Genomic DNA, 55,091 nt, shown 5'->3' on the forward strand with positions numbered 1-55,091 from the left:
AATCACACGCCCCGCCAGATCGATCTGCTGCGCACCGCGGTCACGCAGCCGCTGATCGCGAACCAGCTGCAGCTGTCGATCACGCACTCGCCGATCATCGCGCAGGGCGTGGCCTCGAACATGGACGGCGCCGTCCAGAGCGTCGTGCTCGACGGCGGCGGCATCGTGGACTACTGCCGCATCAACGGCATCACGATCCAGGCCTGGTCGCCGTTCCAGGCCGGATTCTTCAACGGCGTGTTCCTGGACAACCCGGACTACCCCGAGCTGAACGCCGTGCTCAGGCGCCTGGCCGCGAAGTACGACGTGACTCCGCTCGGCATCGCCACCGCGTGGATCACGCGGCACCCGGCGAACATGCAGGTCGTGCTCGGCACGACCACCCCGCAGCGGGTGGCGGATGCGGCGGCCGGAGCCGACGTCGAGCTCACCCGTCCCGAGTGGTACGAGCTGTTCCGCACCGCCGGACACATCGTCCCGTGAGTCCGATCATCTCCGCGGCCGAGTTCCGCGCTCTCGTCGAGGACGGCGAGGTGCGCGTTCTCGACGCCCGCTGGAAGCTCGGCCGCGACGACGGCCGCGACCAGTACCTCGCCGGGCACGTCCCCGGCGCCGTGTTCGTCGACGTCGAGGGCGAGCTGTCCCGGCATGCGGACCCACGTGAGGGACGCCATCCGCTGCCCTCCGACGACGCTTTCGCGGCTGCGGTGCGCCGTTGGGGCGTGCGCGCAGGCGTGCCGGTGGTCGTCTACGACGACGCCGGGATGCTGGCCTCGTCGCGTCTGTGGTGGGCGCTGCGGCGCGCCGGCTTCGCCGACGTCCGCGTGCTGGACGGCGGCTGGAAGGCGTGGCTCGCCGGCGGCGGGGAGGTGCAGACCGAGGAGGACCAGGTCGAGGCCAGCGACATCCAGGTGGATGCTCCGGGCGATGCGGGTGCGATCGACACGGCCGGAGCCGCTGCATGGCCGGAGACGGGTGTGCTCGTCGACGTGCGCGCCGCCGAACGATACCGCGGTGAGACCGAGCCCATCGACCCCGTCGCAGGGCACGTGCCAGGCGCGGTCAACCTGCCGATCGTGCAGCTGCTGACCGAGGACGGCCGGTTCCGGCCCGCCACGGACATCGCCGCGGCGTTCGACGAGGTCGGTGCGACGGCGGACATTCCGGTGGCGGCATATTGCGGATCGGGCATCACCGCGGCGCAGTTCGCCCTCGCCGGCGCCCTGATCGACCGCGAGGTGACCGTGTATCCGGGCTCGTGGAGCGCGTGGTCGAACCGTCCTGAGCTCCCGGTCGCGACCGGTTCTGCGTCCGAGCCCACGCCTTAGACTGAGGGCATGCCCGTGCTCTCGATTCTCGTCCTCGTTCTGACGGTCGTGGCGCTGATCGACATCATCACCCGCGACGACTCGCAGGTGAAGCACATGCCCAAGCTCGTGTGGATCCTGCTGGTGGTGTTCCTGCCGCTGATCGGCGGCATTCTGTGGTTCGCGATCGGACGGGAGTACCCCGAGGGCGGCATCCGGCTCGGGCGTGAGCGGTCTGAGCGGCCTGCCAAGCAGCAGTCGTCGGCGCCCGTCGCTCCGGCGCATCCGGTGGACACGCGCAGCACCGAGGAGCAGATCGCCGACCTCGATCGCGAGATCGAGGAGTGGCGCCTGCGCGACGAGATCGCCAAGCGCAAGAAGGAGCAGCCGGGCGACGAGGCCTGAGCCTGCTCAGGCAGCGGCCGGCTCGAGGCCGAAGGAGGCACGCACCGCCTCTTCAAGATCCGGGTGTCGGAACCTGTATCCGGCTGCAGTGAGCGTCTCAGGCAGCACCCATCTGCTCTTGAGGATCAGCTCGGTCTCAGTGCGGATGCCGACGGCCCCGAGCTCCAGCATCCACCGGGGCATCGGCGGGCCGAACCGCACACCGAGCACGCCCCGGACTGTCGCCATGAACTCCGCGTTGTCGACCGGGTTCGGCGACGCCGCGTTGACCGGCCCCGAGAGCTCGGGGTGTGACTCGAGGAAGTCGACGATGCCGACGATGTCGTCGACATGCACCCAGCTGAACCGCTGCCGACCCGCACGCGCACCAGGGAAGTGCGCGGTGCCGGCCTCGCGGCGGCGGCGACCCACCGGCCAGGGGCCGTCGTGCTGCGCACCACCGAGTCCGACCCCGGCCAACCGGCGCAGTGTGGCGAGCACGCCGCCGTCTCCCAGCACGATCGTGCTGCGCAGAGCCACGCGGCGAGTCGCCGGCAGAGGGTCGGCGAAGAGCGCGCGCTCCCAGGCCTTGGCGACTTCGACGGAGAATCCGGTGCCGAGCTCGCCATCCGTCTCGGTCATCGGCCGGTCTTCGGCGTGCCGGTAGATCGTCGCGGTGGACGAGTTCACCCAGAGTGCCGGCGGTGCGGCGGCGCCGGCGATCGCCCGGCTGAGCGCGGCTGTCGTGTCCAGGCGCGAGGCGAAGATCTCGGCCCTGTTCTCGGGGGTGTAACGGCAGTTCACGCTCTTGCCTGCGAGGCCGATCACCAGCGCGGCGCCGTCGACCGCCGCATCGATGCCGGACTGATCCGCCCAGGTGAGGTCGGCACCGGAGCGGGAGACGGTCACGACCTCGCGGCCCGCTGCGCGATGGTGCGCAGCCAGGTGCCGGCCCATGAAGCCCGACGACCCTCCTATCACGACTCTGCCACCGCTCATCGTGCGTCCTCCTCGATCCGATAGGCGAATGTCCCGCCGTACTCGTAGACACGGCCGATCAGCGGGCCGTCGATCGTGACCTCGACGCGCTGCGTGCCGGTCGCGGAGTCGTGCGCCTCGCGCAGTCGCACGACGGGCGAGAGGATGCGGGGGACGCGAAGCCTGAGCCTGCCGACCCGCAGACCGACGGCCCGGCTGCGCAGCACCACGGCGCCATCGACCACACTTGCCTTGAAGCTCGCGCTCACTGTCACGGGTTCGCCCAGCTCGTCGATGAGGTGGCCGCTCGGTGCCAGGCTGACGCGGTCGTGCATGGTCCAGGAGCCGCCGGGCAGCCGAAGCATGCGTGCCGCCGTCGCCCGGCCCGCCACGACCCGGTTCTCGACGCGGAAGGGGATGCCGGCGTGCCAGCCGGCGATGAGGACGCCGCGCCGCTGCAGCAGGCGCAGGAAGGGCGCCAGCCACGTGCGCCGCGTTCCGATCCGGTCGAAGACGCCCTCGCCTATGCCCACCTGCCCGGCGCCGACTCCCGAGAAGTACGCCTGCAGCGTCGGATGCAGTTCGCCCAGGTGCGGACCCAGCGCAAGCGCGTACGGGGATGTCATGACACCAGAGTATCGCCTTATTTGAACATGTTCAAGAAAATCGAGCGCGCAGACTCGCGCCCCGCGGCATCCGAAGATGCCGCGGGGCGCGAATCCCGCTGTCAGCGAGTGACCTCGGTGAACCCGTCCGCGGTGAACGCGGCACGGTCCGCCTCGCCGTTGAGCACCACGCGACGGCCGTCGCGCAGCATCACACCGTCGACGAACGCGCCGCGCCCCTGGGTGTTCGGATCGGTGGTGTACCGCCAGCGCAGTTCGTTCGTGCCGGCGGGCAGAGCGGCGGTCGCCTTGCCCCAGTCACGATGGCCCTGGTTGTCGAAGGTGCCGTCGGTCTCGACGGTGCGATCGGGGTACCGCACCGTGTAGGGCACGAGCGCCCAGGTCGCACCGCCGTCCGACGACGCCTCCAGGGCGAAGATGTCGGTCTCCTCCAGATCGGCGAACACGTCGAAGGAGAGCGACAGGTTCCTTCCCGCGGGGACGGCGACCGAGAGCGTGTGCTCCGCGGCATCCTGCGTCCCGCCGAACCACTCCGTCCTGCCCTTCTGCGGCGAGACAGCCAGCGCCTCAGCGAGGCCCTGTGCGATCGCGCGGCGTGACGGGTTGTTGGAGCCCCAGTCACGGCTGGGGTGAACCCGGTTCGTCAGCAGCACTGCGAAGGAGCGCGAGCGGAAGTCGATCACGATCGACGTCCCGGTGTACCCGGTGTGGCCCGCCGTGGTGCCCGAGCTGAGTCCACCCATGTACCAGAGCTGGTTCAGCTCGAACCCCAGGCCATGCGAGTCACCGGGGAACGCGGTGTTCTCATCGGTGATCATCGCCTGCACGGACTTCTCCGACAGGATCCGTTCGCCGCCGTAAGTGCCGCCGTTGAGCATCGTCTGCGCCAGGATCGCCATGTCGTGCGTCGTGGAGAACACGCCGGCGTGACCGGCGACCCCGCCCAGGCTCCAGGCGTTCTCATCGTGCACCGACCCCCAGACCATCCCGCGGGCGGGGGGAGACCTGGTACTCGGTGGCGGCGATGCGCGGCTTCAGGCTCGCATCCGGGTTGTACCCGGTGTCGACCATCTTCAGCGGATCGGTGATGCCCTCTGCGACCAGCACGTCGAGCGGTTTTCCGGTGAGTCGCTCGGCGAGCACACCGAGGGAGATGAGATTCAGGTCGGAGTACTCGTACACCGTGCCCGGCTTGTTCTTCACCGGGACGTCCATCACGGCCTTGATGCGCGACGCCTTGTCCGGATAGTTGCTCCACAGCGGCAGCCAGCTCACCAGACCCGAGGTATGCGTGAGCATCTGCCGGATCGTGATCGTCTCCTTGCCGCCGTTCGCGAACTCCGGGATGTAGCTGCCGTAGGTCGCGTCGAGGTCGACGAGGCCCTTCTCGACCAGCTGCATGATGACGATCGAGGTGAACAGCTTGCTCACCGACGCCATGTCGTAGATGGTGTCCTGCGCAGCCGGAATGCGCTGATCCTCGGGCAGCTTGGTGGTGCCGTCCTTGTACAGCAGCGAATAGCCGGTGGCGTGCTCGCTGACGATGCGGCCCTGATGGCCCATCACCCCGACTGCCGACGCGTACATCGGCTTCGCCGCGGGATCGGTCGGGGCGGCGAAGCCGTCGATGGCCTTCCACGCCGCATCGATCGGCGCCGGATCAAGGCCGACGGCCTTCGGGGTGCTGTCGCGCAGGGTCGTGCTGCTCTTCATGAATCCCTCGAACGGCTGATCGAACTGACCGGTGCGGGCGCGCCCCGTGGCATCCGCGAACGCCGGCGTGAGCGCTCCCGTCGCCAGCAGGCCGGCGGTGGCGAGACCTGCCAGTGCGATCCCGACCCTCCTCGTGCGGCGCATCATCGCGGACCTCCGTACAGCAGGAACGGCTCGGTATCGTCGCGGAACTTCTGCAGCTCGGGCTGCCACGCGGCGATGATCTCCTCGGCGGATGCTCCGGCCTCGAGCTGCTCCTGGAACCGGCCGGAGCCGGTGAGCAGTCCTATCCACCGGCCGCCGTCCCCGCGCCAGTCGAACTCGGCGTAGAGCCGCCGGGCCTCGACGAGCATGTGCGTCGCGACCGCGATCGCGTCGACCTTCGCTGCATCCATGATGTGCACCTGCACGCCGGCGCAGATCACGTTGGCGTTCTTCGAGAAGGTGGGCGTGAAGTACGCCTCGCGGAACTCCACCCCCGCGAGCTTCTTGGCGTTCAGTGCCTGCGCCCAGCGGTAGTCGATGTACGGGGCGCCGATCAGCTCGAAGGGGCGGGTGGTGCCGCGGCCCTCCGACCAGTTCGTCGCCTCGACCATGCCAGTGCCCGGGTACAGCGTCGCCGTCTCCGGCGTCGGCATGTTCGGCGACGGCGGGATCCAGCGGTCGGCCTGGTCTGGTCCGACCATCTCGCGCCGCCATCCCTTCGCCTGCACGACCTGCAGGTCGTCCAGCTTCGCCACGCCCGCGCGCTCCATGAAGGTCGCGTTGAAGAACAGCGCCAGTTCGCCGACGGTCATGCCGTGCTGCTGGGAGATCTCCAGCAGCCCGACGCCTGACGTGAAGCCCTGGCGCAGCACCGGCCCGCGGGCCCTGCCGCCGATCGGGTTAGGGCGGTCGAGCACGACGAAGCGCATGCCGCCCACCTGCGACGCGGCCTGCATCGCCGTCCACATCGTCCAGATGTAGGTGTAGAAGCGCGCACCCACATCCCGGATGTCGAAGACGACGGTGTCGATGCCGGAGGTGGTGAAGAACCCGGCCAGCTTCGTGACCGTCGCCCCGTAGGCGTCGTAGACCGTGACGCCGGTGCGCGGGTCGACGGAGGTCTCCTCCGCCTCGCCGGCCTGGGCGGTGCCGCGGAACCCGTGCTCGGGTCCGAACACCGCCTTCAGGTCGACGCCGCGCGCGACCATGTCGTCGACGATGCTGGTGAAGTCCTCCAGCACGCCGGTGGGGTTGGTGATCACGCCGACCTTGCGGCCGGCGAAGATGCGCCATTTGTCGGATGCCGCGATGTCGGCGCCGGTGCGGATGCGCCGGCCGCCTGCAGCGGACGCCGACGCCGTGCCGGCCGTGGCCGAGGTGCCGGTGATCGCGACGCCGGCGGCCGTGGCCGCGGCGACGCCTGCCGCGCCGAACAGGCCGCGTCTCGAGATGCTCATGTCTGCTTCTCTCCTCATCGTTCCGGGGTCACCAGGTGAGTCCGTGGCCGAGCGGGTACAGGATCTGCGTCGGGTCGGTGCCGGAGTAGATGTCGACGGGCAGCTTGCCGCTCGGGCTGATCTCGCCGGTGATGACCTTCGCCAGCGAGGCGAGTGCGGGCATCGCGTACGAATAGGTCGCGATGTAGTCGTCCACCTCGCCGAGCTGGTTGATGTCGTACGGGGTGCCCACGCCGGCCACGACGAGGTGCGTGTCCGTGGCATCCAGAGCGGCGACCAGCGCCCGCTGCGTGCTCGCGGCCTTGACGCCGGTGGTGAGCACGACAGTGACATCCGCGTCCTGCGCGGCGGCAGCGGCCGCGGTGATCTGCGCCTGCGTCGGAGCGGTGCCCGTCGTCAGCACGGTGGTGGTCGCGCCTCGCGCGGTGAGCTGAGCGGCAAGGTTCTGCCCCGTGCTCACGCCGTACCCGGTGACGAGCACCTTCTTGCCGGTGATGCTGACCGGCAGGGCGCCGTTCTCGTTGCGCACCACGGTGGTGGTGCGGTCGGTGATCTTCTCGGCGGCTCGGAGGTTCGACCGCTTGCCCACCTTGTCCATCACCTTCGACACGTCGACGTTCGGGTGCTTCGTCACGCCCTGGTTGTACTTCATGACCAGGATGCGCTGCACCGACTCGTCGATGCGCTGCTCGGTGAGCCTGCCGGATGCCACCGCGTCCTCGACGGCGCGGTACGCCTCCTGCGGCGCAGCGGGCAGCAGCAGCTGGTCGACGCCGGCCTCGAGGGCACGGACCGCGACCTCGCCGTCGCCGTACTTCTGCCGCACGGCTGCCATCTCGAGGCCGTCGGTGACGATCACGCCCTTGAAGCCGAGGGCCTCGCGCAGCTGGCCGGTGACGATCTTCTTCGACAGGGTGGCGGGGTCGCCGCTGTCATCGAGGGCGGGCATCACGATGTGCGCGGTCATGATCGAGTCGACGCCCGCCGCGATAGCGGCCTTGAACGGCGGCGCGTCGATCTGCTGCCACTGCTCGAGCGTGTGCGTGATCAGCGGCAGGCCGCTGTGCGAGTCGGTGGCGGTGTCGCCGTGTCCGGGGAAGTGCTTGGCAGTCGCGACGATGCCGGCGTCGTCCTGGTAGCCGGCGACCGCTGCGGCGGTCAGACGCGAGACGAGGGCGGGATCGGACGAGAAGCTGCGCACGCCGATCACGGGGTTGTCCGGGTTCACGTTCACGTCGGCGTCGGGGGCGTTGTTCTGCTGGATGCCCATCGCCAACAGCTCCTGGCCGGTGATCGCCGCGGCCCTGCGGGTGTCCTTCGAGCTGCCTCCGGCGCCGAGCGCCATGCTGCCGGGGAACAGAGTCGCGGGGGATCCGATGCGGGTGACGATGCCCTGCTCCTGGTCGGTGCTGACCAGCAGGGGGATGCCGGCGCCGGCATCCGCCGCGGCATCCTGCAGGCCGTTCGAGAGCGTGGCGACCTGCACCGGGTCGGTGACGTTGTCACGCGCCGAGAACAGGATGAAGCCGCCGGGCTCGTACTCCGAGATGATGCCGGCCGCGTCGGGCTGTCCGTACAGTGCGGTGTTCCGCGCATCCTGCGTCGTGGCCGTCTGGCCGTACGCGAACAGGATGAAGAGCTGCCCGATCTTCTCCTCCAGCGTCATCGACGCCAGGATGCGGCGGGCGTACTCGGCGGCTCGATCCTTGGCGTGCGAGGCGGACTGGCCGCCCGTCGCCGGTGGGGTCTCCGCTGTCGCCGCTGTGACCGGGGCAAGCCCGACCGCCAGCGCGAGCGCCGCGGCGGTCGCGACCGACCGTCGGAAAGATATGTTTCGCATGACGCCACTCCTCGTTGAGTTTCGTCCCCAGCTTCGCCCACCCCAGGGCGTCGCCAGCCTAGCCCTCTCAGACCCGTTCTGAATAGGGGGCTAACTATTTCGGTCGCTCAGTCGCCCTTCAGTCGCACCTGTCGCTCATGCCCCGTCTCGGAGAGCTCGGCGATGTCGTCACGCGACTTCAGGAAGTCCGAGAACGACCGATAACCCAGCGCCTTTTCGCTGAAAGACGGGTCCATGCGGCGCATCTGGGTCTTGATCGTCGAGCTGTGCAGCCACTCGTCGGCGTCGGCCTTGTCGTGCCCCAGGCGCAGTGCACGGATCAGCAGCGCGGATGCCTCGATCTGCTCCTCGGAGGTCAGATCGACGTCGTCATCGACCGGTGCGGCCGGTGCCTTCTTCGTGTTCCTGCGCTTCGCTGCGGGCTTCTGCGCGGGTTCCGGATCCGAATCTTTTGTATCGGATGTTGCGGGTTCGGTCGCCTGCGGGGCATCCGCCTTGGGGGCGCTGCGCGGCTTCGCCGCGCGCTTCTCGATGATGAGTCTGTCGACGCCGGGCAGCGAGTCGTAGGACTCGAACTGGTCGCACGCGGCGGCCAGCGACTTCGCCGTGGAGCCCGCGACCCCGACGCCGATCACGTAGCGGCCGAGGCGCTTGCAGCGCTGCGCGAGCGGCACGTAGTCGCTGTCGCCGGCGACGATCACCACATGGGTGAGGTCGGGCAGCCGGAACATGTCCTCCACCGCGTCGACGGCGAGGCGGATGTCGGCGCCGTTCTTCGCGTACGCGGCGGCCGGGAACAGCTGCACCAGGTCGACCGCACGGGCGACCAGCTGCGAGCGGTACTCGGCGTTCACAGGCGACGACCAGTCGGCGTAGGCGCGAGTGAGCACCAGGGTGCCGAACGACGACGCGTAGTCGATGATCGCGCCGACATCGATGACGGCGCGGCTCAGCCGCTCGGCCACCTCGGCGTCGTGCGGGTCGTCGGCGATGCGCTGCCGGTCCTTCGAGTAGGCGTTGCGGCCGTGCACCCGGTCGTACCAGGAGATGACGATGTTGTCGAAGTCCAGGTAGACCGCGACGCGGGCATCCGTCTCGTCAGCCATCAGGCCTGCTCCTCTCCGGGGTAGCGCACCCCGATCTGGCGGCGGATCTCGTCCAGCGCGCCCATGATCTCCACCGTCTCGGCGATCGGCAGGATGTCGCCGGCGAGGTTGCCCTCGGCGACCAGGCGTTCGGCGGCGAGGGCCTCGAACTGCATGCCGCGGCCGTCGATCTCAGTGCGGTACTCCTCGAGCACCTCGCCGTCCGTCCCGACGACGCGGAACGAGGTCGCGGAATAGAACACCCTGTCGATGTCGATCCGGGCATCCGTGCCGACGATCGCCGCGGTGTTGGGCCCTGCGGCCCGCGACGAGGACAGGCTCGTCGAGACCGCACCGCCCGCGTGGGTCATGACGGTCGCGACCTCGGCATCCGCCCCGGTGTCGAGAAGACGTCCGGATGCCTGGATGCTGGTGGGCGCGCCCAGCACGTCCCAGATGAACGAGATCGGGTAGATGCCGAGGTCGAGCAGCGCGCCGCCGCCGAGCTCGAGCGCGTTGATGCGGTGCGAGGGGTCGGTGGGAAGGCTCTGGGTGTGGTCGGCCATCACCGCGCGGATCTCACCGAGAGTGCCGGCCGCGATGATCTCGCGGATGCGCACCATGTGCGGCAGGTAGCGGCTCCACATCGCCTCCATGGCGAGCAGGCCCTTCTCGGCGGCGAGGGCCTGCAGGTCCTCGGCCTCGGCGCGATTGACGGTGAACGCCTTCTCGACGAGCACGTGCTTGCCGTGCTCCAGCGCGAGTCGGGCGTTCGCGTGGTGCATCGGATGCGGGGTCGAGACGTAGATGATGTCGACATCGGGGTCGGCCACGAGCGCCTCGTAGGAGGCGTGGGCGTGCGGGATGTCGAAGGCCGCGGCGAAGGCGTCCGCAGACTCCTGCGAGCGGGAGCCGACGGCCCTGACATCGAGGCCCGCGGTGCGGAGATCGGAGGTGAAGGCGGTCGCGATGCCGCCGGTGGCGAGGATTCCCCAACGCAGTCCAGTCATGGTTTCAGCGTAGCGGGGCGCCCTTCGTCTCGTCGCTGCGCTCCTCGCTCAGGAACCGGACCCTGAGCGAGCGAAGCGAGACGAAAGGTCGGAGTCCGAGGGCCCGACACCCCCGGACTCCGAGTCAGAGGAGCGCGAGCGCGCGCTCGAGATCCGCGATGAGGTCGGCGGGATCCTCCAGGCCGACCGAGACGCGGATGGTGCCCAGCGAGATACCGGCGGCGGCGCGCTGTTCGGCGTTCAGATGGTTGTGCGTCATCAGCGCCGGGTGCGCGACGATGCTGCGTGCGTCGCCGATGTTCGCGATCAGACGGAACGTCTGGAGCCCGTCGATGAGTCGGGCGACCCGCTCGAGCTCGTCCTCGTCGCCGTCGGGAGCGAGGTCGAAGGAGAACACCGAGGGCACGCCGCGCGGCAGGTAGCGTCCTGCGAGCCCGTGCCACGGGTTCCCGTCGAGGCCGGGGTGGTGCACGGCGGCGACCTTGGGGTGGTCGGCGAGGTGCTCGGCGATCTTCAGCGCGGAACTGCTCTGGCGAGACACTCGGAGATCGAGCGTCTCGATGCCCTGCAGGATCTGCCATGCGTTGAACGGCGACAGCGCCGGGCCGAGGTCGCTGACGTACTTCGACTTCGCCAGCACGGTGAACGCGCGGGTCGGACCGAACTCCTCCCACGGCACCACATCGCCGAAGCGGTGCTGTGCCCGGGTGAACTGCGGCCACTTCTCGGGCTCCGCGCCGAAGTCGAAGCTGCCGAGGTCGACGACGACGCCGCCGAGAGAAGTGCCGTGTCCTGCGAGGAACTTCGTCGCCGAGTGTACCGAGAAGTCGGCGCCGTGCTCGCCCGGGCGGATCAGGTAGGGGGTGCCGACGGTGTTGTCGATCACGAGCGGGACGCCCGCCTCGTGCGCGATGTCGGCCACCAGGCGGATGTCGAGCACCTGAGCGATCGGGTTGGCGACGGACTCGGCGAAGAACACCCGGGTCTGCGGCGTCACGGCTGCGCGCCAGGCATTCGCGTCATCCTGGTCGACGAACGTCGTCGTGATGCCGAAGTCGTCGAGGGTGTCCTGCAGCAGGTCGACCGAGCCGCCGTAGAGCTGGTTGGCGGCGACGATGTGGCCGCCGCGGCCGGCGAGGGCGAGCAGCGTGATCGCGACGGCTGCCTGGCCGGAGGCCACGGCGACCGCGCTGACGCCGCCCTCGAGCGCCGCGACGCGCTCCTCGAGGATGAGCTGGGTCGGGCTGGAGTTGCGGCTGTAGATGATGCCCGACTTGCGCAGCGCGAACAGGTCGGCCGCCTCCTGCAGACTCGCGAACTCGTAGGCGGCGGTCTGATGGATCGGCGGCACCGCGGTGCGGTGCGGCGCCCCGGCCTCGAAGCCGTGCTGCACCTGTGCGGTCGCGAAGGAGGCAGCGGCGGAGACGGTGTCGGGGGAGGTCATCCCCCTATCTTCGGAGATCGGCCGGTCACGCCCCCGGCATGTGTCGAACTGTTGCAGTCCCGGGAATGGACCAGCGGATCAAGGGATCAGGACGATCTTGCCCTGCACGGCGCGGGACTCGACGAGCTCGTGCGCGCGGGCGGCTTCGGCCAGCGGCAGCTCGGGTCCGAGCTCGACGGAGAAGTCGCCGGCGACGAGCAGGTTGATCGTCAGGGGGAGCGCCTCCGCGCGCCAGGAGAGCTGCTCCTCGGTCAACGGCTCGGGGCTGCCCCCCGAGTACGCGTGGATGCCGAAGGACGCGGCATCCGGTCCGCGGACGATCGTCGCGATGCGATCGCGGTCGGCGACGAGGGCGAGGGATGCCTGGATCGCCTCATCCGTGCCCGCGCAGTCCAGCACGACGTCGACGCCCTGCGGGGCGGCTTCGCGCACCCGCTCCTCGAGCCCGTCGCCGTAGGCGATCGGGATCGCGCCGAGCTCGCGCAGCCGATCGTGCCTGGCGGGGCTCGCGGTGGCGACCACCGTCGCGCCCCACAGCACGGCGTACTGGATCGCGGCCTGACCGACCGATCCCGAGCCGGCGTGCACGAGCAGAGTCTCGCCCTTCACGACTCGGAGCGAGCGCAGTGACTGGTACGCGGTGCCCACGGGGATCGCGATCGCCGCGCCCTCTGCGGCGGTGACGCCGTCGAGCAGATGCGCGAGATGGGCCACAGGCACGGCGAGCTGGCTGGCGTAGGTGCCGAGGGTGTCGCGGATCGCCACGCGGTCGCCGACGGCGAATCCGCTCACGCCCGCTCCCACCTGGGCGATCGTGCCCGCGCCGTCGAAGCCGACGTGCCGGGGCTCGGTCAACGGCGGCAGCGGACGGCCACCGCTGCGCTGCTTGGCGTCGATCGGGTTCACGCCGGCCGCCTCGATGTGCACCACGACCTCGCCCTCGCCCGGAACCGGATCCGGCACCTCCACGAGGCGGAGGACGTCAGGTGAGCCGATTTCCGAGAACACGATCGCGCGAGCCATGCACCCAGGCTAACGCGGCGCTCCACGGCCGTCGCCGCCCCTATCATCGGAGAATGACGACGGCGCGACGACGAGGCATCCTCGCCGTCGTCACCGCGATCGTGCTGCTCGCGCTCGGCGCAGGAACCGCAGCCGCGGTCGGAGACGCGCTGGGCATCCGTGTCGAACAGTCCTCGCCGATGGATCCTGCGGCCGCGGCGGCTCGACCGGTCGCCGACCCGGTCGCTCCGCCGAGGATCGACGTGTCGGATGTCCCCGACTCCGAGCGCGTCGCGGTCGCCGTGGACGAGCTGCGCGACGCGATCGCCGATGCCGGCGCGACGGCGGGGGAGGCCACGCTCGCCGTCGGTGCCGCCGCCGAGGGCACCGACGACGCGTACGCCATCACCGGGGATGCCGCGGCGCTGACCATCCGCGCGACGACCGAGGCAGGCACGGTCCGGGCCGTCTACGACCTCGCGGCCCAGGTGCGCGCCGCGAAACCGCTCACCGACCTGATCGGTGCGCATGACGCTTCCCGGCTTCCGCTCCGGATGACCGATCTCGGTGCCGTCGGCGTGACACCCGACCCGGCCGAATGGGAGTCCGGCACCGACTACTCGCACGCCTCAAAGGCCTTCGCGGACGTGTTCACGCCGGATGCCCCCTACATCGATCGGACCGCGCTGGCGGCGGCCTACGACGACTTCGACGTCTTCCTGCGGCACTCGCTCGCGAACGGGTTCAACGCGGTCGCGTTCCCCGGGTTCGTGGAGTTCGTCACGTTCGACGGCGTCCAGGGCGGCCCGGTCTACGCCGAGGGAGACGAGCACCGCGCCAAGGCGATCGCCATGCGCGAGGCGTTCGCGCCGTTCTGGGAGCGCGCCGATCAGCTCGGCGTCAAGGTGTTCCTGCGCACCGACATGCTCGCCCTCACCGGCCCACTCGAGCGGTACCTGAAGGGCCGGTTCGGCTCACTCGACACCGAGGACCCTGAGCTGTGGGACGTCTACACCGCCGGCCTCGACGAGCTGTACGACGCCGTTCCCGCGCTGGACGGCGTACTGATCCGCATCGGCGAAGCGGGCACGGTGTACGACGTGGAAGGCTGGGACTACTACTCGTCCCTCAGCGTGACCACCGTCGACGCCGTGCGGACGATGCTCGAGGCGTTCACGTCTCAGGCGGAGGCTGCCGAGCGCGAGGTCGTCTTCCGCACCTGGTCCGTGGGGATCGGCGCCGTCGGCGACATGCACACGAATGCCGATTCCTACCAGGCCGTGCTCGGCGGGATCGACTCGCCGGCGCTGATCGTCTCGACCAAGTACACGCTCGGCGACTTCTACACCTGGCTCCCGCTGAACGACACTCTCGAGCAGGGCACGCAACGGCGCATCATCGAGTTCCAGAGCAGGCGCGAGTTCGAGAACTTCGGGTCCTTCGCGAACGATCTCGGCGCCGAGTACCAGCGCGCCCTGCAGCAGCTGCTCGCCGCGAACGGGAACATCGACGGCGTGTGGGTGTGGACCCAGGACGGTGGACCGTGGCGCGCCGGCCCCATGACTCTGTACCTCAAGGCCGGGTTCTGGCAGCTGTACGAGCTGAACACGCAGGTCGCTGCATCCCTGGCCCGCGATCCGTCGACGGACGTCGCCGAGGTGACGGCCGACTGGGCTCGGGAGTGGCTCAGCACAGACCCGGAGACGGTTCACGCGATCACCTCTGCGATGGCGAACTCGCGCGACGCGATCGCACACGGGATGTATGTCGCCCCGTTCGCGCAGCAGCGGGTGTTCGCCATCGGCCTGGAGCCGCCGCCGATGATGTGGATCTTCGAGTGGGACATCCTGACGGGTGATTCCGCCGTGCTCGATGTCATGTACTCCATCGTGCGCGACAGCGACGGCGGCATCGACGGGGCCATCGCGGACGGCGAGAAGGCTGTCGCGACCGCGGAGAGCATGCTCGACACCGTCTCGGCGACGGATGCCGCGACCTGGCGGTCGCCGGAGATGCGCGACGACTTCATCGGGGCGCTGGCCTACGAGGCGGACACGCTGCGGATGCTCACCGCGTATCGCGCGCTGATGCTGCACCAGGGCCAGTGACACGCGACCCTCTCGCCCGCCGCGCATGCGATGTGGGAGGCCGACCGGGCGAGGTTCGAGAAGCTGGCCGCAGCGCACCTGAAGACCTATGGCAGTGATCTCGATCATCCCGCGCTCAACCTCACGGCGGCAGAGTCGGGCATCGAACGGACCGCGCGCGACGACACGATGGCGTGGCTCGCGCGAGGGCTGCTCGTGCTCGCGATCGCGTGGGTGATCATCGGGGTGCTGGCGGCACGCACCCGTCTGGTGCGCCGCCCGGGCGCCGTCGCCGCCCGTGCGACCTGGGTCGCGGCGACCAGACCGTGGCGAGCACGGGAATCGGCACTCGGCCTGGTCGATCTGGACCGATGGCTGCTGTTCCTCGTGCCGGCGGCCCTGCTCGTGGCGACGCGCGCCGTGCAGACCTCGTTCCTGTCCTGGACGCATCTGGCCGTCGTACTCGGAGCATGGGTGCTGTTCGCGCTGATGATCCGCCTGTTCGTGTGGCGGCACTCGCCGTGGCCGGTGATCGCTGCGGTCGGCGGGGTCGTGGTGCTGCGCTGCATCCTGACGCTCTTCGCACTGTCGTTCACCGGACCGGGCGGCTACTGGTACGCGTTCTGGGTTGAGCCGGTGCCCCGCACCGCATATATCGCGGTCGCTTTCGCGCTGTTCCTCTGGGTGTTCGTCGCGGCCGGCTGGGCGCTCTCGGCCCAGGTCGGGGCGCGCCGCGCCACCGGATACGTGCTCGCGTCGGCGGGTGCCGGGCTGCTCGTGCCGTCCGTCGTCATCGGGTTCATCGGGCTCGAGGCGGCGCTCACCGTCTGGAACGACGAGATGGGCCTGCTGCCGTGGGGGCTCGCGCGCATCCTCGGCATCACCACGTACCTGGGGATTCCGGTCGAGACGCCCTGGTTCGCCGCGGGCTTCGCCGCCGTGCTCCTGCTGGCGGGGGTGCTGCTCGCACTGCCGGGGCGGCGGGTCAGCGCTGGGCCAGCGCCTTCGTGATGCGCTGAGGCGAGACCGGCTGCGCGGTGCCGAGACGCTGCGCGAACAGGCTCACGCGGTACTCCTCGAGCAGCCAGCGCACGTCGACGAGATACGCGGGGGCGTCGGCCGGGAGGGGCACCGCACCGCCGGCGTCGGCGAACAGCGCAGCCATGCGCTCGTACTCGGTCATCCGTGTACGGTCCTTGCGCGGAGCATCCGCGAGCCCGCGCAGCCGCTCGACCATGCCGTCGAGGTAACGGGGCAGGTGCGCGAGCTGCGCCAGCCCTGTCTCCGAGACGAATCCGGGATGCACCAGCCCGCTCAGCTGTGCGCGGATGTCGTTCAGCGGAGCGAGCAGAGCCAGCGAGTTCTCCTTCTTGATGCCGCGCTCCACGTCGCGCGACTTCGTGAGGATGCGGGCGACGAGCGACACGCATGCGAACAGCTCGTCGACCAGCGCCGCGTTCACGGCATCCCGCACCCGCGCGAACTCCGCCTCGGAGCGCACGACCCCGCCCGGTGCCGCACGCTCGATGAGGGCGCGCGCGACAGCGTTGCGGCAGTCCTCGATGAGCGCCTGCACGTTCTGGTAGGGGGATGCCGCGAGCGCGAGCTTCTCCGGAGCTGTCAGGTGCTCCTGCACATAGGACGACGGCGAGGGCACGTTCAGCAGCACCAGGCGCAGCACGCCGTCGCGGGTCGCCGCAGCCGCGGCATCCGCCGTCGCCTCGACGCGCAGCGCGACCGCCCTGCCGGTGTCGACCAGCGCGGGGTAGCCGCGCACGATCCCGCCTGCGACCTTGGTGTCGAGCACCTCCGGCAGGTCTCCGACATCCCAGGTGGTGATTCCGTCGCGCTCGATCGGGCCGCGAGCGGAGGCTGCGGCGACGGATGCCGCCGCAGCCTGGGGCGTGCCGCTGCGGCGCCCCTTCGGCTCGTCGCCGCGCGAGATCTGCCGCGCGACGCTCTGCCTGGCGCGACCGGCCAGCTGGTCCTGCAGTTCGCCGAGGTCGCGGCTCGAGCCGACCACGCGGCCGCGCTCGTCGACGGCGCGGAAGTTCATCCGCAGGTGCGACGGCACCCGCTCCATCTCGAAGTCCGCCGCCGACACCTTCTGGTTGGCCAGAGGCAGGATGCGCCGGGCGAGCGCCTCCACCAGGGAGAGCGGCGGCTGCCCGGTGTGCTTCTCCGGCCCGGCGTCCGCCAGCTCGACGCCGAACTTCTCGGCCCAGTCCGCAGCGGGCACGACGTGCCGGCGGATCGCCTTCGGCAGCGCGCGCAGCAGCGCGGTGATCAACTCGGCCCGGAGCCCTGGCACCTGCCAGTCGAAGCCGGTGTCCTGCACCTGCTGCAGCAGCGCCAGCGGAATGACGACGCTCACGCCGTCGTCGGGCGCGCCGGGCTCGAACCGGTACGCCAGGCCGAGCACCTGATCACCCTGCGGCCAGCGCGTCGGGAACTCGCTCTGATCCGCGCGCTCGTCATCATCGACCAGGTCGCTCTCGCGCATCACCAGAAGCTTCGGGGTCTGTGCGAGGGCCTCGCGCCACCACGTCTCGAAGGAGCGCACGTCGTATACGTCGGCAGGAATACGTTCGTCGTAGAAGCGGAACACCGCCTCATCGCCGGCGAGGATGTCGCGCCTGCGCTCGCGCTCCTCGAGCTTCTCCAGCCGGCGACGCAGCTCTGCGTTGGCGCGCCAGAACGCGCTCACCCGCTTGTCGATCCTGGACGGATCCCACTCGCCCTCGACGAGGGCGTGCCGCACGAACAGCTCGCGGGCGCCGGGGCGATCGATGCGGGCGAACTGCACGCGCCGACGCGGGATGATCTCCACGCCGAACAGCGTCACCTTCTCGGACGCGACGGCGGCGCCGGCATCCTTCGACCAGTGCGGTTCGGAGATCTGGCGCTTGGCGAGGTCGCCGGCGAGGGCCTCGGCCCATGCCGGATCGATCTGAGCGACCGTGCGCGCGAAGGTGCGCGAGGTCTCCACGATCTCGGCGGCCATCACGGCAGGCGGCGACTTCTTGCGCAGCGCCGATCCGGGGAAGATCGAGAACCGGATCCCGCGCGCGCCGCGGTACTCGGCGATGCGGCGCTTGCCGTTCTTGTCCTTGTTCTTGTTCTTGTTCGCGCTCGGGCTGGCGGTGCGCTCGTCGAGGATGCCGATCTGCGAGAGCAGGCCTGCGAGGATCGCGCGGTGGATGGCGTCGCCGTTGCCCGCACCGGTCGTCGGGCGCCCTTCGTCTCGCTTCGCTCGCTCAGGAACCGGTGACTGGGGCTTCGATCGCTCAGGAACCGGGCTCTTCACGAGCGTCCGCAGCTGCCGGTGCACGTCGAACCACTCCCGCACGCGCACGTAGTTCAGGTGCTCGCTGCGGCACATCCGCCGGAACGCGCTCGACCCGAGCTCCTTCTGCTGCTCGCGCAGGTGGTTCCAGAGATTCAGCAGGGTGAGGAAGTCGCTGGTCGGGTCCGCGAAGCGGGCGTGCATACGGTCTGCCTCGTCGCGGACACCCTGCGGTGCCTCCGCCGACGGTCGCTCGCGCACGTCCTGGATCGAGAGCCCGGCGACGATCGGCAGCACGTCGTGGGTCACCCCTGTGCGGGCCGCCTCGACGAGCATCCGGGCGAATCGCGGGTCCATCGGCATCCGCGCGATGTCGCGGCCGATGCGGGTCAGCCGCGGTGCGCCGTCGCGCGAGGCGACGACCGCGCCGAGCTCGCCGAGCAGGTCGAGCGCGGCCTTGACGCCGCGCGAGTCCGGCGGAGTGAGGAACGGGAACTCGGCGATGTCTCCGAATCCGAGGGAGAGCATCTGCAGCACGACCGAGGCGAGCGAGGTCCGCAGGATCTCGGGTTCGGTGAACTCGGGCCGCTTCTCGAAGTCGTCCTCGCCGTACAGGCGGATCGCGATCCCGTCGCTGGTGCGGCCGGCGCGACCGGATCGCTGGTTCGCGGATGCCTGGGAGACGGCCTCGATCGGCAGGCGCTGCACCTTCGAGCGATTGCTGTATCGCGAGATGCGGGCGGTGCCGGTGTCGACGACGTATTTGATGCCGGGCACCGTGAGGCTGGTCTCGGCGACGTTCGTGGCGAGGATGACGCGGCGTCGCACGCCGGCGACCTTCGAGGGCTCGAAGACCCGGTGCTGCTCGGCGGCGGAGAGGCGGCCGTACAGCGGCAGCACCTCGACCGGCGCCGTCTGGGAGCGGTACGCGGCCCGAACAGCCTCCGCGGCGTCGCGGATCTCGGCCTCGCCGGGCAGGAACACCAGCACGTCACCGGCCGGCTCGCGGTCGAGCTCGCGCAGCGCGCCGACGATCGCCGTGACCTCGTCGCCGGGCTCAGGATCGGTGGGCGTGTCCTCCGCCTCATCCACCAGCGGTCGGTAGCGGATCTCGACCGGGTAGGTGCGACCGGAGACCTCGATGATCGGGGCGGGCTTGCCGGAAGGGTCCGAGAAGTGCGCCGCGAAGCTCTCCGGATCGATCGTCGCCGAGGTGATGATCACCTTCAGGTCGGGGCGCTCGGGCAAGATGCGGTGCAGGTAGCCGAGCAGGAAGTCGACGTTGAGGGAGCGCTCGTGCGCCTCGTCGATGATGATCGTGTCGTAGCGCCGCAGCAGCCGGTCGCGGTGTATCTCGTTGAGCAGGATGCCGTCGGTCATCAGCGCGATGCGGGTGGCATCCGAGACCTGATCGGTGAATCGCACCTTGTAGCCGACCAGGTCGCCGAGTTCGACGTGCAGCTCCTCGGCGACGCGCTCCGCGATCGTGCGTGCGGCGAGCCGGCGAGGCTGGGTGTGCGCGATGCGCTCACGGCCCAGCTCGAGACAGATCTTCGGCAGCTGGGTGGTCTTGCCCGATCCGGTGGCCCCGGCGACGATCACGACCTGGTGGTCGCGGATGGCCTCTGCGATCTCGCCCCGCGCGGCCGAGACCGGCAGCTCCGGGGGATAGACGATGACGGGCGAAGACATAGCCCTCCATCGTATGCCGAAGTCGGGGGAGGGGATCTTCTCCAGCCCTTGACATGCAAATCAGTTTGCCGTACAAAGTTGTTTATGAACAGCGACAACGACAACGACGAGGGTGAGGACGTCGCCCTCTCGCCGGAGCAGATGCTCTCCCTGGTGCAGGACCAGCAGCGCACGGTCACCGGGCGAATGGCGGGTTTCGTGCCCTGGATCCTGGTCGCCTGGGGCATCGCCTGGCTCGTCGGCTTCCTTCTGCTCTGGGTCGATGCGAACAATCATCCGCAGGATCCGACGCCGTCGGTCTGGGCGGGTGTCGCCTTCGCCGTGCTGCTGATCGCCGCCGGTCTCGTCTCGATGGTGCTCGGCATCCGCTCCGGTCGTGGCCTGCGCGGCACGCGCGACAGCGCGATCCTCGGGATCGTCTACGGCAACACCTGGTGGGTGGGCAGCGCGGGGATCGTCGTGATCGGCCAGGCACTGGTGATGCGAGGGATGCCGGATGCGCTGCTCTCGGTGTACTACCCGAGCGCCTTCATCGTCTTCGCCGGGATCATGTACATCATGTCCGGTCTGATCTGGCGGGCGTATCCGATGGCCGCGCTCGGCCTCTGGTCGGTCGCGATCGGTGCGATCGGAGCGCTGCTTCCGGTGCCGGGAAACTACCTGCTCTTCGCGTTCGCCGGGGGTGGCGCGTTCCTGCTGATGGCGGGTTGGACGGCGTGGTGGGTGCATATCGCCCGCAGTCGGGTCGCGAGCCTGGAGGGGCGCCGTGCCTGATCTCGACCCCGTCATCCACGCCCAGGCGCGGCTGCGCATCGTCGCCGCTCTCGCCACGCTCGAGAAGGACGATCAGATCACCTTCCCTCGGCTGCAGGAGGTGCTCGACATGACCGCGGGCAATCTCTCAACGCACCTGCGAAAGCTCGAGGACGCCGACTACGTCACGGTCGAGAAGACGCACAAAGGCCGCACGCCCGTCACCTACATCGCACTCACCACGAGGGGCCGTCGGGCCTTCGAGGACTACACCGCGCAGCTGCGCGACCTGCTGGGAGGAACGACATGACACTGGCAACGTTCGATCACGTCACGCATCGCTTCGGTGCCCTGACCGCCGTCGATGACGTCACGCTCGAGATCCCCGAGGGGCAGATCCTCGGGCTGCTCGGGCCGAACGGCGCGGGCAAGTCCACGCTGCTGTCGCTGCTGCAGGGGCTGCGTCGGCCGACATCGGGCACGGTGAGCCTGTTCGACGGCGATCCGCGTGACCCTTCGTCGCGGATGCGCCTGGGCAGCACCCCGCAGGAGACGGCGCTGCCCGAGACGCTGAGGGTCGGTGAGGTGCTCGACTTCGTCGGGAGTCATTTCCCCGAGCGGGTGGACACGGGCGAGCTGGCCGAGCAGTTCGGCTTCGAGGATCTGCTGAAGCGCCAGACCGGTGGCCTGTCCGGCGGGCAGCGCCGCCGCATCTCGGTGGCGCTCGCATTCGTCGGCGCACCGCGGCTGGTGCTGCTCGACGAGCCGTCGACGGGTCTCGATGTCGACGCACGGCGGGTGCTCTGGGACGCGATCCGCGCCCGGCACGCTGAGGGGGCGACCGTCGTCGTCACCAGCCACTACCTGGAGGAGATCGAGGCGCTCGCCGAGCGAGTGGTCGTCGTCGACCAGGGCCGCATCGTGGCCGACGACACGCTGCGGGGCGTGCTCGGCAGAGTCGCCAGGTCGCGCGTCACGCTGCGGACCGCGGATGCCGGTGCCGTGATCGCTCTCGCTGATGACGCCCCGGCCGCGACGGACGACGGCGAACTGACCCTCATGGTGAACGACTCCGACGCGTTCGTGCGACGGCTGGTCGGCAGCGGCCTCGACTTCTCAGAACTCAGCGTGCGCGGAGCCACCCTCGAGGAGGCCTTCCTGGCACTGACCCGCGAACCGGAAGCTGCTGCGGAAGGAGGCGTCCGATGAGCGTCGTCTCTCTGACCGCCGTGCACGCGAAGTACAACCTGCTCGAGACCCTGCGGGTGCCGATCGCGGTGATCGGCTCTCTCGCCTTCCCCGCCCTGGCGACGCTCTTCTTCGTGGTGCCGAGCACTGCCGTGGCTGAGAACCCCGAGTACGCCACGCAGGCGATCATCTCGATGAGCGTGTTCGCCGTGATGGTGAACGGGCTGTTCTCGTTCGCGCTCACGGTCGCCGAGAACCGGGCGACGCCGTGGGATCCCTACCTGCGCACCCTCCCCGCCCCCGGCATCGTGCGGGTGCTCGCGCACGTGTTCTCGACCGGAGTGCTCGGGTTGATCTCGCTGCTGCCGATCATCCTCATCGGTGCGCTCTTCACGAGCGCCGAGGCTTCCGCGCTTCGGGTGATCGCAGGGCTGCTCGCGATCGTCTTCGCGGCGCTGCCCTTCATGTTCATAGGCATCTGCATCGGCTACGCGATGTCGCAGAAGGCCGCGATCGCGGTCGTGCAGATCGCCATGTTCGTGATGGCCTTCGCGGGTGGGCTGTTCCTGCCGCCGATCATGTTCGCCGACTGGCTTGACAACCTCTCGAAGTTCTTCCCCTCACGGCAGGCGCGCGAGTTCGTGATCTGGGCCGTACAGGGCGGCGAGCTGCCGTGGTGGTCCTGGGCCGGCATCTTGTTCTGGACTGTCGTGTTCCTGGTGCTGGCGCTCGTGCTGTTCCGCCGCGACGAGGGCAGGAGATTCCGCTGAGTCCGCACATGCGAACGCGGCATCCGCTCGCTCGGGTCGAGCGGATGCCGCGGGTTCAGCGTCAGCGGGTCAGAAGTGCGTGCCGCCGTCGATGCGCACCTCGGTGCCGGTGATGAACCTGCCGTCCTCGCTTGCGAGCATCGCGACGACGCCCGCGACCGACTCGGGGCCGGCGAAGCCCTGACCGATGGCCGGCTGCAGCTTCATGAAGAGCATCATGTCGGCATCCTCGGGCAGGCCGGGGCCCTGGCTCTGCTTGCTCTGGCCGGAGCCGTCGGTCATCCCCGACGAGATCGAGCCCGGCTGCACGGCGGTGAAGCGGATGCCCTGCTTGGCGTACTCGGCGGCGAGCGCGTGCGTCATCGACTGCACGCCGCCCTTGCTGGCCGCGTAGGCGGCCATGTACGGGTGCGCGAACATCGCCGAGGTCGAGCTGAAGTTGACGACGGCCGAGTCGTTGCCCTCGAGCAGGGCGGGAATGGCTTCGCGGATCATCAGGAAGGTGCCGACCAGGTTCACCTGGATGACCTGCTGGAACTGGTCCAGCGTGGTCTCGTGGGTGTGCGAGGAGCGCAGGATGCCGGCTGCGTTGACCAGCACGTCCAGGCCGCCGAGGGCCTCGACGGCGGTGGCGACGCCCGCCTTGACCGATGCTTCGTCGGCGATGTTGACCTCGACGACGGTGAGGCGCTCGGCGTCAGGGCCGGCCTTGCGGACGGTGTCGGCGAGACCGGCGGCGCTGACGTCGGCAGCGGCGACGTGGCCGCCCTCGGAGAGCATGCGCAGCACGGTCGCCTGGCCGATGCCCGATCCGCCTCCGGTGACGAGTGCGCGGCGGCCTTCATAGCGGTTCATGGTGTTCCCTTCATCGGTTCCGGGTCCGGCGACCCGGATCCGCTTCGTCATGCCTAAATGGCACAACGTGTCATATTGTCACTCAACGCATGAAAAGGGAAGTTATTCCCGTACTCTCGGATCATGGATGCTGCGCCAGGACTCATGAGCAGACGCAAGGCGCAGACCGCGCGGGAGATCGCTCAGGTCGCCGCCCGGAGGTTCGCCGCCCAGGGGGTCGCCGGCGTCACTGCAGCCGAGATCGCCGCGGCCGCGGGCGTCTCGCTGCGCACCTTCTACCGCTACTTCGCGACGAAGGAGGATGCCGTCGCCCCGATCCTCGAGATCGGAGCGGCCCGCTGGCAGTCGGCGTTCGCCGATGCGGCGGGCGATCTGGCATCCGCCATTCCCGGCATCATCGCCGCGCAGCTGACATCGTCCTCGGAGGAAGAAGGGGAGGCGCTTGCCGGCATGCGCCCGCTGCTGCGCGCACTCGGGGAGGACCGCGAGCTGCGCGCGGTGTGGGATCGCGTGAACCACGAGTCGGAACTGCGGCTCACCGAGCTCGTGCTCGCGCGCGGGGGCGATCGGTTCGATGCGCGCCTGCTCGCCGCCGCTGCAACGGAGTCGATCAGGATCGGGCTGGAGGAGTGGGCGATCGGCGACGCCGGCATCGAGGGCGACGGCTCTCCCGCACCCCTTGCGGTCCGCGCCTTCTCGGCACTGTCACCTGTCATCACAAGCCCCTAGGCTGGACGCATGATCATCCCCACTCGCTCTTTCAACGATGGCTACGACATCCCGCAGCTCGGCTACGGCGTCTTCAAGGTCGACCCGGCCGAGACCGAGCGTGCCGTCTCCGAGGCGCTCGAGATCGGCTACCGGCACATCGACACCGCCGCGATCTACGGCAACGAGGAGGGCGTCGGCGCCGCAATCGCCAAGAGTGGCGTGCCGCGCGACGAGCTGTTCATCACCACCAAGCTCTGGAACGACCGTCACGACGGTGACGAGCCGGATGCCGCGATCGCCGAGAGCCTCGACAAACTGGGCCTCGACCACGTCGACCTGTACCTGGTGCACTGGCCGACCCCGGCCCGCAACAACCACGTGCACGCCTGGGAGAAGCTGATCGGCATCCGCGATGAGGGCCTTGCGACCTCCATCGGCGTCTCGAACTTCCTCGTGCCGCACCTCGACGACATCGTGAACGCCACCGGCGTGACCCCGGCCGTCGACCAGATCGAGCTGCACCCCGCCTACCAGCAGCGCGAGGTCACCGACTGGGCCGCAGCGCACGGCGTGCAGGTCGAGGCCTGGGGCCCGCTCGGTCAGGGCAAGTACGACCTGTTCGGCACACCCGCCGTCGCCGAGGCCGCCGCAGCCACAGGCAGGACTCCCGCGCAGGTGGTGCTGCGCTGGCACCTCCAGAAGGGCAACATCGTTTTCCCGAAGTCGGTGCATGCCGAGCGCCTGCGCGAGAACATCGACGTCTTCGACTTCGAGCTCACCGGCGACCAGATCGCCGCGATCGACGCGATCGATCCCGGCGACGGCTCGGGTCGCGTGAGCGCGCACCCCTCCGAGCTGAACTGAGCACGGCTGCGGTCTCACTCGTTGCGGGTGTTCGGGCATCCGCACCCGCACCGAGTGAGACCGGAACAGGGGGAGTGGCGGCGGCGTAGCGTGGGGGCATGAGCAACCGCCTGGCCGGCACCCTCAGCCCGTACCTGCGTTCGCACGCCGACAACCCTGTGGACTGGCATCCCTGGGGGCAGGACGCCTTCGACGAGGCTCGGCGCCGTGATGTGCCGGTGTTCATCTCGATCGGCTACTCCACCTGTCACTGGTGCCACGTGATGGCGCGGGAATCGTTCTCCGACGCGGCCACGGCCGCCGTCCTCAACGACGGCTTCGTCGCGATCAAGGTCGATCGCGAGGAGCATCCCGAAGTCGACGCGGCCTACATGGCCGCGGCATCCGCGTTCACGCAGAACCTGGGCTGGCCGCTGAGCGTGTTCGCGACGCCCTCCGGACGCGCGTTCCACGCGGGCACCTACTTCCCGCCGGTCGCCCGCGGCGGGATGCCGTCGTTCCGCGATGTGCTCGCCGCCGTGCAGGAGGCCTGGCGGGATCGCCGCGACGTGGTGGTCGAGCAGGCGGATGCCGTGGCATCCGCTCTCTCGCAGATCGTGGCCGAGCCGTCGCCCCTGCCCACGCCCGCGCAGCTGACGGATGCTGCCGCGCAGGTCGCGAGCCGGGAGGACCGCGTGTACGGCGGGTTCGGCGGTGCGCCGAAGTTCCCCGTCGCCACGACCCTGCGATTCCTGCAGGCGGTCGGGCCGGTCGAGGTCGTGGATCGTGCACTGACCGCGATGGCGGGTTCGGAGCTGCGCGACGAGGACGGCGGGTTCTTCCGGTACGCGACCCAGCGGGACTGGACCGTGCCGCACTACGAGCGGATGCTGACCGACAACGCTCAGCTGATGGACGTCGCGCTCGCCGCCGGACGCGTCGACGTGGTGCGCGGCATCGCGGACTTCCTGCTCGGGGTGCTGCGGCGCGACGGCGGCGGGTTCGGCGCCGCGCAGGACTCCGAGTCGTGGATCGACGGGCAGCGCGACGAGGGCGGCTACTACCAGCGGCCGGTCGCCTCGCGGGTGGGACTCGAACCCCCGGCCGTCGACGGCAAGGTGCTCAGCGGCTGGAACGGGCTCGCGATCGGCGCACTCGCCCGCGCCGGGGCGGCGCTGGGTGAACCCTCTTGGGTGCGCGCGGCTGAGGATGCTGCGCACTTCGTGCTGGCGACGAACCGCTCGGCGGAGGGCCGGCTCGTGCGCTCCTCGCTGGACGGCGTCGCCTCGGCCGCCGTGGCCACGACGGCGGATGCCGGTCTGCTCGCCGATGGGCTGTTCGCACTCGCGCTCGCGACCGGCGAAGCGACCTGGGCCACGGCCGCCCTGGAGGTGTTGGACGCGCCCATCGTGGCCGACCCGGTGCTCGTCGCGCAGGAGATCCCGGTGGCAGGGGATGACAGCGATGGGGATCTGCCCTCGGCCACTGCGGCGCTTGCCGCGGCATCCCTCGCCGCGTGGCGGCTGGGAGCGGGATCGTTGTATCTCGATCGCGCGAGCGAGTTCGTCTCAGGGCTCGCGGCGCGAGCGCTGGAGCATCCGTTCGGGTACGGAGCGCTGCTGCGCGTCGCCGCGGCGCTGGCGTCGGTGCCGCGGCAGATCGTCGTGGTCGGCGGCTCCGACGCGCTCGCCGAGGCGGCGCGCAGATCGGATGCCGACGTCGTCGCCGTCGTCTCTCCGGCGCAGGCGCGCGCATTCGCGGATGCCGGATTCGAGCTGTTCCTGGACAAGGGCGCCGTGGAGGGTGTCGCGTACGACTGTCGCGACTTCGTCTGCCGGCTGCCGACGAGCGATCCGGAAGAGTTTGGGCCGGGACGCTGAACCGCGAGCCAGTTCAGCGCGGCTCGCTCGGAGGCGTGTATTGACAGATTGATACACCGTGCGCCATGGTGTTGTATCAACAGATCAGTACACGAAGGGGGGCTGCCATGGGCGGTCCGGGGACCATCCTCATCGTCATGACCATCGCGATCATCGTCGCGATCGTGTGGCTGATCGTCCGTCGTCGCGGGCGGGCTGACCTTCCGGAGCGCATCGCACCGGTCATCGCGGCGGCGCGCCGACGGTCGCTCTTCGCAGTGGTCGTCGCCCTTCTCGTCTTCGTCATGGGCGCGGCTGTCGGTCTGCTGATGCCCGAGCTGCTCGGGCTGCCGCTCGCGGTGACGCCCCTGGTGTCGGCGGCAACGGGACTGGCGGTGTACGCGGCGACTCCACCGCGCAGCGTCGAGGTCGCCGAGGGTGAGCCGCGCTCAGCCCGACTCGAGCACCGATCCTGGCTGTCCTGCATTCCGGGCGGCTGGTTGCACGCGTGCATCGAGATCATCGTGATCTTCGTCGCCGTGGTCGTGTTCTGCGGCATCACCGCCGTGGATGACGACCAGGGGCGTTCGCGGGCGATCGGCTTCACGGTCGCCGGCGACTCCTCGATCGCGACGCCGTACCCCGGGTGGTACTACGGCGTGCCGGCGCTGATCGGGCTCGCTCTGCTCGTCGTCGCGACGATCGTGGCGCTGCAGCGGATCGGGTCGACGGCGGTGTTCCCCCGCCCGGAGGATGCGGAGAGCGACGCGCAATGGCGTCAGGCGTCGGCGTCTGTCGTGCTCAAGCTCTCGATCGGTGCCGTGCTGCTCTCGCTCGGCGGCATCGCGTGGACGGCGGGTGCCCTGATGAGCGTCTCGGCGTCGGGTGTCGGGGCCCCTGCGGTGTGGACCGTGGTCGGGAACATGCTGCTGTGGGGCGGCATCATCGCGCTGGTCCTCAGCATCGTCAGCGTGACCCTCGCCGCGCTGACCGCATTCACGGTCGGGGAGTGGGCATCGCTCAATCCGGAGCCGGTGCGGTGATCACCCTCGACCCGGCCGGCGCTATCGCGCCCTTCGAGCAGATCCGTTCGCAGCTCGCCGACGGCATCCGTGCGGGTGATCTTCCGGGCGGGCAGCGGCTGCCGTCGATCCGGCAACTGGCGGGCGATCTGCGCGTCGCGGCCGGAACCGTCGCGAAGGCGTACGCGGCGCTCGAGGAAGAAGGGCTGATCGAGACCAGTCGCGCGCGCGGCACCCGGGTGCGCGCCGGGCACGCCTACGAGGACACGGTTCGGGATGCCGCGCAGGCGTTCGTCGCGGCATCCGCCGGGTTGACTCTGGAACAGGCGCTCGGCGCGGTGCGCGCGGCGTGGGACGGGTGACGGGTGAGCCCGAGTCCGAGCGTCGAGCGCTTGCGGCGCGAATGCCGGCGCACGTGTAGCGTGGGCGCTCGTGAGTGCCGACGCCGACCAGTTGATCGCGCGGACGCGCGCCTGGTTCGAGGCGCCGGAACAGATCTCGCTGTATTCAGCGGAACACCTCCAGGGGCCGACTGAGCTCGAGTCTTCGCTACTGGAGCGTCTGCGCCCGCGCGGGTGGGACATCCTGGATCTCGGTTGCGGGGCCGGGCGGCTGGCGGTTCCGCTCGCTCTGCAGGGCAATCGGGTCACAGGCATCGACGTCAGTAGGCCGCTGATCGATGCCGCGCGGCAGTTCGCGCGCGACCGCGACGCAGGCACTGTGGAGTTCGATGTCGTCGCAGGCGCAGGAATCGAGTTTCCGCCGACGTCGTTCGACCTCGTCCTCTCTGTCAAGCACTTCTGTTACATCCCGGGACGGGAGCGCCGACGCGGTCTGCTGAACGATGTCGCAACGGTGCTTCGCCCGGGCGGACGCCTGGTCGTGACCAGTCACCTCGTGCCAACGGAGGCGGAGGCGCTCGAAAGTCTGCGGGACGACCCGGTTCATCGGGCGGCGGCCGCAGAGTTCACGGAACTCGAACCGCTCGACACTTTCAGTGACGGACAGGGGTACGTGCACTGGTTCACCCGCGGCTCGCTCCTGGATGAACTGTCCGTGTTCGGACGCATCGAGGGCATCGAGGAGAGCATGGACGGGTTCCAGATCGGCGTCATCCTCCGGCGATGATGGCGGAACCGCTCGTCATGCGGTGAAAGCCTCGCCGGCCCAGTCGGCATCGGTGAGTCTGCGAACGGACATTCTCCTCGCGGCATGCGTCGCGGCAGCGTGGCCGACGGTGACACTTCCGATTGCGTCCAGTTCAAAGGCAGGCGTTCCGAGCGAGACGGGGCGGATGCTGCTGCGGCTTCGCCCCTTTCGAGTGCTTCCCGGTGCTCGATCTTGCGGGTTCGAATAGTTGGTTCAATCTGGGGTTTAAGGTTTAGTGTGAAAGTATGTTCGAATGTCGGTGGCCCTCGGTTGAATGGAGGGTATGAACAGCGTCGTGGTGGACCGGGTGGAGGCTCTGGTGACAGAGCTTTCTTCGGTGCTGACTGACGCGTTCGAGGGGGAGGTTCTTCCTGACTTGTCGGATGCTGAGCTGATGCGGTTGTTGGAGGTCGCGGGGCGGATTCAGCGGTGTGTGGACGGCGTGCTGGTGGAGGCGGCGGTGCAGGTGCGGGAGCGGTCGGAGGGGCTGCGGGACGAGCGGCTGACGACCGGGCACGGGTGCCGGCGGCCGATCGACCTGCTCTCGATGGTGTGCCGGATCGACTCGGCGCAGGCGGCGCGGGTGGTCCGCGCCGCCGGATATCTGGCGCGGACTCGGGGGATCACGGACGGGACGTTCCTGCCGGCGAAATACGACCGGTTGCGTGCGGCGCTGCTGGCGGGGGATGTCGGGTTGGGTGGGCTGCTGGCTGCGGCGGATCCGGTCGAGCACTCCCGCACCCGGATCGGTGAGGAGCAGCGGGTGGCTGCGGACCGACTGGTCGCCGCGTACGCGACCGGGGTTGTGCTGCATCCGGATACTGGCATCGAGGTCGGGCGGGTGCCTGTGCCGTCGCCGGGAGAGGTGGCGGATTTCTCCCGGGCGGTGGTGGCGGTGCTGGACCCGGATGGGGCCGAGCCGGATGATGAGCGGGCATCCCGCAACAGGGGCATCCGGTTCGGGAGACTCCGAGACGGCGTCTACCCGGTCTCGGGTGGGCTGCTGCCGGACGTGTACGCGCAATGGTCACGGCTCAATGACACGCTGCTCAGCCCGCGTGTGGGTGCTGGGGTCTGTTTCGTGGAGACCCCCGAGGCCGACGGGAATCCGAACGGCGGCACGGATGACGGGGATGATCGCACCCGGGCGCAGAAGCTGCATGACGTGCTGGCGACGATCCTGACCGTCGCCGCCCGTGGCGGGGAGTTGCCCGACCTGGGTGGTGCCGCCCCGACTCTTGTGGTCACGGTGACCGCCGCTGACTATGCCGCCGGCACCGGGTACGCGCACGTGGATGGTGCCGACGACGGGCCGGTCCCGGTGCGGGTGGCTGCTCAGACCGGGTGTGCCGGCGGCATCCAGCGGGTGATGTTCGATGACCGCGGCCGGATCGTCGGTCTGGGCACGTCCGGGCGGATCTTCAACGCGCTGCAGCGGCGGGCGATCATCGCCCGCGACGGCGGATGCGTCGTGCCAGGGTGCACGATCCCAGCGACCTGGTGCGAGATCCACCACGCCACAGAACACGCCCACGGCGGCCCCACGCACACCGACAACGGGGTCGCACTGTGCTGGCACCACCACCGCACCCTGCACCTGTCGCACTGGCAGATCCGCATCAGAGCCGGCGTCCCCGAGATCCGCGGACCGGCCTGGTGGGACAGGCGACGAGACTGGCATCCCACCAACAGAGGCCGCCTACGCACCCTTGCCGACCGCGCAAGCCCCTGACACCACGGGCGCGGCAGTTGCCAGGACTCCCCGTTCGAGTGGTTTGACACGTGACCAATAGAAGTGCCATTGTTAGTCACATGTCAAACAATGATCGGATGAGCCCGGCGGACCGATCTGAGCAGATTGTCCGCATTGCGGCTGAGCACTTCGCTCGGGACGGTATCGCGGGCGCTTCCATGCGGGCGATCGCAACCGACGCACGGGTCACCCGGGCGCTCGTGTACCACTACTTCCCCGGCAAGGAAGCGCTCCTGAACGCCGTGCTGCGCCGCGAGTCCGACCTGCTCCTGGAAGCGACCAGACCAGACCCGGCACTCAGCGCCAGGGCGAACCTGCGTCGTGCGCTCGGCGCCTATCTCGATTTCTTCGAGGCGAGCCGCGGCGGGGTGCGGGAGCTGTACAGCCCCGCTTCGACCGTTCCGGCCGTCGGCGAGCTCGCGGAAGCGAACCATGAAGTGCACGTGCGATGGCTTCTTGGATACACCGAGGTGCAGGACTCCCCGCGGGCGCGTCTGGCACTCGGCGGGTGGCTCGCGTTCGTCGAGTACGCCGCCCGCCAATCGGTCGGCGGCGGCAACGTGGCCAGCGCCGACGTCATCGACCTCTGCGTCTCCGCGCTCGAAGGCGCACTGGGCGTCTCGCTCGCCGACCTGCAGCCCATCAACCAGAAAGAGTCTTCAGAATGAGAATCGTCGTACTCGGAGCCACCGGCAATGTCGGCTCCCGCCTCACCGCCCAGGCCGCCAGTGAAGGACACCAGGTTGTCGCTTTCGCCCGACGCCCGGATGCTGTCGCCACGGGAGAAGGTGTGACTGTCGTCGCTGGGTCCGCAGAGGATGTCGTCAGCCTCGAGCAGGCTGCAAAAGGCGCAGACGCCGTCGTGGTGTCGATCACCGGCAAAATGAGCGATGGCTCCTTCATGCAGCAGCGCCTACCCGGGATCATCACTGCAACGAAGCAGGCCGGTGTGCGCCGCCTGATCCTCGTTTCGGTCTTCGGCGCCGGTGACACTGCCGGCAAAGCGTCCGCCTTCGGACGCCTGATCTACAAGACGGCGCTCAGCAAGTTCCTCAGGGACAAAGCCGCCGCCGACCAGATCCTGCAGCGCTCCGGCCTCGACTGGACGATCGTGTACCCGGTCAACCTCAAGGCGGCACCCGCGCTCTCACAGGGCGCTTCCATCAAGAACCTCAGCGAAGTAGCGAGAGTGCCCGGTCTCCCGACTCTGCCGTTGGACAACGCCGCCGCGGCAATCATGGACGTCGTCACAGACCCGCGCACGATCGGCCAGCGGCTGCTGATCACCACCCCGACGGGTTTCAAGCTCTCAGCTTGAGAGCCGTGCATGGCCCATCTGGGGAGCGGTCACGCAGCTCCAGGGGCTCGTCCAGCTGGCAGTGGCGGGGCCTCGCCACCCGCTAGGACGAACACGCGATCGTCCATCCGGCCGCAGTCCTCATCCACGCCGCGATCGCATGGTCACGACCATTGTCGGACACGCCTCAGGCCGCACATCGCCTGGGCCACCCGAAGACGCCAGGGGACCGCCGGCGGGAACGGCGCTCGTGGCCGGGTAGCAGCCGCTACCCTTCGTAGGGGCCGCAACGGCCCTCGAGAACCCGGGGAGAATGCATGTCGGTTGGTCTGCTGGCGGTCGTCGACGACATCCTGAGCGCCGCGATGAAGGCGTCGGCCAAGGCCGCAGGAGTGGTGATCGACGACGCCGCCGTCACTCCGCAGTACGTGCAGGGCCTGACTCCCGCGCGTGAGCTTCCCGTGGTCGGGCGCATCGCGCTCGGGTCGCTGGGCAACAAGTTCCTGATCATCATCCCGGTGGCGCTCGTCCTCACAGCATTCGCGCCCGCCGTTCTGCCCTATCTGCTGATCGTCGGCGGTGTGTACCTGTGCTTCGAGGGCGCCGAGAAGGTGCTCGAGTGGTTCGGCTTCGGGCACGGCCACGAGGACGAGGGCGCCCGCGACGAGAAACGCCTGGTCTGGGGCGCCATCCGCACCGACCTCATCCTGTCGACGGAGATCATGCTCATCTCGCTGGCCAGCCTCGAAAAGGGGCTGGGCTTCTGGCAGACGCTGGCGATCCTCGCTGTGATCGCCCTGGTCATGACGATCGTGGTCTACGGTGCCGTCGCCCTGCTGGTGAAGATCGACGACATCGGCCTGAAGATGGCCAAGAACCCGGTGCGCCGCGTGCGGCACACCGGAACCCGCATCGTTCGCTCGATGCCCGCAGTGTTCCGTGTGATCAGCGTGGTCGGCACCGTCGCCATGCTCTGGGTCGGCGGCCACCTCGTGATCGTCAACCTCGGCGAGGTCGGGTTCCATCTCCCGGCCGACCTGCTGCACGGCGTCGAAGAGGTTCTCGCCCCGCTCGGCGGTTTCGTCGTCTGGATCGGCGACACCGCGATCTCCGCCGTCGGCGGCATGGTCGTCGGCCTCATCGTCGTCGGTATCGTGCTCGGCGTCGGCCGCCTGTTCGGCCGCCGCCCGAACTTCGACGAGGGGCACCACAAGCCGGCCCCGGAAGAGGCCGCTCAGCGCTGATTGCGCGGATGCTGCCTCGCGGTTCGCTCGTTCCCGCGACGATAGTTCCCGGTCACCCGGGCCATCAGCAACTGCGGATCCCCGCCTTCGACCTCGTCGAGGAACTCGGCGGCGCGCATCCCGCGCAGCACCGTCGCCGTCCTGCCGTGATGCGTGATCACGACGTCTTCACCGCGGACGCTGTACGAGAAGCCGTTCGGAGCGGGCATGTGTCAGCCCCGACCCTCATCCGGCCGTATGCCGCGGAACTCCACGGGATGGCCGTACCGGTCGTACGTGATGGCTGTGCTGACCGCGAGGTCGATTCCGGGGAGCAGGGGGATCCGGCGCGGCCGCCCAGAGCCACCGCCGGTCGGCGAGCCGGTCACGGTGACGTGCTCCAGGCCCTGCAGCCCGAGGATGAAGTCCTCGCTCGCGGAGTACGTCATCGCATCGATCAGGATGTCCAGGGTGCCGGGCCACCGTGATCTCGAGCTGGGCTCAGCCCACCGCTCCCGCTGGGGCCCCAGCCCTCCACGGCCGTCGGTGAAGGCGAAGCTGCCGATCGCCGTGCGCTCCCGCAGGAATCGGTCCCGCAGATCCGTGGCGAGCAGGATGGATCCACCGGGATTGCCGCGCAGGTCGAGCGTCAGGTGATCGGATGCCTGCGCGCGAGCGAAGACGTCGTCGAATGCCGCGTGGAGGTCGACGCGGGCGTCGAAGGCGCGGACGCGCACGCGGAGATCGCCGTCCGGCCCGCGCGCGACCTGCACCATGCCGTCCACGGTCGGCGGCACAGTTTGTTCGACCCAGCCGGCCGTCTGCCCCGAAGGGCCACGTGCGAGGAATGTGCGCTCTTCGCCCGTGAACGCGAGTGCGCGCCGCGCGCGCACCTGCGACAGCTGCTGCGGCGATGCACCGACCGTCCGGATGAAGTGCTCAGCGTTCTCTATCTCCACGGTCCACCCGGGGCGCACACCGGCGAGCCACGCGGCGCTTCCCGCCGGAACGTCGCTCAGGTGCACGCCGTCGGCGTCGAGCGAACCGCGATAGGGAGGGTTGAAAGCACCCGGCCCGCGGGTCTTGATGCCGGTGTGGGCATCTCCGAGTTCCGCCAGCCATGCGGCGGCGAAGTCGGTGAAGTCCTCGACAGCGGGCGTTTCGCCGAGGTGCCGCGCGCAGATCGCGTCCCAGTCGAGTCCGCGGAGACCGAAGTACGGATAGGTGTTCGCGACCTCTTTGCGCACGAGCGCGATGGCCTCCTCGGCCGAGACCACGGGCTCGACGACGACCTCCGCGAGGTCACGACCGACCAGGCTGTGCACGGCGTTCAGCGTGGCGACGAATTCCGCTTCCGTCGCAGCGACCGAGACCAACCGGCCGGGCGCATCCCAGTGCAGCCTCGGCGCGGCGTCCGCTGAGGGGTCGATCACCCAGGCATCCTCACCAGGCCGCGCCCTGCGGATCACCAGGTTTCGCCCGAGGACGGTCTCGAACTCCTCCTTCTCGTCGGCGACGAGGCGGCGCAGTCCTTCGCTCAGAGGGAGCGCGGAGAGATCGAGGACGAGGTCCGGTGTCGTCACGTCGGTCTCAAGCAGTCTTGATCTGGTAGTGGATCATGCCAGAGCGCGTGGCGACGCGATCGTAGAGCGCCCGTGCCGTCGTGTTCGACTCGGCGGTGAGCCAGTACACCTTGGCGGAGCCGTTCTGCTCGGCCCAGTCCCGGACGTGCTCGATCAGCAGCCTGCCGGCGCCGGTGCCGCGGGCATCCGGCGCGACGAACAGGTCCTCGAGATAGCAGTAGTCCGTCGCCGTCCACGTGGCCGGATGCGTCAGCCAGTGCACCAGGCCGATCGCCGTGCCGTCGTCGTCGCGGGCCAGCACGCCGTGGATGCCGGATGCCGGGTCGACCAGGCGCGCGAACGTGGCCGCCGTCGTCTCGTCGTCGAGCGTCGACTCGTAGAACGTCAGGTATCCGTTCCAGAGTGCGAACCACTCGTCGAAGTCGTCGGGCGTGATGGGCGCGATCGTCGTCATCCGACGAGCGTATCGAAGGCGATCAGATCCAGCCCGGCATCCAGTTGTGGATGAGCCAGAACCCGTACGGCACGCTCATGCCGGTCCAGACAGGGTAGAAGAACGCCGACAGCAGCGTCGCCACGATCAGGAACACGACGACCGTGCGTTGCCCGGCCTGACGCCTGTCCAACGCAGCATCGGCTGGGCCGGCGAGCGATCTCAGCGCGACGGCCAGCGCGATCACGACGAACGGCACCATCACCACCGTGTAGAACTGGAAGATCGTGCGCTCGGGGTAGAGCAGCCACGGCACGTAGGTCACCGCCAGGCCGACGAGCGGCACGGTGAACGCCGGTCCGACCGGCCGCCGGTCGATCAGCCCGCGCACGAACCGGTACAGCAGATAGAGGGCGGCGGCCATGCCCGCGAACCAGATCAGCGGGTTCGGGACGGATGAGATCACCGAGATGCAGTGGTCGGTACCGCACCCGCCCTGCTCGTTGCCGACCCAGATCGCGGTCGGGCGCAGCATCAGCGGCCACTGCCACGCCGGGCTCGCATACGGATGCGAGGCGTGCAGGTTCACGTGGAACCCGTAGATCGCCTCGTGGTACTTCCACAGCTCGGCCAGCGCGTTGCCGCCCGCCGAGCGACCGTAACCGCCGGAAGTGACCAGCCATCCGGTCCACGAGACCAGGTACGTCAGCAGTGCGGCCGGCACCAGCATCAGGAACGAGATCGGGCCCTGCCTGAATGCGGCATCCGTCGGCCAGAACACGACGCCGGCACGCCGCCGAGCGAGTGCGTCGGAGACCACGACGTAGATGCCGAGTCCGGCGAGCACGTACAGCCCGGACCACTTCACGGCGGATGCCGCGCCGAGCGCGACGCCGGCGGCGAGAAGCCACGGCCGGTTCCAGAGCAGGCGGCCGAGCACCGGTTCGGCGACTTCTGGATCGGGCCGTTCGATGTACGGGATCGCGCGCCGCCTGTCGTAGAGCACGAACAGGAAGCCCAACAGCACGAAGAAGGTGAGGATGCCGTCCAGCAGCGCGATCCGGCTCAGCACGATGCTGATCCCGTCGATCGCCAGCAGGTACCCGGCGATCGTCGCGACTACGCGGGAGCGCGTCAGCTCCTTCGTGATCAGGTAGACCAGCAGCACGGAGAGGGTGCCGAGGATGGCCGTGGAGATGCGCCAGCCCACACCGGATCCGGGTCCGAATGCCGCCATCCCCAGAGCGATGAGCCACTTGCCCAGCGGCGGATGCACGACGAAACTGCCCTCGGTGCCGAGCGAGCTGGTGTCGCCCTTCAACAGCGCCTCGTTCGCACCGTCGCCCCAGGTGGCTTCGTAGCCGTTGACCCACAGCGACCAGGCATCCTTGACGTAGTACGTCTCGTCGAACATGATCGCGTTCGGATGCCCGAGGTTCGTCAGCCGCAGCACGGCGGCGAGCACCGTGACCAGCAGCGGCGGCAGCCATCGCATCACCCGATCCCACCGAGGCACGGCGATGATGCGATCGCGCAGCGCTTCGAGACGGGTCGAACGCCACTCGACAGGCGGCAGCAACGGGGCGTTCTCGGTCACCCTGAGAGCCTAGCCATCGGAGCCTGTCCAACCCTTGTGCCGGAACCAGGCCCACATGCCACCGGCGGCCACGGCCATCGTCCCCAGCCCGAGGAGGAAGAACGACCACGGACCGTCGAGCAGGTGCGTGACCTCCCAGCCGAAGTTCATGCCGAAGAACCCGGTGAGGAAACTCAGCGGCAGGAAGATCGACGCGATGATCGCCAGCTGCTTCGACGTCTCGCCCTGTCTGTTCGCGACAGTCGAGAGGTAGAGATCCGTGCACCCCGAGACCATCTCGTGGTACGAGTCGAGCTCGTCGGTGATGCGGATGAGATGGTCGTAGATGTCACGGAAGTAGTCGTGACTGTCAGCCTCGAGCCCGGCGAGATCGGCGATCACCTCGACCTCGCGGGCGAACACGTCGCGCATCGGCACGACGGCTCGTCGCAGCTTCAGCAGCAGCCGCTTCAGGCGGAACGTCGACTCCAGCTCCGCCCGGCCCGCACCCGAGACGATCGCGTCCTCGAGCTGATTGATCTCGTCGTCGAGGTCGGAGAGGATCGGGAAGAAGCTGTCCACCACGACGTCGATGATCTTGTAGACGTAGTACCGCTCCGACTTCGGCGCCGAGGAGCGCTCCAGCAGCGTCCTGACGCGCTGCAGGTCGGTGAACCGGTCGCCGTGCACGGTGACGATGAAGTCGCCGCTGAGATGGCAGTGCACCTCTTCGAGGGGATGCTCGTTCTCCTGCTCCGGCTGCACCTCGATGCCCGCCTGCAGCACGAGCAGCGCGGTGTCGCCGTAGGTGTCCAGCTTCGGTCGCTGCCCGAACTTCACGGAGTCCTCGACGGCGAGCGGATGCAGCCCGAGGAGTGCACCGAGACGCTCGATGTCCTCCTTCGGCGGAGAGACCAGGTCGAGCCAGAAGAACTCACCGCGCTCACGGAGAGCGCGGATCTCGTCGGCGTCGACGGAGTCGAGAATCCGGATGGCGGATGCTGTCACGGCACCAGCCTAAGCTGGGCGGGTGATCATCCTGGCGGCCACTCCGATCGGCAATCTCGGCGATGCATCCCGGCGACTGATCGAGGTGCTCGAGAACGCCGAGGTCGTCGCCGCGGAGGACACCCGCACCACGCAGCGGCTGTTGCAGGCGCTGCAGATCGACAACCGACCGAGACTGATCGCGCTGCACGACCACAACGAGAAGCAGAAGGCATCTGAGCTGGTCGCGCTCGCCGCGGAGCAGGACGTCGTCGTCGTGAGCGATGCCGGGATGCCCGCAGTGAGCGACCCCGGCTACGGGGTCGTCGCCGCCGCGGCAGAGGCCGGGGTCACCGTCACCGCCATTCCGGGGCCGAGCGCCGTGCTGATGGCTCTGGCGATCTCGGGCCTGCCCACGGATCGCTTCACGTTCGAGGGCTTCCTGCCGCGCAAACCGGGGGAGCGGCGGTCCTCCCTGACCGCGCTCGTCGCGGAACCGCGCACGATGGTGTTCTTCGAGTCGCCGTCCCGCCTCGCGGCATCGCTCGCCGACATGGGCTCCGCCTTCGGCGACGACCGCCGCATCGCCGTGTGCCGAGAGCTCACCAAGCTCTACGAGGAGGTGCGCCGCGGCACGGCGCCCGAACTCGTCGCCTGGGCCGAGCAGGGCGTCAAAGGTGAGATCGTCGTGGTCGTCGAGGGCGCAGCACCTGTCGCGATCTCGGCCGAGGATGCCGCCGCGCAGGTGCAGGCGCTCGTGGCATCCGGGATGCGGCTGAAGGACGCCTGCGCCGAGGTCGCCGCGGCGACGGGTTTGAGCTCCCGCGATCTGTACCAGCAGGCGCTCGCCGCGAAAAAGGCCTGATGTTCTGGACTGACTTCGTGGATGCCGTCCTCGGCGCCGTCGGCGTCGGAAGGCTCGTCGCGATCGACGGTGTCGACGGCAGCGGGAAGACCCGCTTCGCCGCGAACCTGGCGGAGCACATCTCGCAGCGACCGGTGATCATCATCCATCTCGACGACTTCCTCAATCCGGCCCGCATCCGGCATGCGCGCGGCCGGCACTCGAAGGTCGGCTTCTGGGAGGACACCTACGACTATGGCGCTCTGCGACGCGACGTGCTGGAACCGCTCGGGCGCGGAGGCGACGGTCGGTACCGGCCCGTCGCCTACGACCCGCGGCGTGACGAGTCGGTCCTCGGCGATGTGCTGCACGCTGATCCAGATGCACTCGTGCTGGTCGAGGGCATGTTCCTGCTGCGCGACGAGCTCGTCTCCCGCTGGGACGCGTCGATCCACCTCGACGTCCCGTTCGCGGTGACAGCGGCGCGCATGGCCGTCCGCGACGGCAGTCACCCCGATCCCGAGCATCCGTCGATGAGACGGTATGTCGGTGGTCAGCGCCTGTATTTCGCGGCGGCACGGCCGTGGGCGCGCGCGGACTTCGTCGTCGACAACAGCGACTACGAACGTCCACGGGTGATCTCCGCGCCCGCGCGCTGACGAGTGGGCATGCCGACGGCCGGCGGTGTCGGCGGCTGCCGGTACAGTCGGCGCGTGACCGACGTACAGACCGCCGCCGCATACGACGCCCGCGCCGCGGAGTACATCAAGCTTCTCGGCGACATCTCGCAGCTGGATGCCGCGGATGCCGACGCGATCGGGCGTTGGCGGGATGCGACGGCGGGACCGTTGCTGGATGCAGGTTGCGGGCCGGGTCTCTGGACGGCCTTCCTGAACGACGACGGGCACGAGGCGCAGGGGATCGACCTCTCGGCCGAGTTCATCACGTCGGCGCGGGAGCGGCATCGCGGGATCGACTTCCGAGTCGGGTCGTTCCGCGACCTGCCGTTTCCGGACGCCTCGTTCGGCGGCATCCTCGCCTGGTACTCCCTGATCCACACACCGCCCGAGGACCTGCCGGCGGTACTCGGGGAGTTCGCTCGAGTGCTCGAGCCCGGCGGCAGCATCCTGATCGGGTTCTTCGACGGCGAGCCTCGCGAGCCCTTCGCGCACGCCGTCACCGGTGCCTACTTCTGGGATGGTTCGGCGATGACCGCGCTGCTCGAGGAAGCCGGCTTCGCCGTCACCGCGTCCGAGCGCCGGGACAGGAGTCCCGGCGAAGCCAGCCGTCGTCCGCACGGCGCAGTCACGGCGCGGCGACGCTGACCGGCATCCTCGGTGCAATCAGGCGGTCAGGCCGCACCCGCGCGCCGGCGCGACCGCAGGATGACCTTGATCACGGCCAGCGCGAACAGCGCCACGCACACTGCGCCGATGAAGAACGCGCCAGGCAGACCGACAGCCGGACCGACCGTGCAGCCCATCGAGTCGCTGCCGGGAGGCGGGGTCTCACAGGATCCGACCTGATCCGCGAACGTCAGGAACACCACGATCGGCGCCAGGATCAGCACGAGGATCCACGGCCACAGTCTCCGCCGAGCGGCGGACCCCGAGTCAGTTCTCATCCCGCCCCCGCCTGACGACGGCGGTCACCGAGATGAGCACCGCCAGCGCGCAGAACCCGAAGATCACCCATGCAGCCGGCCACCCGACCGCGGGTCCGGACGTGCACTCCAGAGCATCAACCGCTGATTCCGGGCATGCTCCGCTCCAGTCCGCGAATGTCCACACGACCACGACGACTGCGCCGAAGATCACCAGCGACCACACCCACTGCGGCCATCGCTGCCGAGAAGCCTCCATACCCCCATACCCAACCCCCGAACGCATGCCGAGGCAACCCCACAATCCCAGAAGCGCCGAGGCACTTCACCAGAAGCACGAGCGCGCCGGGATGTTCCCGAAGCGAGCATCGGGGAGGAGCGAAGCGGAGGGGCCCCGCTCTGCGAGCGCAGGGAACATCCCGGCGCGCGTACCCTCCAGCATCCGCACCCCGGTCACACGACCAAGACACTTGCCCATCCCGCCTAGAATCGAACGCATGCCCGCAGGCGAATCGTTCTACATCACCACGCCGATCTACTACCCCAGCGACGTGCCGCACATCGGCCACGGCTACACGTCCGTCGCCGTCGACACTCTCGCGCGCTGGCACCGCCAGGCGGGCGATGACACGTGGATGCTCACCGGCACCGACGAGCACGGTCAGAAGATGCTGCGGGCGGCGGCCGCGAACAACGTCACGCCGCAGGAGTGGGTGGACAAGCTCGTCACCGAGTCGTGGTTCCCGCTGCTGAAGACGCTCGACGTCGCCAACGACGACTTCATCCGCACCACGCAGGAGCGGCATGAGACCAACGTGCAGGTCTTCTTCCAGAAGCTGTACGACGCGGGCTACATCTACGCCGGCGAGTACGAGGCGCTGTACTGCGTGGGCTGTGAGGAGTTCAAGCCCGAGTCCGAGATCGTCGACGGCACCGGGCCGTTCGAGGGCCTGAAGGTCTGCGCGATCCACTCCAAACCGCTCGAGCTGCTTCAGGAGAAGAACTACTTCTTCAAGCTCAGCGAGTTCCAGGACCGCCTGCTCGAGCTGTACAAGACCGAGCCCGACTTCGTGCGGCCCGATTCGGCGCGCAACGAGGTCGTCTCGTTCGTGAGTCAGGGGCTGAAGGATCTCTCGATCTCGCGTTCGACCTTCGACTGGGGCATCCCGCTGCCCTGGGACGAGTCGCACGTCATCTACGTGTGGGTCGATGCGCTGCTGAACTACGCCACGGCGATCGGCTACGGCGCCGACCAGGAGACCTTCGATCGCCGCTGGCCGGGCTACCATGTGGTCGGCAAGGACATCCTGCGCTTCCACGCCGTGATCTGGCCCGCCATGCTGATGGCCGCGGGGCTCGACGTTCCCAAGGGCGTGTTCGCCCACGGCTGGCTCCTCGTCGGCGGCGAGAAGATGTCGAAGTCGAAGCTCACCGGCATCGCGCCGACCGAGATCACCGACGTGTTCGGCTCCGACGCTTACCGCTTCTACTTCCTCTCCGCGATCGCATTCGGCCAGGACGGATCGTTCTCGTGGGAAGACCTGTCCGCTCGGTATCAGGCCGAGCTCGCGAACGGGTTCGGCAACCTGGCATCCCGCACGATCGCGATGATCGAGAAGTACTTCGACGGCGTCGTTCCCGCACCGTCCGAGTACACCGAGCAGGATCTCGTCGTGCAGAGGGTCGTCGCGGATGCCGCTTCGAACGCGGATGCCGCTGTCTCGAATTTCCGCATCGACGAGGGCATCCGCGCGATCTGGACCATCGTCGACGAGCTGAACGGCTACATCACCGAGAACGAGCCGTGGGCGCTCGCCCGCGACGAGGAGCAGCGCGACCGTCTGGCCACCGTGCTCTACACGTGCGCAGAGGGCCTGCGCGCCCTCGCGGTGCTGCTCTCGCCGGTGATGCCGCAGTCCACCCAGAAGCTCTGGGCGGCGCTGGGCGCCGAGTCGCTCGGCGCGCTGGCTGCGCAGCCGATCCGCGAGGCCGGTGCATGGGGCATCCTGCAGCCGGGCACTCAGGTGAGCGCGCTCGCACCGCTGTTCCCGCGCGTCGAGCAGACCGTCTGACCGACGCCGCATCCGGCACCACGAAAGGGAGAACATGAGCTCTGAAGCACGCACCAGTGCGGATGTCGCGGGCGCGCCCGCCGATGTCGCAGCTAAGGTCGAGCAGTTCCTGCTGGGCGAGAAGTGCACGATCGCGCAGAAGTCGCCGGACGGCCTGACCATCTGGTTCGTCACGCGCAAGACGATGCTGTCGTGGGAGCTCGAGGGGGCGGTCACGATCACGCCCGCCGCGCAGGGCAGCCACATCGAGCTTGTGCTGAACACCCACCACAACCGCCCGACGGCGATGATGGACGGCGTGAAGAACGAGAAGTCTGCGAAGAAGCTCACGGAGAAGCTCACTGCGGCACTGTGATGGCTGACACGTACGTGAAGGAACGGTCGTCGGACGGGCGCAAGGATCTGCGCTACCCGCCGGCGCCCGAGCCGCTCACCGTGCCGGTGTATGACAACCACGCGCATCTGGAGATCACCGACGGCGACGACCCCCTGTCATTGACAGAGCAGCTGGACCGGGCTGCCGCCGTCGGGATCGCCGGTGTCGTACAGGCATCCGGCGACATCGAGTCGTCGCGCTGGGCGGTCGCCGCCGCCGAGGAGGATGCCCGGGTGCTGGCCGCCGTCGCGATCCACCCGAACGACGCACCTGTCTACGCCGCCGAGGGGCGGCTGGACGAGGCGATCGCGGTGATCGACGAGCTCGCCGCGCATCCGCGCACGCGGGCGATCGGTGAGACCGGTCTGGACTACTTCCGCACCGACGAACCGGGCAGGCCCGCGCAGCACGAGTCCTTCGAAGCGCACATCGCGCTGGCCAAGAAGCACGGCATCGCGATGCAGATCCACGACCGCGACGCCCACGACGACGTGCTCGAGACCCTGGCACGTGTCGGCGCCCCCGATCGCACGGTGTTCCACTGCTTCTCCGGCGACGACGCGATGGCGCGCGTGGCGACGGATGCCGGCTGCTGGCTGTCCTTCGCAGGCAACCTCACGTTCAAGAACGCCCAGAACCTTCGCGACGCCCTGCACGTGGCCCCGCTGGATCGCATCCTGGTCGAGACGGATGCTCCGTTCCTGACTCCGGTGCCGCTGCGCGGCCGCCCGAACGCCCCCTACCTGGTGCCGCTGACGGTGCGCTTCATGGCCGCGGAGCTCGCCGTCGACGTCGACGAACTGTGCGCGCAGCTGGCCGCGAACACCCTCGCCGTCTACGGCTCATTCGAGTGATGACGCGATCCTCTTCGGATTGACGAACAGCGTCTCGGTCTGCTCGAGCTCCATGCCCTTGGTCTCGGGGATGCGCCACATCACGAACAGGAACGACAGGGCGGCGAAGAGCGCGTACATGCCGTAGGTGAGCGGCAGCGACCAGGCCGACATCGCGGGGAAGCTGACCGTGATGAGGAAGTTCGCGATCCACTGCGCACCTGCTGCCACGCCGAGCGCCTTTCCGCGGATGCGGCTGGGGAAGATCTCGCCGAGCAGCACCCACACGACCGGTCCCCACGATGCACCGAATCCGACCACGAACAGGTTCGCCGCCACCAGAGCGATCGGCCCCCATGGCGCCGGCAGCGTGACCGCACCGTCGGCGCCGGTCACCGAGAACGCGAAGCACAGGGCCATCGCGCCGAGCGCGACCGTCATGATCGCCGAACCGGTCAGCAGGATCGGCTTGCGGCCGACCCGGTCGACCAGGAAGATCGCGATGAGCGTGACCAGCACGTTGACGATGCCCGTGATGACGCTGATCCCGAACGAGTCGCTCTCGGCGAAGCCGACCGACCGCCAGAGCGTGGTCGAGTAGTAGAAGATCACGTTGATGCCGACGAACTGCTGGAACGTCGAGAGGATGATGCCGACCCACACGATCGGCTGCAGGCCGAGAGCCTTGCCGCGCAGGGACACGCCGGCGTTGCGGCGGTCCGCCTCGATCGCCGAGGTCAGTTCGTTCACGGTCTTGTCGAGGTCGACCGGCGGCACCAGGCGTGCGAAGATCGCCCGGGCCTCGTCCGACCGCCCCTTGGCGATCAGGTAGCGCGGCGACTCGGGCACGGTGAACGACAGGATGCCGTACACCGCGGCGGGGACGACGCCCACGATGAACATCCATCGCCAGGCATCCAGCCCGAACCAGAGCGGACTGTCGGCGGTGCCTGCAGACCATGCCAGGAGGGCATCGGAGAGCAGCGCGACGAAGATGCCGAAGGTGATCGCCAGCTGCTGCAGTGACGCCAGTCCGCCGCGGATCTGCTTCGGCGCGATCTCGGCGATGTATGCCGGAGCCACCACCGACGCGATGCCGATGCCGAGTCCGCCGATCACGCGCCACAGGGCGAGGTCCCAGACGGCGAAGGCGAGCCCCGAGCCGAGGGAGCTGATGAAGAACATGATGGCGCCGAGGAACATCACCCGCAGGCGCCCCCAGCGATCGGCGAGGTTGCCGGCGATGATCGCCCCCGCGGCGCAGCCGAGCAGCGCGATCGCGACCACGAATCCGGTCACCACCGAGTTCAGCGCGAAGTCGTGCTGGATCGAGTCGACGGCGCCATTGATCACCGACGAGTCGAAGCCGAACAGGAAGCCTCCGACCGCGGCCGCGACGGAGAGGCCGATCGCACGACGCCCGTACGGGCCGCGCAGCGTGAAGGTACCGGTGGGAACCGCATCGGAGGCGCTCATGCGAGTCAGGATACTCAGGCAGATGCGTGTTCGGCGCCATTCGCGAACCACTAATCTGGGCGGGTGCGCTTCCTCGACGAGATCACCCTGCAGGACGACTTCGTGCGTCTGGAGCCGCTCGGGCAGGAACATGCGGATGACCTGGCCGTCGCGGCAGCGACCATCACGAACGCCTGGTACACGTCCATTCCGACACCCGACGATGTTCCCGCTGAGATCGATCGACGGCTCGCACTCCGTGCCGAGGGCATGATGAATCCCTTCGCCGTGCGCCGGCTCGCCACCGGCGAGGTCGTCGGCACGACCACGTACTGCAACATCGACCAGCCCAACCGGCGGGTCGAGATCGGCTACACCTGGATCGGCACCGCCGCGCACCGCACCGAGGTCAACCCGGCGATGAAGCGCCTCATGCTCGCGCACGCCTTCGACACCTGCGACGCGATCGCCGTCTCACTGCTGACGCACTTCCACAATCGGCACTCGCGCGCTGCGATCGAGCGGCTGGGCGCCAAGCTCGACGGCATCCTGCGCAATCACCGCATCATGCCGGACGGATCGCTGCGCGACACCGCGGCGTACTCGATCCTGCCGCACGAGTGGCCCGCCGTGCGGAACGGACTGGACGCCCGCCTGGCTTAGAACTCGGGCGACGGCTCCGCGCCGATCACCGGGGGAGCAGCGGCGACGTGGCCGATCGAACGCCACATCAGCAGGAGCGTGATCGCCGCACCGGCGAACGCGAACCACCATGGCGCCGTCGGGCCCCAGAGCTGCGCGATGACGCCGCCGAGCGCCTGACCCAGCACCATTCCGCCGAACACGCCGACCATGTTCACCGAGCCGACCCTGCCCTGCAGCTCGTGCGGCACCAGGCGCTGCCTGACCGTGGTCGAGATCGTGCCCCAGACGAATGCGTAGGCACCGAACACGAACAGGATCACCAGGGCGACCCAACCGGTCGTGGTGAGCGCCATCGCCAGATGCATCAGCACCTCGAGGGTCAGGCACACCCGCATCAGCGTCGCGAACGACACGTGTCGCTCCAGCCAGCCGAAGCTTCCCGTGGCGATCAGGCCACCGAGTGCGGAGGCCGTGGTCAGGGCGCCGTAGCCGACCGGACCCATCCCGAGATGCTCGGTCGCGTACAGCACGAGTACGCCCCAGGGGGCCGCCCAGGTCACGTTGAACAACAGGATGATGGCGATCAGCGTGCGCACCGGCTTGTTGTGCCAGGCCCAGCGGATGCCCTCGGCGATGTCGTGCCGGATGTGGGTCTTCCCGGCATCCGTGACGTCCCTGACCGGCACCGGCTGACGGGCGATCCGCGAGACGAGCAGCACGGCCAGCGACACGCACAGCACCTGCAGCAGGAACGGCCAGAACGACCCGACCGCGAACAGGAACGCGCCCAGCGGAGGGCCGGCGAGCTGATTCGCGACGAGGAACCCGGCCTGCAGGCGGGCGTTGCCGATACCGAGGTCAGCCGGCTTCACCATCATCGGCAGCAGGGTGCCGCTGGTGGTGTCGGCGAACACCTCGGCCGTGCCGTACAGGAACGAGACGGCCAGCACGATCCAGACGTTCGCCGTCCCGGTGAGTAGGAAGAACACCAGCGCGAGCACGACCACCGCTCGGATGCCGTTGGCCAGCATCACCAGCATCCGCCGCTCCACGCGATCGGCGATCGCGCCGGCGTAGAGGCCGAAGAGCAACCACGGCAGGAACTGCAGCATCGCGCCGGATGCCACCAGGATCGGCGACGAGGTCATCGAGGCGATCAGCAGCGGGGAGGCGGCGAGGGCGATGCCGTCGCCGATGTTGCTCGTCCAGGCGGCCGACATCAGCCATCGGAAATCTGTGCCCAGACGGCGGGGTGCGATCAGTTCGCCGAGGGAGGTCACCGCATGATCCTACGGGGATACGCGAGAATGGATTCATGACCGTCTCCCTGCTCGGCGCTGCCGACATCCGCCGCCTCGCCGCCGAGCTCGACGTCACCCCCACCAAGAAGCTCGGGCAGAACTTCGTCGTCGACGCGAACACCGTGCGAAAGATCGTGCACGCCGCATCGGTGCAGGCGGGGGAGCGGGTCGTCGAGATCGGCCCCGGGCTCGGCTCCCTGACTCTCGCGATCCTCGAGACCGGGGCATCCGTCACCGCCGTCGAGATCGACCACCGTCTCGCCGAACGGCTGCCGCAGACCGCGCGCGAGCAGGGCGTGCCCGACGGCGCGCTCACCGTCGTCGACGCGGACGCACTCCGCGTGACCGAGCTGCCTGGCGACCCCGAGGTGCTGGTCGCCAACCTGCCCTACAACGTGTCGGTTCCCGTGCTGCTGCACTTCCTCGCGACCTTCCCCGGCATCGCGCGCGGCGTCGTGATGGTGCAGGCCGAAGTCGCCGAGCGGCTCGCCGCAAAGCCGGGATCGAAGATCTACGGCGCCCCCAGCGTCAAGGCCGCCTGGTACGGCTCGTGGAACCTGCGCGGCACCGTCTCGCGACAGGTGTTCTGGCCCGTCCCGAACGTCGACAGCCTGCTGGTCGGTTTCGAGAGGGATGTCGACCCGCGCGGCTCCGAGGACGAGCGCCGTCGCACTTTCGAGATCGTGGATGCCGCATTCAACCAGCGCCGCAAGATGCTCCGCCAGGCGCTGTCGGGCCTGTTCGGCAGCTCGGCCGCCGCATCCGCCGTGCTCGAGTCCGCCGGCGTCGCCCCGACCGGTCGGGGTGAGGATCTGACCGTCGACGACTACCACCGCGTGGCGCTCGCCGCTGGCTGACGTCCGGCACGTCACGTCCGCGTGGGCTCGTGCGCTTCCTGCGGACGGGCGCCGCCGTACCGTCGGCCCGAATCGTGCATCACCCTGCGAGCGAGCCCTAGACTGCGGGGCATGACCGTGATCCGGATGCTCGACGAGGCGCTCGTCGCGCTCGACGCCGGACTCTGGCTGGACCTGCACGCGACACCCCTCGCACTGCTGCTCGCGATCGGCCTGGTCGCGATCGGGGTGCTGCTGACCTCGGTCGTGACACGGCGGCTCGTCGTCTGGCGGCCGACGCATCCGGCACCCGTGCGCCGTGACGGGGATCGCGGCTGCGACGATCTGCGACCTGACCCGACCCGGTCAGCAGTGGCGATCCACGGCCCACGGGCACCGGGACGGAAAGACGTCCCGTCCCTCGCGCTCCGCTGACGACAGCCGGCGAGACGGGACGGGCTGTTCGTCGTCCGTCCCCTCGACCGGAGTCCGTCATGCCCGTGCTGTTCGTCCCCGTCCGCCTTCCGCGCCCATTGCGCCGAGTTCGGCTCGTTCTGCTGCGGCAGCGCAGTCGCTGGCGGCATCGGATGCTGCTCTCGATGGTGCGAACGAGCACCTGGATCTACTTCGCCGCCGCAGGGGTGATCGGCTTCGGCGGGCTGGAGGTCATGTTCGGCGCGTTTCTCATCGCACCGGAGCTGCTGCCGTTCGCACTGGCAGCCCTGGCGCTGGTCTGGGTGCTCAGGCGCGAGCGGCGCCGAGTGCGACTGGGCGTGCTTCGACTGCGGCGCCGGCGCTCGCGCCGGCGGGCGGAGCGCACCTCGCCGAGCCGGTAATCTTGCGGGATGAGCGAACCGCGTCAGCTGGACCGCACTCCCGATGTGCACCGCCCGTACACCGCCGACGCAGGTCGGTACGGTCGCGTCGACTACCGTCAGGTCGGCACCTCCGGGCTGTACCTGCCGCCGATCTCTCTGGGGCTGTGGTGGAACTTCGGCGACAACATCCCGCTCGACAATCAGCGCGCGCTGCTGCGGCACGCATTCGACAGCGGGATCACGCACTTCGACTTGGCCAACAACTACGGGCCCCCTCCGGGGTCGGCAGAGAAGAACTTCGGCCGCATCCTCGCTGAGGACTTGCGCCCGTACCGAGACGAGCTGATCATCTCGTCGAAGGCCGGCTGGGACATGTGGCAGGGCCCTTATGGTTACCTCGGCAGCCGTAAGTACATCATCGCCAGCGCTGAGCAGTCGCTGGCTCGCATGGGCCTGGACTACGTCGACATCTTCTACTCGCACCGCGTCGACCCGGACACCCCGGTCGAGGAGACCGTCGGCGCGCTGGACACCCTGGTGCGACAGGGCAAGGCCCTCTATGTGGGCATCTCGTCGTACTCCGCCGAGCGCACCGCTGCGGCCATGGCCGTCGCTCGCGAGCTGGGGACGCCGCTGGTCATCCACCAGCCGTCGTACTCGATCCTCAACCGCTGGATCGAGGACGGCCTGACCGACACTCTGCGCACGGAGGGCATGGGCGCGATCGCGTTCACCCCGCTCGCCCAGGGGCTGCTCACCGGCAAGTACCTCGCCGACGGCACCGCCGAGCGCGCGCAGAAACGCGGCTCGCTGCCTGATCGCCCGCTGTCCGAGCAGGGGCTCGCCGTGTTGCGCGGCCTGAACGACATCGCCGCGGAGCGTGGGCAGACACTCGCGCAGTTCGCGCTGCAGTGGACCCTGCGCGATCCAGTCGTGGCGTCGGCGCTGATCGGCGCATCGCGCCCCGAGCAGCTGGACGAGAACATCGCCGCGCTGAACGGCCCGGCCTTCAGCGCCGAGGAGCTCTCCCGCGTCGACGCGATCGCGAACGGCATCGACGTGAACCTCTGGTCCACCTCGTCGGACCTGTGAGCGCCCGATGAGTCTCGCGGCGCGCTCGGATGCCGTGCACGTGCGCGCTCCGGGCAAGATCAACATCTATCTCGGCGTCGGCGCGCGCCGCGATGACGGCTACCACGCCCTCGCGACCGTGTTCCAGGCCGTCTCACTGTACGAGGACGTCTACGCGTCACCGGCATCCGATTTCTCTCTGACCGTGTCGGGCGACGTCGACCCGAGCACCGTGCCCCTGGACGACCGCAATCTCGCGATGCGCGCCGCGAAGCTGGTCGCGCAGGCCGCCGGCGTCACCGACGGCGTCGCCCTGCACCTGCGCAAGAGCGTGCCGGTCGCCGGCGGGATGGGAGGGGGATCGGCAGATGCCGCGGCAGCACTGGTCGCCTGCGACGCGCTCTGGGGCACAGAGCTCGGCCCGCAGGCGCTGCACGAGCTGGCATCACGGCTGGGCGCCGACGTGCCGTTCGCGCTGCACGGCGGCACGGCGGTGGGCACCGGCCGCGGCGAGCAGCTGACGCCGGCACTCGCACCGGGCCGATTCGACTGGGTGCTCGTTCCCAGCAGTGCGGGACTCTCCACGCCGGCGATCTACGGGCGCCTCGACGAGCAGCGCGCGACCATGGGCTCTCTCGCCGATGACCCGCCGCTGTCGCTGGACGTGCCGGTCGCGGTGCTGCAGGCGCTGCGCGCGGGCGATCCTCTCGCGCTCGCGCCCGGCATGATGAACGACCTGGAGCCGGCGGCGGTCGCCGAGCGTCCCGAACTGGATCACATCCTCGCTGAGGGCGTTCGTGCAGGCGCGCTGACCGGCATCGTCTCGGGATCCGGCCCGACGATCGCCTTCCTGTGCGCGGGACCTGAGGCGGCAGCGGCCGTGCAGGACGAGCTGTACGCGATCGGCCGTGAGGCTCTGCACGTGCATGGCGCCGTTCCCGGCGCCCGCATCATGTCCTGAGGGTCAGAGCCCGCGCATCCGCGCGTGCAGCGCCTTCACCTCGTCGGCGAACGCCTCGACGGGTCCTGCGACCTCGATCCCAGGTGCGACGGTGGTGATCGGCAGCGCAGCGACGGGACCGGCCGGCACGCCCCATTCGGCGAGCCACCCCACGAGCTGCTCGGTACCCGTGGCGTAGACGATGCGACCCAGCCCGACCCAGGCGTGCGCGGCCGAGCACATCGGGCAGTGCTCACCCGAGGTGAAGGTGACCGCTGCGGCGCGCTGCTCGGGCGTGAGGTTCTCCGCCGCCCAGCGGGCGATCTCGAACTCCGGATGCCGGGTGGTGTCGCCGTCCTTCACGCGATTGCGATCCTCGAACAGCACGGTGCCCTCGGCGTCGACGATGAGCGACCCGAACGGCTCATCGCCGTCGTCCAGCGCCTCGGTGGCGAGGGCGACGCATCGGCGCAGCAGCGCGGCCTCGGTCTCGGTGGGGGAGTAGAACGCGGTCATGCTCCGAGCGTAGTCACACCCGCGCGGCACTAGCCTTGTAGGGACATGGCACATCTTCTCGGGGCCGAAGGCCTGCATCTCGAGTACCCCACCCGCGTCGTCTTCGACTCCGTCACGCTCGGCGTGGAGGAGGGCGACCGCATCGGCATCGTGGGTCGCAACGGCGACGGCAAGTCGAGCCTGCTCGGCATGCTCGCAGGTCTGCGCGAACCGGATGCCGGTCGCGTGACCGTCCGCGGCGGAACCACGATCGGGCGCCTCGACCAGGCCGACACCCTCGATGACGCACTCACGGTGGGCACCGCGGTCGTCGGCGACACCCCAGAGCACGAATGGGCGGGGGATGCCCGCATCCGCGACGTGATCTCGGGTCTCGTGGCCGACCTCGGGTGGGACACCCCCGTGGCATCGCTGAGCGGCGGCCAGCGCCGCCGCGTTTCGCTCGCGAAGCTGCTCGCCGGGGACTGGGACGTGCTCTTCCTCGACGAGCCCACCAACCACCTCGACGTCGAGGCGATCACCTGGCTGGCCGGGCACCTCAAGAACCGATGGGCGAAGAACGCGGGCGCGCTGCTCGTCGTCACCCACGACCGCTGGTTCCTCGACGAGGTCTGCAACGCGACCTGGGAGGTGCACGACCGCATCGTCGAGCCGTTCGAGGGCGGCTACGCCGCCTACATCCTTCAGCGCGTGGAGCGCGACAGGATGGCCGCGGCATCAGAGGCGAAGCGGCAGAACCTGGCCCGCAAAGAGCTCGCCTGGCTGCGTCGCGGCGCACCGGCGCGCACCAGCAAGCCGAAGTTCCGCATCGACGCCGCCAATGAGCTGATAGCGGACGTGCCGCCGATCCGTGATTCGGTGTCGCTGCAGTCGCTCGCGACCTCGCGGCTGGGCAAGGACGTCGTCGACCTGCTCGATGCCGGGGTCTCCTATGGCGACCGCGAGGTGCTCAAGGACGTCGAGTGGCGTATCGCACCGGGAGAGCGAACCGGCATCCTCGGTGTGAACGGCGCGGGCAAGTCCACGCTGCTCGGCCTGATTTCGGGTGCCGTGCAGCCCACCAGCGGTCGGGTCAAGCACGGCAAGACCGTGCAGGTGCGCACGCTCACGCAGCGTCTGGACGAGCTCGACAAGCACTGGAACGACCCCGTGCGCACCGTGATCAACGGTCTCCGGACCTCGTACACGTTCGGCACCGGCTCGAAGGCGCAGGACCTCACACCCGGCCAGCTGCTGGAGCGCCTCGGCTTCACCTCGGCCCAGCTGTCCACCCCTGTGAAGGACCTCTCCGGTGGCCAGCAGCGCCGCCTGCAGCTGCTGCTCGTGCTGCTCGACCAGCCCAACGTGCTGATCCTCGACGAGCCCACCAACGACATGGACACCGACATGCTCGCCGCCATCGAGGACCTCCTCGACTCCTGGCCGGGCACCCTGCTCGTCGTGAGCCACGACCGGTACTTCCTGGAGCGCGTCACCGACCAGCAGTACGCGATCCTCGACAAGCATCTGCGGCACCTGCCCGGCGGCGTGGACGAGTACCTGCGGCTGCGGGCTCTTGAGCAGTCCTCGCCCTCGGCCGCCCCGCGCCCTTCGTCTGGCTCCGCTCGCTCAGGATCCGCCGGGCATGATGCAGCGTCGCAGGCATCCGCGCTGGACGGCGCAGCCCGCCGCGCCGCCGAGAAGGAGCTGGCCGCGCTCGAGCGCAGGATGCAGAAGCTGAACGGCGACATCGACAGGGCGAAGCACGCCCTCGCCGATCATGACCAGTCCGACTACGCAGGTCTCGGCGAGAAGATGAAGGCCATCCAGACCCAGCAGGACGAGGTCGAGGAACTCGAGCTGCGCTGGTTCGAGCTCACCGAGCAGCTCGGCTGAGCGCCCGTCACGAGGACTGGGCCGCGAAAGCGATCAGCAGCATCGTCACGAGGAATCCGCACAGGTAGTTGATCCACAGGAACTTCCGCCAGCCGCGGTTCGCGCGGGCGGAGTCCTCATCGCTGACGAATGCGTAGGGCGCGGCGGCGAGGAGATAGGGGACCACGAGCACGGCGGCGAGCGCGCCCGGCCAACCGGTCGTGAGCACCAGCAGGCCGGCCGCGGTCCAGCAGACGAGCGCGAAGCGCACGGTGCGCGCAGCTCCGAGGACGGTGGCGATCGAGGCGATGCCGCCCTCCCGGTCCGGGATGACGTCTTGCACGGCGCCGAAGGCATGACTGGCCATGCCCCAGAGGAAGAAGGCGCAGAGGACCGCGACGAGTCCCCAGGTGAACGTGCCGTCGGCGAGTACGACGCCGTAGACGGCGGGGCTGACGAAGTGCACGCTGGATGTCGCGGAGTCCAGGCCCGGCACTTCCTTGAAGCGCATCGGCGGTGCCGAGTAGGCGACGACGGCGAACAGACTCACCGCGAGCACGAGCCAGGAGAGCGGCGAGCCCATCGCCACGAGTGCGGCGATGAACGGCACGCAGAGCACGGCGGAGGCGATCAGGATGCTCCGGTGGCGTGATCGCGGCAGCAGCGCGCCCTCCACTCCGCCCTTGCGCGGGTTCGCAAGATCGGACTCATGATCGAACACGTCGTTGATGCCGTACATCGCGAGGTTGTACGGGACGAGGAAGAACAGTGCTCCGACGATCAGTGCGGCATCCACTTCCCTCGCCGTGAGGAGATAGGCGGCCGCGAACGGGTAGGCGGTGTTGATCCAGCTCAGCGGCCGGGACACGGCGAGAAGGTCACGGATCATCGTGCCTCCTGAGCACTCCCCAGAGGGCGGGAAGCAGGAACACTGCCGCGAGGGGGTACGCGAAGTCCTCGATGGGAGCCGCGCCGATCATGAGTCCCGAGACCCGTTCGTCGTCGGCGTAGGCGAACAGGCCCGCGGCGATCATGAGGTTGTCGAAGACGGCAGTCAGGACGAGCAGCACGCCGGCCGTGATGGCCAGCGCCGTCAGCGACAGCGGTGTTCGTCGCCGTACGAGGATGGCGAAGACGACGGCGATGGCGAGGAAGACCGCGGAGAGTGCTGGATAGGTCATCGCTCACCTCGGCGCCGGTCGAGTGAGCGCTGGACGCCGCACGCCAGCGTCATGGTCAGCTGACAGAGGAAGAGCAGGAACACCGGCTCCTCCAGAGGCAGCTCGGGCGCCAGGAGGATCCCGGTCGAATACGGATTTTCGCCGCGGAAGAAGATCCCCAGCGCGATGCCCGCGGCGTCCCACAGCAGCAGGAAGGCGACGCCGATCGCGAGGACGCTCGCCGCCCGCACCGGGTCGCGTCCGAGGAACAGGCCGAGCCGGATGTCCAGGGCGATGACACCCGCGAGCGAGATCAGCAGCAGGATCAGGTACAGCGCGTTCACAGCGGCTCCGGGAGCGGGGTCGCCGTGCGGTCCCCGCGCAGGCGCTTGAGCACGAGTTCGGCGCTGATCAGGCACATGGGCAGTCCGATCCCGGGAATGGTCGACGCTCCCGCGAGGAGCAGCCCCTTCACGCGCGGTGAGGTGTTCCGGCCCCGGAGCACCGCGCTCTGCCGCAGCGTGTGGGCCGGGCCGAGGGCTCCGCCTCGCCAGGCCCCGAATTCGCGCTCGAAGTCGGCGGGGCCGACGCTCCGCCGCACGACGATGCGCTCGCGGAGCCCGGGGATCCCGCACCAGGCGGAGATCTGGTCGATGGCGGCGTCGACTGCGCGCTCCACGGCCGGGGATCCTCCGCCGTCGAGGCCGCCGCCGCCGATGTCGGGGTCCGCGGGGACGGGCACCAGCACGAACAGATTCTCGTGGCCGGGGGGCGCCACGGCGTCCGACGCGCTCGGTCGGCAGATGTACAGCGAGGCGGGGTCGGGGATCCGAGGACGGCCGCCGTAGATGTCATCGAAGCCCGCATCC

The 55,091-nt window shown here is 69.2% G+C and carries 58 protein-coding genes (2 of these 58 cut by a window edge); 32 read left to right on the plus strand and 26 right to left on the minus strand.

The genetic code is table 11. The annotated features are described in order from the left end of the window. The 3 genes in view from ACFVDO_RS18000 to ACFVDO_RS18010 are tightly spaced (at most 9 nt apart) and all read left to right on the plus strand, a layout consistent with a single transcriptional unit that may run on beyond the window. Positions 1-483, plus strand: the 3' portion of a protein-coding gene (locus ACFVDO_RS18000; RefSeq protein ID WP_378859850.1) for an aldo/keto reductase family oxidoreductase. 447 nt of this gene lie to the left of the window's left edge; only the last 483 of its 930 coding nucleotides appear in the window; the start codon falls outside the window, past its left edge; the stop codon is at positions 481-483. Next, positions 480-1,328 carry a sulfurtransferase gene (locus ACFVDO_RS18005; protein ID WP_378859851.1) on the plus strand — a complete coding sequence of 283 codons (849 nt, stop codon included), beginning with the start codon at positions 480-482 and terminating at the stop codon, positions 1,326-1,328. The genes ACFVDO_RS18000 and ACFVDO_RS18005 overlap by 4 nt, the downstream gene beginning before the upstream one ends. A gap of 9 nt (positions 1,329-1,337) precedes the next feature. Then, complete coding sequence (locus ACFVDO_RS18010; RefSeq protein ID WP_378859852.1) at positions 1,338-1,712, plus strand: PLD nuclease N-terminal domain-containing protein; 375 nt, start codon at positions 1,338-1,340, stop codon at positions 1,710-1,712. A 6-nt stretch (positions 1,713-1,718) separates the two neighbouring features. On the opposite strand, the gene ACFVDO_RS18015 is transcribed toward ACFVDO_RS18010, so the two are convergent. The 10 genes from ACFVDO_RS18015 to ACFVDO_RS18060 form a co-directional block, all read right to left on the minus strand. Beyond that, entirely contained in the window at positions 1,719-2,690 is a 972-nt protein-coding gene (locus ACFVDO_RS18015) for an epimerase (RefSeq protein WP_378859853.1), read from the minus strand. Then, complete coding sequence (locus tag ACFVDO_RS18020; protein ID WP_378859854.1) at positions 2,687-3,295, minus strand: DUF4166 domain-containing protein; 609 nt, start codon at positions 3,293-3,295, stop codon at positions 2,687-2,689. The genes ACFVDO_RS18015 and ACFVDO_RS18020 overlap by 4 nt, the downstream gene beginning before the upstream one ends. A 101-nt stretch (positions 3,296-3,396) precedes the next feature. After that, a complete protein-coding gene (locus ACFVDO_RS18025) occupies positions 3,397-4,266 on the minus strand; it encodes a serine hydrolase (protein ID WP_378859820.1) in 870 nt (289 codons plus the stop codon). Then, positions 4,256-5,155, minus strand: a complete 900-nt coding sequence (locus ACFVDO_RS18030) for a serine hydrolase domain-containing protein (RefSeq protein WP_378859821.1) — start codon at positions 5,153-5,155, stop codon at positions 4,256-4,258. The genes ACFVDO_RS18025 and ACFVDO_RS18030 overlap by 11 nt, the downstream gene beginning before the upstream one ends. Beyond that, positions 5,152-6,450, minus strand: coding sequence for an exo-beta-N-acetylmuramidase NamZ domain-containing protein (locus ACFVDO_RS18035; protein WP_378859822.1), 1,299 nt, complete (start codon positions 6,448-6,450; stop codon positions 5,152-5,154). Before ACFVDO_RS18035 ends, ACFVDO_RS18030 begins: the two co-directional genes overlap by 4 nt. A gap of 28 nt (positions 6,451-6,478) precedes the next feature. Then, complete coding sequence (locus ACFVDO_RS18040; RefSeq protein WP_378859823.1) at positions 6,479-8,290, minus strand: glycoside hydrolase family 3 protein; 1,812 nt, start codon at positions 8,288-8,290, stop codon at positions 6,479-6,481. A gap of 107 nt (positions 8,291-8,397) precedes the next feature. Further along, the gene (locus ACFVDO_RS18045; RefSeq protein ID WP_378859824.1) at positions 8,398-9,396 is read right to left on the minus strand and encodes an NYN domain-containing protein; all 999 of its coding nucleotides are present in this window, start codon (positions 9,394-9,396) and stop codon (positions 8,398-8,400) included. Beyond that, positions 9,396-10,385, minus strand: coding sequence for a Gfo/Idh/MocA family protein (locus tag ACFVDO_RS18050; RefSeq protein WP_378859825.1), 990 nt, complete (start codon positions 10,383-10,385; stop codon positions 9,396-9,398). Before ACFVDO_RS18050 ends, ACFVDO_RS18045 begins: the two co-directional genes overlap by 1 nt. A gap of 124 nt (positions 10,386-10,509) precedes the next feature. Then, a complete protein-coding gene (locus tag ACFVDO_RS18055) occupies positions 10,510-11,829 on the minus strand; it encodes an O-acetylhomoserine aminocarboxypropyltransferase/cysteine synthase family protein (RefSeq protein ID WP_378859826.1) in 1,320 nt (439 codons plus the stop codon). 78 nt (positions 11,830-11,907) lie between these two features. After that, a complete protein-coding gene (locus ACFVDO_RS18060; protein WP_378859827.1) occupies positions 11,908-12,852 on the minus strand; it encodes a zinc-binding alcohol dehydrogenase family protein in 945 nt (314 codons plus the stop codon). A 53-nt stretch (positions 12,853-12,905) separates the two neighbouring features. Here ACFVDO_RS18060 and ACFVDO_RS18065 point away from each other — a divergent pair, with 53 nt between their 5' ends. Continuing rightward, the gene (locus ACFVDO_RS18065) at positions 12,906-14,939 is read left to right on the plus strand and encodes a hypothetical protein (RefSeq protein ID WP_378859828.1); all 2,034 of its coding nucleotides are present in this window, start codon (positions 12,906-12,908) and stop codon (positions 14,937-14,939) included. Positions 14,940-14,969: 30 nt separating this feature from the next. Beyond that, positions 14,970-15,929: a hypothetical protein gene (locus tag ACFVDO_RS18070; RefSeq protein ID WP_378859829.1), complete on the plus strand. Its 960-nt coding sequence runs from the start codon at positions 14,970-14,972 to the stop codon at positions 15,927-15,929. On the opposite strand, the gene hrpA is transcribed toward ACFVDO_RS18070, so the two are convergent. Further along, positions 15,904-19,896: an ATP-dependent RNA helicase HrpA gene (gene hrpA / locus ACFVDO_RS18075; RefSeq protein WP_378859830.1), complete on the minus strand. Its 3,993-nt coding sequence runs from the start codon at positions 19,894-19,896 to the stop codon at positions 15,904-15,906. The two genes, ACFVDO_RS18070 and hrpA, sit on opposite strands and share 26 nt — an antisense overlap. An 84-nt stretch (positions 19,897-19,980) precedes the next feature. Here hrpA and ACFVDO_RS18080 point away from each other — a divergent pair, with 84 nt between their 5' ends. The 4 genes from ACFVDO_RS18080 to ACFVDO_RS18095 are packed head-to-tail and all read left to right on the plus strand — an operon-like array spanning position 19,981 to position 22,607. Then, on the plus strand, positions 19,981-20,670 hold the full coding sequence (locus tag ACFVDO_RS18080) for a hypothetical protein (RefSeq protein ID WP_378859831.1): 690 nt from the start codon (positions 19,981-19,983) through the stop codon (positions 20,668-20,670). After that, complete coding sequence (locus tag ACFVDO_RS18085; protein WP_378859832.1) at positions 20,663-20,959, plus strand: transcriptional regulator; 297 nt, start codon at positions 20,663-20,665, stop codon at positions 20,957-20,959. Before ACFVDO_RS18080 ends, ACFVDO_RS18085 begins: the two co-directional genes overlap by 8 nt. Then, positions 20,956-21,858, plus strand: coding sequence for an ABC transporter ATP-binding protein (locus ACFVDO_RS18090; RefSeq protein WP_378859833.1), 903 nt, complete (start codon positions 20,956-20,958; stop codon positions 21,856-21,858). The genes ACFVDO_RS18085 and ACFVDO_RS18090 overlap by 4 nt, the downstream gene beginning before the upstream one ends. Beyond that, on the plus strand, positions 21,855-22,607 hold the full coding sequence (locus ACFVDO_RS18095) for an ABC transporter permease (protein WP_378859834.1): 753 nt from the start codon (positions 21,855-21,857) through the stop codon (positions 22,605-22,607). The genes ACFVDO_RS18090 and ACFVDO_RS18095 overlap by 4 nt, the downstream gene beginning before the upstream one ends. Positions 22,608-22,676: 69 nt before the next feature. Here ACFVDO_RS18095 and ACFVDO_RS18100 read toward each other — a convergent pair whose 3' ends face one another. Then, positions 22,677-23,513: an SDR family NAD(P)-dependent oxidoreductase gene (locus ACFVDO_RS18100; protein WP_378859009.1), complete on the minus strand. Its 837-nt coding sequence runs from the start codon at positions 23,511-23,513 to the stop codon at positions 22,677-22,679. 93 nt (positions 23,514-23,606) lie between these two features. Between ACFVDO_RS18100 and ACFVDO_RS18105 the strand changes: the two genes are divergently transcribed. The 10 genes from ACFVDO_RS18105 (at position 23,607) to ACFVDO_RS18150 (ending at position 33,340) form a co-directional block, all read left to right on the plus strand. Further along, the gene (locus ACFVDO_RS18105) at positions 23,607-24,191 is read left to right on the plus strand and encodes a TetR/AcrR family transcriptional regulator (RefSeq protein WP_378886875.1); all 585 of its coding nucleotides are present in this window, start codon (positions 23,607-23,609) and stop codon (positions 24,189-24,191) included. A gap of 9 nt (positions 24,192-24,200) precedes the next feature. Next, positions 24,201-25,037 (plus strand): aldo/keto reductase, encoded by an 837-nt coding sequence (locus ACFVDO_RS18110; protein WP_378859011.1) that lies wholly within the window; start codon positions 24,201-24,203, stop codon positions 25,035-25,037. Between the two features lie 98 nt (positions 25,038-25,135). Next, on the plus strand, positions 25,136-26,896 hold the full coding sequence (locus ACFVDO_RS18115; RefSeq protein WP_378859012.1) for a thioredoxin domain-containing protein: 1,761 nt from the start codon (positions 25,136-25,138) through the stop codon (positions 26,894-26,896). Between the two features lie 137 nt (positions 26,897-27,033). Further along, complete coding sequence (locus tag ACFVDO_RS18120; protein WP_378859013.1) at positions 27,034-27,918, plus strand: hypothetical protein; 885 nt, start codon at positions 27,034-27,036, stop codon at positions 27,916-27,918. Beyond that, positions 27,885-28,259, plus strand: coding sequence for a GntR family transcriptional regulator (locus tag ACFVDO_RS18125; RefSeq protein ID WP_378859014.1), 375 nt, complete (start codon positions 27,885-27,887; stop codon positions 28,257-28,259). The genes ACFVDO_RS18120 and ACFVDO_RS18125 overlap by 34 nt, the downstream gene beginning before the upstream one ends. A gap of 70 nt (positions 28,260-28,329) precedes the next feature. Beyond that, positions 28,330-29,025 (plus strand): class I SAM-dependent methyltransferase, encoded by a 696-nt coding sequence (locus tag ACFVDO_RS18130; RefSeq protein WP_378859015.1) that lies wholly within the window; start codon positions 28,330-28,332, stop codon positions 29,023-29,025. A 304-nt stretch (positions 29,026-29,329) separates the two neighbouring features. Continuing rightward, positions 29,330-30,778, plus strand: a complete 1,449-nt coding sequence (locus ACFVDO_RS18135) for a DUF222 domain-containing protein (protein WP_378859016.1) — start codon at positions 29,330-29,332, stop codon at positions 30,776-30,778. Between the two features lie 98 nt (positions 30,779-30,876). After that, positions 30,877-31,467: a TetR/AcrR family transcriptional regulator gene (locus ACFVDO_RS18140; RefSeq protein WP_378859017.1), complete on the plus strand. Its 591-nt coding sequence runs from the start codon at positions 30,877-30,879 to the stop codon at positions 31,465-31,467. Beyond that, positions 31,464-32,117, plus strand: a complete 654-nt coding sequence (locus ACFVDO_RS18145; RefSeq protein WP_378859018.1) for an NAD(P)-dependent oxidoreductase — start codon at positions 31,464-31,466, stop codon at positions 32,115-32,117. Before ACFVDO_RS18140 ends, ACFVDO_RS18145 begins: the two co-directional genes overlap by 4 nt. A 296-nt stretch (positions 32,118-32,413) precedes the next feature. Beyond that, positions 32,414-33,340 (plus strand): DUF808 domain-containing protein, encoded by a 927-nt coding sequence (locus ACFVDO_RS18150; protein WP_378859019.1) that lies wholly within the window; start codon positions 32,414-32,416, stop codon positions 33,338-33,340. Here the strand turns inward: ACFVDO_RS18150 and ACFVDO_RS18155 are convergent. Genes ACFVDO_RS18155 through corA form a run of 5 tightly spaced genes read right to left on the minus strand, consistent with a single transcriptional unit; the run spans position 33,331 to position 37,919 of the window. After that, positions 33,331-33,549, minus strand: coding sequence for a hypothetical protein (locus ACFVDO_RS18155; RefSeq protein WP_378859020.1), 219 nt, complete (start codon positions 33,547-33,549; stop codon positions 33,331-33,333). The genes ACFVDO_RS18150 and ACFVDO_RS18155 overlap by 10 nt on opposite strands. Positions 33,550-33,552: 3 nt before the next feature. After that, the gene (locus ACFVDO_RS18160) at positions 33,553-34,902 is read right to left on the minus strand and encodes a S41 family peptidase (protein WP_378859021.1); all 1,350 of its coding nucleotides are present in this window, start codon (positions 34,900-34,902) and stop codon (positions 33,553-33,555) included. A gap of 7 nt (positions 34,903-34,909) precedes the next feature. Then, on the minus strand, positions 34,910-35,356 hold the full coding sequence (locus ACFVDO_RS18165) for a GNAT family N-acetyltransferase (protein ID WP_378859022.1): 447 nt from the start codon (positions 35,354-35,356) through the stop codon (positions 34,910-34,912). Between the two features lie 22 nt (positions 35,357-35,378). Next, the gene (locus ACFVDO_RS18170; protein ID WP_378859023.1) at positions 35,379-36,932 is read right to left on the minus strand and encodes a dolichyl-phosphate-mannose--protein mannosyltransferase; all 1,554 of its coding nucleotides are present in this window, start codon (positions 36,930-36,932) and stop codon (positions 35,379-35,381) included. 9 nt (positions 36,933-36,941) lie between these two features. Continuing rightward, positions 36,942-37,919 carry a magnesium/cobalt transporter CorA gene (gene corA, locus ACFVDO_RS18175; protein WP_378859024.1) on the minus strand — a complete coding sequence of 326 codons (978 nt, stop codon included), beginning with the start codon at positions 37,917-37,919 and terminating at the stop codon, positions 36,942-36,944. Positions 37,920-37,941: 22 nt separating this feature from the next. Here corA and rsmI point away from each other — a divergent pair, with 22 nt between their 5' ends. The 3 genes from rsmI to ACFVDO_RS18190 are packed head-to-tail and all read left to right on the plus strand — an operon-like array spanning position 37,942 to position 40,067. Then, positions 37,942-38,763 (plus strand): 16S rRNA (cytidine(1402)-2'-O)-methyltransferase, encoded by an 822-nt coding sequence (rsmI, locus tag ACFVDO_RS18180; protein WP_378859025.1) that lies wholly within the window; start codon positions 37,942-37,944, stop codon positions 38,761-38,763. Next, positions 38,763-39,401 (plus strand): uridine kinase, encoded by a 639-nt coding sequence (locus ACFVDO_RS18185; protein ID WP_378859026.1) that lies wholly within the window; start codon positions 38,763-38,765, stop codon positions 39,399-39,401. The genes rsmI and ACFVDO_RS18185 overlap by 1 nt, the downstream gene beginning before the upstream one ends. A gap of 54 nt (positions 39,402-39,455) precedes the next feature. After that, entirely contained in the window at positions 39,456-40,067 is a 612-nt protein-coding gene (locus ACFVDO_RS18190; protein ID WP_378859027.1) for a class I SAM-dependent methyltransferase, read from the plus strand. Positions 40,068-40,093: 26 nt separating this feature from the next. Here the strand turns inward: ACFVDO_RS18190 and ACFVDO_RS18195 are convergent, their stop codons facing one another. Both ACFVDO_RS18195 and ACFVDO_RS18200 read right to left on the minus strand, forming a co-directional pair. Further along, entirely contained in the window at positions 40,094-40,366 is a 273-nt protein-coding gene (locus ACFVDO_RS18195; RefSeq protein WP_378859028.1) for a hypothetical protein, read from the minus strand. Beyond that, positions 40,356-40,604: a hypothetical protein gene (locus ACFVDO_RS18200; protein ID WP_378859029.1), complete on the minus strand. Its 249-nt coding sequence runs from the start codon at positions 40,602-40,604 to the stop codon at positions 40,356-40,358. The genes ACFVDO_RS18195 and ACFVDO_RS18200 overlap by 11 nt, the downstream gene beginning before the upstream one ends. 238 nt (positions 40,605-40,842) lie before the next feature. On the opposite strand from ACFVDO_RS18200, the gene metG reads away from it, so the two are divergent. From metG to ACFVDO_RS18215, 3 genes are read left to right on the plus strand one after another with little or no spacing between them, the layout of a single operon-like run. Beyond that, positions 40,843-42,417, plus strand: a complete 1,575-nt coding sequence (gene metG, locus ACFVDO_RS18205; protein ID WP_378859030.1) for a methionine--tRNA ligase — start codon at positions 40,843-40,845, stop codon at positions 42,415-42,417. A gap of 34 nt (positions 42,418-42,451) precedes the next feature. After that, on the plus strand, positions 42,452-42,772 hold the full coding sequence (locus tag ACFVDO_RS18210) for a hypothetical protein (protein ID WP_378859031.1): 321 nt from the start codon (positions 42,452-42,454) through the stop codon (positions 42,770-42,772). Next, positions 42,772-43,647 (plus strand): TatD family hydrolase, encoded by an 876-nt coding sequence (locus tag ACFVDO_RS18215; RefSeq protein ID WP_378859032.1) that lies wholly within the window; start codon positions 42,772-42,774, stop codon positions 43,645-43,647. Before ACFVDO_RS18210 ends, ACFVDO_RS18215 begins: the two co-directional genes overlap by 1 nt. Here ACFVDO_RS18215 and ACFVDO_RS18220 read toward each other — a convergent pair. Then, entirely contained in the window at positions 43,636-45,102 is a 1,467-nt protein-coding gene (locus tag ACFVDO_RS18220) for a sugar porter family MFS transporter (protein ID WP_378859033.1), read from the minus strand. The two genes, ACFVDO_RS18215 and ACFVDO_RS18220, sit on opposite strands and share 12 nt — an antisense overlap. Positions 45,103-45,165: 63 nt before the next feature. Between ACFVDO_RS18220 and ACFVDO_RS18225 the strand changes: the two genes are divergently transcribed. After that, the gene (locus ACFVDO_RS18225) at positions 45,166-45,744 is read left to right on the plus strand and encodes a GNAT family N-acetyltransferase (protein ID WP_378859034.1); all 579 of its coding nucleotides are present in this window, start codon (positions 45,166-45,168) and stop codon (positions 45,742-45,744) included. Here ACFVDO_RS18225 and ACFVDO_RS18230 read toward each other — a convergent pair. Next, complete coding sequence (locus ACFVDO_RS18230; protein ID WP_378859035.1) at positions 45,741-47,006, minus strand: MFS transporter; 1,266 nt, start codon at positions 47,004-47,006, stop codon at positions 45,741-45,743. The two genes, ACFVDO_RS18225 and ACFVDO_RS18230, sit on opposite strands and share 4 nt — an antisense overlap. 35 nt (positions 47,007-47,041) lie before the next feature. Between ACFVDO_RS18230 and rsmA the strand changes: the two genes are divergently transcribed. From rsmA to ACFVDO_RS18255, 5 genes are all read left to right on the plus strand, one after another. After that, a complete protein-coding gene (gene rsmA / locus ACFVDO_RS18235; protein WP_378859036.1) occupies positions 47,042-47,884 on the plus strand; it encodes a 16S rRNA (adenine(1518)-N(6)/adenine(1519)-N(6))-dimethyltransferase RsmA in 843 nt (280 codons plus the stop codon). Between the two features lie 111 nt (positions 47,885-47,995). Then, positions 47,996-48,298, plus strand: a complete 303-nt coding sequence (locus tag ACFVDO_RS18240) for a hypothetical protein (protein WP_378859037.1) — start codon at positions 47,996-47,998, stop codon at positions 48,296-48,298. Between the two features lie 59 nt (positions 48,299-48,357). Then, positions 48,358-48,699 (plus strand): hypothetical protein, encoded by a 342-nt coding sequence (locus ACFVDO_RS18245; RefSeq protein WP_378859038.1) that lies wholly within the window; start codon positions 48,358-48,360, stop codon positions 48,697-48,699. Between the two features lie 9 nt (positions 48,700-48,708). After that, entirely contained in the window at positions 48,709-49,773 is a 1,065-nt protein-coding gene (gene mgrA / locus ACFVDO_RS18250; protein ID WP_378859039.1) for an L-glyceraldehyde 3-phosphate reductase, read from the plus strand. 7 nt (positions 49,774-49,780) lie between these two features. Further along, positions 49,781-50,713 carry a 4-(cytidine 5'-diphospho)-2-C-methyl-D-erythritol kinase gene (locus tag ACFVDO_RS18255; protein ID WP_378859040.1) on the plus strand — a complete coding sequence of 311 codons (933 nt, stop codon included), beginning with the start codon at positions 49,781-49,783 and terminating at the stop codon, positions 50,711-50,713. 3 nt (positions 50,714-50,716) lie between these two features. Here ACFVDO_RS18255 and ACFVDO_RS18260 read toward each other — a convergent pair whose 3' ends face one another. Continuing rightward, positions 50,717-51,208, minus strand: coding sequence for a nucleoside deaminase (locus tag ACFVDO_RS18260; RefSeq protein WP_378859041.1), 492 nt, complete (start codon positions 51,206-51,208; stop codon positions 50,717-50,719). Between the two features lie 45 nt (positions 51,209-51,253). Between ACFVDO_RS18260 and ACFVDO_RS18265 the strand changes: the two genes are divergently transcribed. Further along, complete coding sequence (locus ACFVDO_RS18265) at positions 51,254-53,083, plus strand: ABC-F family ATP-binding cassette domain-containing protein (RefSeq protein ID WP_378859042.1); 1,830 nt, start codon at positions 51,254-51,256, stop codon at positions 53,081-53,083. Between the two features lie 7 nt (positions 53,084-53,090). Here the strand turns inward: ACFVDO_RS18265 and ACFVDO_RS18270 are convergent, their stop codons facing one another. The 4 genes in view from ACFVDO_RS18270 to crtI are tightly spaced (each overlapping or abutting the next) and all read right to left on the minus strand, a layout consistent with a single transcriptional unit that may run on beyond the window. Beyond that, on the minus strand, positions 53,091-53,951 hold the full coding sequence (locus tag ACFVDO_RS18270; protein ID WP_378859043.1) for a prenyltransferase: 861 nt from the start codon (positions 53,949-53,951) through the stop codon (positions 53,091-53,093). Further along, entirely contained in the window at positions 53,941-54,243 is a 303-nt protein-coding gene (locus tag ACFVDO_RS18275; protein ID WP_378859044.1) for a lycopene cyclase domain-containing protein, read from the minus strand. Before ACFVDO_RS18275 ends, ACFVDO_RS18270 begins: the two co-directional genes overlap by 11 nt. After that, positions 54,240-54,566: a lycopene cyclase domain-containing protein gene (locus ACFVDO_RS18280; RefSeq protein ID WP_378859045.1), complete on the minus strand. Its 327-nt coding sequence runs from the start codon at positions 54,564-54,566 to the stop codon at positions 54,240-54,242. The genes ACFVDO_RS18275 and ACFVDO_RS18280 overlap by 4 nt, the downstream gene beginning before the upstream one ends. Next, positions 54,563-55,091: the 3' end of a phytoene desaturase family protein gene (gene crtI / locus ACFVDO_RS18285; protein ID WP_378859046.1), read on the minus strand. It continues 1,016 nt past the right edge of the window; only the last 529 of its 1,545 coding nucleotides appear in the window; its start codon lies beyond the right edge, outside the window — the gene reads right to left on this strand; its stop codon occupies positions 54,563-54,565. Before crtI ends, ACFVDO_RS18280 begins: the two co-directional genes overlap by 4 nt.

This window comes from Microbacterium sp. NPDC057741 (assembly GCF_042798735.1).
Classification (GTDB): Bacteria; Actinomycetota; Actinomycetes; order Actinomycetales; family Microbacteriaceae; genus Microbacterium.

Excerpts from the sequence above, each read along its gene's own strand:
- ACFVDO_RS18270 (WP_378859043.1), bottom strand. The coding sequence starts at position 53,951 with ATGATCCGTGACCTTCTCGCCGTGTCCCGGCCGCTGAGCTGGATCAAC.
- ACFVDO_RS18210 (WP_378859031.1), top strand. The coding sequence starts at position 42,452 with ATGAGCTCTGAAGCACGCACCAGTGCGGATGTCGCGGGCGCGCCCGCC.
- ACFVDO_RS18255 (WP_378859040.1), top strand. The coding sequence starts at position 49,781 with ATGAGTCTCGCGGCGCGCTCGGATGCCGTGCACGTGCGCGCTCCGGGC.
- ACFVDO_RS18150 (WP_378859019.1), top strand. The coding sequence starts at position 32,414 with ATGTCGGTTGGTCTGCTGGCGGTCGTCGACGACATCCTGAGCGCCGCG.
- ACFVDO_RS18215 (WP_378859032.1), top strand. The coding sequence starts at position 42,772 with ATGGCTGACACGTACGTGAAGGAACGGTCGTCGGACGGGCGCAAGGAT.
- ACFVDO_RS18105 (WP_378886875.1), top strand. The coding sequence starts at position 23,607 with ATGAGCAGACGCAAGGCGCAGACCGCGCGGGAGATCGCTCAGGTCGCC.
- ACFVDO_RS18120 (WP_378859013.1), top strand. The coding sequence starts at position 27,034 with ATGACCATCGCGATCATCGTCGCGATCGTGTGGCTGATCGTCCGTCGT.
- ACFVDO_RS18185 (WP_378859026.1), top strand. The coding sequence starts at position 38,763 with ATGTTCTGGACTGACTTCGTGGATGCCGTCCTCGGCGCCGTCGGCGTC.
- ACFVDO_RS18135 (WP_378859016.1), top strand. The coding sequence starts at position 29,330 with ATGAACAGCGTCGTGGTGGACCGGGTGGAGGCTCTGGTGACAGAGCTT.
- ACFVDO_RS18060 (WP_378859827.1), bottom strand. The coding sequence starts at position 12,852 with ATGGCTCGCGCGATCGTGTTCTCGGAAATCGGCTCACCTGACGTCCTC.
- ACFVDO_RS18090 (WP_378859833.1), top strand. The coding sequence starts at position 20,956 with ATGACACTGGCAACGTTCGATCACGTCACGCATCGCTTCGGTGCCCTG.
- ACFVDO_RS18260 (WP_378859041.1), bottom strand. The coding sequence starts at position 51,208 with ATGACCGCGTTCTACTCCCCCACCGAGACCGAGGCCGCGCTGCTGCGC.
- ACFVDO_RS18220 (WP_378859033.1), bottom strand. The coding sequence starts at position 45,102 with ATGAGCGCCTCCGATGCGGTTCCCACCGGTACCTTCACGCTGCGCGGC.
- ACFVDO_RS18095 (WP_378859834.1), top strand. The coding sequence starts at position 21,855 with ATGAGCGTCGTCTCTCTGACCGCCGTGCACGCGAAGTACAACCTGCTC.
- ACFVDO_RS18275 (WP_378859044.1), bottom strand. The coding sequence starts at position 54,243 with ATGACCTATCCAGCACTCTCCGCGGTCTTCCTCGCCATCGCCGTCGTC.
- ACFVDO_RS18165 (WP_378859022.1), bottom strand. The coding sequence starts at position 35,356 with ATGACGACGATCGCGCCCATCACGCCCGACGACTTCGACGAGTGGTTC.
- ACFVDO_RS18195 (WP_378859028.1), bottom strand. The coding sequence starts at position 40,366 with ATGAGAACTGACTCGGGGTCCGCCGCTCGGCGGAGACTGTGGCCGTGG.
- ACFVDO_RS18240 (WP_378859037.1), top strand. The coding sequence starts at position 47,996 with ATGACCGTGATCCGGATGCTCGACGAGGCGCTCGTCGCGCTCGACGCC.
- ACFVDO_RS18020 (WP_378859854.1), bottom strand. The coding sequence starts at position 3,295 with ATGACATCCCCGTACGCGCTTGCGCTGGGTCCGCACCTGGGCGAACTG.
- ACFVDO_RS18265 (WP_378859042.1), top strand. The coding sequence starts at position 51,254 with ATGGCACATCTTCTCGGGGCCGAAGGCCTGCATCTCGAGTACCCCACC.
- ACFVDO_RS18140 (WP_378859017.1), top strand. The coding sequence starts at position 30,877 with ATGAGCCCGGCGGACCGATCTGAGCAGATTGTCCGCATTGCGGCTGAG.
- ACFVDO_RS18035 (WP_378859822.1), bottom strand. The coding sequence starts at position 6,450 with ATGAGCATCTCGAGACGCGGCCTGTTCGGCGCGGCAGGCGTCGCCGCG.
- ACFVDO_RS18045 (WP_378859824.1), bottom strand. The coding sequence starts at position 9,396 with ATGGCTGACGAGACGGATGCCCGCGTCGCGGTCTACCTGGACTTCGAC.
- ACFVDO_RS18040 (WP_378859823.1), bottom strand. The coding sequence starts at position 8,290 with ATGCGAAACATATCTTTCCGACGGTCGGTCGCGACCGCCGCGGCGCTC.
- ACFVDO_RS18015 (WP_378859853.1), bottom strand. The coding sequence starts at position 2,690 with ATGAGCGGTGGCAGAGTCGTGATAGGAGGGTCGTCGGGCTTCATGGGC.
- ACFVDO_RS18155 (WP_378859020.1), bottom strand. The coding sequence starts at position 33,549 with ATGCCCGCTCCGAACGGCTTCTCGTACAGCGTCCGCGGTGAAGACGTC.
- ACFVDO_RS18110 (WP_378859011.1), top strand. The coding sequence starts at position 24,201 with ATGATCATCCCCACTCGCTCTTTCAACGATGGCTACGACATCCCGCAG.
- ACFVDO_RS18055 (WP_378859826.1), bottom strand. The coding sequence starts at position 11,829 with ATGACCTCCCCCGACACCGTCTCCGCCGCTGCCTCCTTCGCGACCGCA.
- ACFVDO_RS18100 (WP_378859009.1), bottom strand. The coding sequence starts at position 23,513 with ATGACGAAGCGGATCCGGGTCGCCGGACCCGGAACCGATGAAGGGAAC.
- ACFVDO_RS18065 (WP_378859828.1), top strand. The coding sequence starts at position 12,906 with ATGACGACGGCGCGACGACGAGGCATCCTCGCCGTCGTCACCGCGATC.
- hrpA (WP_378859830.1), bottom strand. The coding sequence starts at position 19,896 with ATGTCTTCGCCCGTCATCGTCTATCCCCCGGAGCTGCCGGTCTCGGCC.
- ACFVDO_RS18200 (WP_378859029.1), bottom strand. The coding sequence starts at position 40,604 with ATGGAGGCTTCTCGGCAGCGATGGCCGCAGTGGGTGTGGTCGCTGGTG.
- metG (WP_378859030.1), top strand. The coding sequence starts at position 40,843 with ATGCCCGCAGGCGAATCGTTCTACATCACCACGCCGATCTACTACCCC.
- ACFVDO_RS18050 (WP_378859825.1), bottom strand. The coding sequence starts at position 10,385 with ATGACTGGACTGCGTTGGGGAATCCTCGCCACCGGCGGCATCGCGACC.
- ACFVDO_RS18010 (WP_378859852.1), top strand. The coding sequence starts at position 1,338 with ATGCCCGTGCTCTCGATTCTCGTCCTCGTTCTGACGGTCGTGGCGCTG.
- mgrA (WP_378859039.1), top strand. The coding sequence starts at position 48,709 with ATGAGCGAACCGCGTCAGCTGGACCGCACTCCCGATGTGCACCGCCCG.
- ACFVDO_RS18070 (WP_378859829.1), top strand. The coding sequence starts at position 14,970 with ATGTGGGAGGCCGACCGGGCGAGGTTCGAGAAGCTGGCCGCAGCGCAC.
- ACFVDO_RS18080 (WP_378859831.1), top strand. The coding sequence starts at position 19,981 with ATGAACAGCGACAACGACAACGACGAGGGTGAGGACGTCGCCCTCTCG.
- ACFVDO_RS18030 (WP_378859821.1), bottom strand. The coding sequence starts at position 5,155 with ATGATGCGCCGCACGAGGAGGGTCGGGATCGCACTGGCAGGTCTCGCC.
- ACFVDO_RS18245 (WP_378859038.1), top strand. The coding sequence starts at position 48,358 with ATGCCCGTGCTGTTCGTCCCCGTCCGCCTTCCGCGCCCATTGCGCCGA.
- ACFVDO_RS18115 (WP_378859012.1), top strand. The coding sequence starts at position 25,136 with ATGAGCAACCGCCTGGCCGGCACCCTCAGCCCGTACCTGCGTTCGCAC.
- rsmA (WP_378859036.1), top strand. The coding sequence starts at position 47,042 with ATGACCGTCTCCCTGCTCGGCGCTGCCGACATCCGCCGCCTCGCCGCC.
- ACFVDO_RS18145 (WP_378859018.1), top strand. The coding sequence starts at position 31,464 with ATGAGAATCGTCGTACTCGGAGCCACCGGCAATGTCGGCTCCCGCCTC.